The organism is Nocardia sp. NPDC050630 (genome assembly GCF_044457245.1).
Classification (GTDB): Bacteria; Actinomycetota; Actinomycetes; order Mycobacteriales; family Mycobacteriaceae; genus Nocardia.
The window spans coordinates 1-57,671 of the sequence record NZ_JBITGN010000021.1 but is presented as its reverse complement, the minus strand read 5'-3'; the positions used below and the strand labels follow the sequence as shown (position 1 = coordinate 57,671).

At 66.1% G+C, this 57,671-nt stretch carries 34 protein-coding genes and 1 pseudogene (1 of these 35 running past the window's edge); 23 read left to right on the top strand and 12 right to left on the bottom strand.

The features are described 5' to 3' along the window. Positions 1-342: the 3' end of a dimethylargininase gene (gene ddaH, locus ACIBG0_RS34765; RefSeq protein WP_397038542.1), read on the top strand. 531 nt of this gene lie to the left of the window's left edge; 342 of the gene's 873 nt are visible here — the last part of the coding sequence; its start codon lies beyond the left edge, outside the window; the stop codon is at positions 340-342. Positions 343-358: 16 nt separating this feature from the next. On the opposite strand, the gene ACIBG0_RS34760 is transcribed toward ddaH, so the two are convergent. Continuing rightward, positions 359-910: a hypothetical protein gene (locus ACIBG0_RS34760; protein ID WP_397038540.1), complete on the bottom strand. Its 552-nt coding sequence runs from the start codon at positions 908-910 to the stop codon at positions 359-361. Positions 911-1,187: 277 nt separating this feature from the next. Next, positions 1,188-2,402, bottom strand: coding sequence for a precorrin-3B synthase (cobG, locus tag ACIBG0_RS34755; protein WP_397038539.1), 1,215 nt, complete (start codon positions 2,400-2,402; stop codon positions 1,188-1,190). 250 nt (positions 2,403-2,652) lie between these two features. Between cobG and ACIBG0_RS34750 the strand changes: the two genes are divergently transcribed. From ACIBG0_RS34750 to ACIBG0_RS34740, 3 genes are all read left to right on the top strand, one after another. Further along, positions 2,653-3,093, top strand: a complete 441-nt coding sequence (locus tag ACIBG0_RS34750; RefSeq protein ID WP_397038537.1) for a nuclear transport factor 2 family protein — start codon at positions 2,653-2,655, stop codon at positions 3,091-3,093. Positions 3,094-3,270: 177 nt separating this feature from the next. After that, positions 3,271-6,879 (top strand): cobaltochelatase subunit CobN, encoded by a 3,609-nt coding sequence (cobN, locus tag ACIBG0_RS34745; RefSeq protein ID WP_397038535.1) that lies wholly within the window; start codon positions 3,271-3,273, stop codon positions 6,877-6,879. A gap of 172 nt (positions 6,880-7,051) precedes the next feature. Continuing rightward, entirely contained in the window at positions 7,052-7,582 is a 531-nt protein-coding gene (locus ACIBG0_RS34740) for a hypothetical protein (protein ID WP_397038534.1), read from the top strand. Between the two features lie 113 nt (positions 7,583-7,695). Here the strand turns inward: ACIBG0_RS34740 and ACIBG0_RS34735 are convergent, their stop codons facing one another. After that, positions 7,696-8,670, bottom strand: coding sequence for a helix-turn-helix transcriptional regulator (locus ACIBG0_RS34735; RefSeq protein WP_397038532.1), 975 nt, complete (start codon positions 8,668-8,670; stop codon positions 7,696-7,698). Between the two features lie 379 nt (positions 8,671-9,049). On the opposite strand from ACIBG0_RS34735, the gene ACIBG0_RS34730 reads away from it, so the two are divergent. Together ACIBG0_RS34730 and ACIBG0_RS34725 are read left to right on the top strand one after the other, a co-directional pair. Beyond that, on the top strand, positions 9,050-10,216 hold the full coding sequence (locus tag ACIBG0_RS34730) for an epoxide hydrolase family protein (protein WP_397038530.1): 1,167 nt from the start codon (positions 9,050-9,052) through the stop codon (positions 10,214-10,216). Positions 10,217-10,326: 110 nt separating this feature from the next. Continuing rightward, positions 10,327-10,704 (top strand): PPOX class F420-dependent oxidoreductase, encoded by a 378-nt coding sequence (locus tag ACIBG0_RS34725; protein ID WP_397038529.1) that lies wholly within the window; start codon positions 10,327-10,329, stop codon positions 10,702-10,704. 1 nt (position 10,705) lies between these two features. On the opposite strand, the gene ACIBG0_RS34720 is transcribed toward ACIBG0_RS34725, so the two are convergent. Further along, on the bottom strand, positions 10,706-10,969 hold the full coding sequence (locus tag ACIBG0_RS34720; protein WP_397038527.1) for a helix-turn-helix domain-containing protein: 264 nt from the start codon (positions 10,967-10,969) through the stop codon (positions 10,706-10,708). 37 nt (positions 10,970-11,006) lie between these two features. Beyond that, a complete protein-coding gene (locus ACIBG0_RS34715) occupies positions 11,007-12,635 on the bottom strand; it encodes a hypothetical protein (RefSeq protein ID WP_397038525.1) in 1,629 nt (542 codons plus the stop codon). Between the two features lie 193 nt (positions 12,636-12,828). Between ACIBG0_RS34715 and map the strand changes: the two genes are divergently transcribed. Then, complete coding sequence (gene map, locus ACIBG0_RS34710; protein WP_397038524.1) at positions 12,829-13,593, top strand: type I methionyl aminopeptidase; 765 nt, start codon at positions 12,829-12,831, stop codon at positions 13,591-13,593. A gap of 5 nt (positions 13,594-13,598) precedes the next feature. Here the strand turns inward: map and ACIBG0_RS34705 are convergent, their stop codons facing one another. Beyond that, complete coding sequence (locus ACIBG0_RS34705) at positions 13,599-14,321, bottom strand: glyoxalase (protein WP_397038522.1); 723 nt, start codon at positions 14,319-14,321, stop codon at positions 13,599-13,601. Between the two features lie 108 nt (positions 14,322-14,429). Here ACIBG0_RS34705 and ACIBG0_RS34700 point away from each other — a divergent pair, with 108 nt between their 5' ends. Beyond that, positions 14,430-14,978, top strand: a complete 549-nt coding sequence (locus tag ACIBG0_RS34700; protein WP_397038520.1) for a PadR family transcriptional regulator — start codon at positions 14,430-14,432, stop codon at positions 14,976-14,978. A gap of 45 nt (positions 14,979-15,023) precedes the next feature. Beyond that, positions 15,024-15,407, top strand: a complete 384-nt coding sequence (locus ACIBG0_RS34695; RefSeq protein WP_397038519.1) for a PPOX class F420-dependent oxidoreductase — start codon at positions 15,024-15,026, stop codon at positions 15,405-15,407. On the opposite strand, the gene ACIBG0_RS34690 is transcribed toward ACIBG0_RS34695, so the two are convergent. The 3 genes from ACIBG0_RS34690 to ACIBG0_RS34680 all read right to left on the bottom strand — a co-directional run bounded on the left by ACIBG0_RS34690 (position 15,408) and on the right by ACIBG0_RS34680 (position 19,216). Then, on the bottom strand, positions 15,408-16,799 hold the full coding sequence (locus ACIBG0_RS34690; protein WP_397038666.1) for a metallopeptidase TldD-related protein: 1,392 nt from the start codon (positions 16,797-16,799) through the stop codon (positions 15,408-15,410). It lies immediately after the preceding gene. Positions 16,800-16,807: 8 nt separating this feature from the next. Beyond that, entirely contained in the window at positions 16,808-18,337 is a 1,530-nt protein-coding gene (locus ACIBG0_RS34685) for a TldD/PmbA family protein (RefSeq protein WP_397038517.1), read from the bottom strand. 111 nt (positions 18,338-18,448) lie between these two features. Next, a complete protein-coding gene (locus ACIBG0_RS34680) occupies positions 18,449-19,216 on the bottom strand; it encodes a glucose 1-dehydrogenase (protein WP_397038516.1) in 768 nt (255 codons plus the stop codon). An 83-nt stretch (positions 19,217-19,299) separates the two neighbouring features. On the opposite strand from ACIBG0_RS34680, the gene ACIBG0_RS34675 reads away from it, so the two are divergent. Both ACIBG0_RS34675 and ACIBG0_RS34670 read left to right on the top strand, forming a co-directional pair. Next, positions 19,300-19,626 (top strand): ArsR/SmtB family transcription factor, encoded by a 327-nt coding sequence (locus ACIBG0_RS34675; protein ID WP_397038515.1) that lies wholly within the window; start codon positions 19,300-19,302, stop codon positions 19,624-19,626. 76 nt (positions 19,627-19,702) lie between these two features. Next, positions 19,703-20,356 carry a TetR/AcrR family transcriptional regulator gene (locus tag ACIBG0_RS34670; RefSeq protein WP_397038513.1) on the top strand — a complete coding sequence of 218 codons (654 nt, stop codon included), beginning with the start codon at positions 19,703-19,705 and terminating at the stop codon, positions 20,354-20,356. Between the two features lie 5 nt (positions 20,357-20,361). Here the strand turns inward: ACIBG0_RS34670 and ACIBG0_RS34665 are convergent, their stop codons facing one another. After that, positions 20,362-21,129 (bottom strand): TSUP family transporter, encoded by a 768-nt coding sequence (locus tag ACIBG0_RS34665; RefSeq protein ID WP_397038511.1) that lies wholly within the window; start codon positions 21,127-21,129, stop codon positions 20,362-20,364. A gap of 55 nt (positions 21,130-21,184) precedes the next feature. Between ACIBG0_RS34665 and ACIBG0_RS34660 the strand changes: the two genes are divergently transcribed. The 9 genes from ACIBG0_RS34660 to ACIBG0_RS34620 all read left to right on the top strand — a co-directional run bounded on the left by ACIBG0_RS34660 (position 21,185) and on the right by ACIBG0_RS34620 (position 43,512). Beyond that, the gene (locus tag ACIBG0_RS34660; protein ID WP_397038509.1) at positions 21,185-22,363 is read left to right on the top strand and encodes a sensor histidine kinase; all 1,179 of its coding nucleotides are present in this window, start codon (positions 21,185-21,187) and stop codon (positions 22,361-22,363) included. Between the two features lie 70 nt (positions 22,364-22,433). Next, on the top strand, positions 22,434-23,093 hold the full coding sequence (locus tag ACIBG0_RS34655) for a response regulator (protein WP_397038507.1): 660 nt from the start codon (positions 22,434-22,436) through the stop codon (positions 23,091-23,093). Between the two features lie 83 nt (positions 23,094-23,176). Beyond that, entirely contained in the window at positions 23,177-23,653 is a 477-nt protein-coding gene (locus ACIBG0_RS34650; protein ID WP_397038505.1) for an FxsA family protein, read from the top strand. Positions 23,654-23,777: 124 nt separating this feature from the next. Then, entirely contained in the window at positions 23,778-24,065 is a 288-nt protein-coding gene (locus ACIBG0_RS34645) for a hypothetical protein (protein WP_397038503.1), read from the top strand. Between the two features lie 27 nt (positions 24,066-24,092). Then, positions 24,093-25,685, top strand: coding sequence for an amidohydrolase (locus tag ACIBG0_RS34640; protein WP_397038501.1), 1,593 nt, complete (start codon positions 24,093-24,095; stop codon positions 25,683-25,685). Further along, positions 25,675-27,375 carry an apolipoprotein N-acyltransferase gene (gene lnt, locus ACIBG0_RS34635; RefSeq protein WP_397038500.1) on the top strand — a complete coding sequence of 567 codons (1,701 nt, stop codon included), beginning with the start codon at positions 25,675-25,677 and terminating at the stop codon, positions 27,373-27,375. Before ACIBG0_RS34640 ends, lnt begins: the two co-directional genes overlap by 11 nt. A 388-nt stretch (positions 27,376-27,763) precedes the next feature. Next, positions 27,764-41,413, top strand: a complete 13,650-nt coding sequence (locus tag ACIBG0_RS34630; RefSeq protein WP_397038498.1) for an amino acid adenylation domain-containing protein — start codon at positions 27,764-27,766, stop codon at positions 41,411-41,413. A gap of 246 nt (positions 41,414-41,659) precedes the next feature. After that, on the top strand, positions 41,660-42,646 hold the full coding sequence (locus tag ACIBG0_RS34625; RefSeq protein ID WP_397038497.1) for an ATP-binding cassette domain-containing protein: 987 nt from the start codon (positions 41,660-41,662) through the stop codon (positions 42,644-42,646). A gap of 83 nt (positions 42,647-42,729) precedes the next feature. Continuing rightward, positions 42,730-43,512 carry an ABC transporter permease gene (locus ACIBG0_RS34620; protein ID WP_397038664.1) on the top strand — a complete coding sequence of 261 codons (783 nt, stop codon included), beginning with the start codon at positions 42,730-42,732 and terminating at the stop codon, positions 43,510-43,512. Positions 43,513-43,752: 240 nt separating this feature from the next. Here ACIBG0_RS34620 and ACIBG0_RS34615 read toward each other — a convergent pair whose 3' ends face one another. After that, on the bottom strand, positions 43,753-44,088 hold the full coding sequence (locus tag ACIBG0_RS34615) for an RNA polymerase-binding protein RbpA (RefSeq protein WP_387293736.1): 336 nt from the start codon (positions 44,086-44,088) through the stop codon (positions 43,753-43,755). 257 nt (positions 44,089-44,345) lie between these two features. Between ACIBG0_RS34615 and ACIBG0_RS34610 the strand changes: the two genes are divergently transcribed. Next, positions 44,346-44,672, top strand: a complete 327-nt coding sequence (locus tag ACIBG0_RS34610) for a hypothetical protein (RefSeq protein ID WP_397038495.1) — start codon at positions 44,346-44,348, stop codon at positions 44,670-44,672. 11 nt (positions 44,673-44,683) lie between these two features. Here ACIBG0_RS34610 and ACIBG0_RS34605 read toward each other — a convergent pair whose 3' ends face one another. Next, on the bottom strand, positions 44,684-45,226 hold the full coding sequence (locus tag ACIBG0_RS34605) for a YaeQ family protein (RefSeq protein WP_397038493.1): 543 nt from the start codon (positions 45,224-45,226) through the stop codon (positions 44,684-44,686). 238 nt (positions 45,227-45,464) lie between these two features. Here ACIBG0_RS34605 and ACIBG0_RS34600 point away from each other — a divergent pair, with 238 nt between their 5' ends. Next, on the top strand, positions 45,465-47,966 hold the full coding sequence (locus ACIBG0_RS34600; protein WP_397038491.1) for an FtsX-like permease family protein: 2,502 nt from the start codon (positions 45,465-45,467) through the stop codon (positions 47,964-47,966). A gap of 352 nt (positions 47,967-48,318) precedes the next feature. Continuing rightward, positions 48,319-57,671 (top strand): annotated as a pseudogene (locus tag ACIBG0_RS34595) (type I polyketide synthase); the annotation flags it as partial.

The window sequence follows — 57,671 nt, the reverse complement described above, 5'->3', positions numbered from 1 at the left end:
CACCTGGATACGGCGCTGATGGTTCTCGATGACATGAATGTCGCGTACTTCGCGCCCGCCTTCAGTGCCGCGAGTCAGGCGATACTGGCCGAGCTCTATCCGGATGCCATCCTCGCCACCGTTGATGATGCGGTGGTTCTCGGACTGAACGGCGTCTCCGATGGGCTGAATGTCTTCATCAGCAGCCGCGCCGACAACCTGGCTTCGGAGTTGCGTGCGCAGGGGTACAACCCGGTGGGCGTCGATCTGTCGGAGTTGTTGAAGGCCGGTGGTGGAGTGAAGTGCTGCACGTTGGAGATTCACGAGGATCCACGGAGTGCGCCGACCGCGGTCGCTTCATAATGCGCGAGCATCGCTGTTAGAACGGGAGTTGGGTGCGCCAACCGCTGACGCCCGGTTCGGCCAACGGATGGACCTCGGCGACGAATTTGAACAGCAGGAGTGCGCCGCTGATCTGTAGCAGGGCCAGGGGGATTTCCCCGACGCAGGCGATGACGATGGAGAACCAGACATCGCGCGAGTTGGCGGTCGCGATGTCGAACCAGGCATCCACGAGCAACAATAGGCCGGTACCGAATGCGGGCAGCATCAGCAGCTGCTTGCGTTGCCAGCCGAGATAGGCGGTCGTCGCCATCATGATGACCAGCAGGATGTCGAACCCGACCCAGGTCAGCGTCCAATTGCGCGCCTGATAATCGGGTGGCAGCGACACCGCGAGATACACGATCCACGGAATCAACGCGATGGACCCACCCACCATCAGCGTCAACCGCACCCGCCGATGAATCCGCACGACCTCCGGCCGCGGCAATACCCGCTCCGGCGGCAACTGCAACCGCCGAATCAACTCTCGCCGCTCCTGCGCCGACATCGCCTCGATCTCCGCGTCACCCAGCCGCCCGACCGTCATCGGAACACTCCTCCCACGAGTCAACCGCTGCCCTCACCGTGCCACGGGCCGTGCCCGAGAGCCAGATCGCCTGGGCCATGTGCGGCAAAAGCTCGGTCCACTTGCCATGCGCGACACGCGACACGGCGTACTGGCATCGTTCGCGGTGTCCTTGATCGGTCCGCTTGCGGCATGGATTCAGCCGATACCACACCAAGGCGGCGCCGGATGGTCGGCCTGCGGACGGCGGCCCGATATGGTGGGCCCGGACTTCCTGCGGTCGCTCGCTGGGCCGATGTCAGCCGATGCGGTAACCGTTTTCGGTGGCGACGATATCGGTGACCGGGCCGCGGGGGCGGCCGCAGCGACGTTCACAGCCGGACCAATGTTGGCGGCCCGAGACCGTGACGTCATCGGCGCTGGGAACTTCGACGGCCGCGCCGAGATCTGCTGCCCCGCTGGAATCGCTCTCCGCGGCGGGCTGGTCGTTGGGGACCAGTACGCGCCCGGATTCGACGGCGGCAGTGGCGTCCGCGCGGACATCGGTGCGCGCTTTTGCGCAGCCAGGTTGGCCTGCGCAGGCGCTGACCTGGAGCCAAGGGGAGTTGGCGTCGAAGATCAGGCCCATGGGGGCCAGTACGCGGACGACCTGTTCGGCGGGCCATTCCGCTAGATCGGTGACCACCAGGCTGCGCCAGGGGGTGATGAAGATCGGGCGTTCGATGGCGGCGATGAATTCGGCGATGCGAGCGGGGAGGGAGCCGAGGCGAACGGCCGCGCCGAGGCTGACCAGACCGTCGTCCTGGTCGAGCCAGCCGATCGGAATGTCATGGGCGGCATCGAATTCCAGGCGTTCGGAGCCGGGGGACAAGCCGAGGATATCGATCACTCGCCGCACACCGTCGTCGACTTCGTGCAGCCGCCATTGACCCGAACCGAGATCGAGGAAGGCGTGCGCCGCGGCCAGCATCACCTGGACCGCGTCGGCCGCGGATACTCGGATGCCGGAATCAGCACCGGCCAGCATGAGTGCGAATTCGTCGGCGTCCGTGGCGTGTACGCCGATATCACCGCCGAGGCCGCTGATGTCGCCGCGACCGTCGTCGAGGGTGAACAGCACGCGGCCGGGCAGTTCGGTCAGCCGCGGTGCGGCGCGCAATCCCGTGTCCAGCGCCGGAACGAGCGCATGTACATCCGCCCAGCCACCGATCCGCCCCGACAGCGGCGACGCGACGATATTGCGCACCCGCTCATGCGTCTCGCTCGGCAACAGCCCGGCACCGGCCAACCGCTCGCTCAACGCAGCCGCATCACGCACCTGTCGCAATTGCACATTGCCCCGCGAGGTCAGCTCGATATTCCCATCGCCGAGCTCGACGGCGGCCTCGGCCAAAACCTGCAACTGCCCCGGTTCCAGCCGCCCACCAGGCAGCCGAATCCGAGCCAACGGCCCATCGGCCGCCTGATGCAGCCGCAGCACACCGGGACAGGAATCGGGATTTGTACGCGTCATGACCCGTCCAGCCTACGACCCCGCGGCCGCGTAACAGGCGACGGCAGTGACCCCTGACCACCGACGGGCCAGTCGTGAAGTCCGGTGACGGCTGTGGTGCGTGACCGATGGGGTCAGTCGTGAAGTCCGGTGACGGCTGTGGTGCGTGGCCAGGACGCTACCGATCTCCGGTGCCTTGCACTGACGGTTGGGCGCATCCGGATGAGAGCGACCGACCAGTCGCCCTCGCCCCACCATTAAGGTTGGCGGAATGAGTGAAATCTCCACCGTTGCCGACCGACTCGTGATCATCGACGTTGTCACGAGGATGTTCGTCTACACAGATCAGAAGCGCTGGGATGACCTGCTCGCGGAGGTGTTCACCCCGAAGGTCGACTTCGATGGTGGCTTCGGCGGCGGGGTGGCGGTGCGACCCGCGACCGATATCGTCGGCGATTGGCGCACGGGCCTGGCCGACCTCGACGGCGTCCATCATCAGGCCGGCAACTACCTGGTCGACCTGCAGGGCGACCACGCCGAAATCCACGCCGACGCCATCGCGGTGCACGTGAAAAACGATGCGTCCCACGGCAAGACACGCACCTTCGTCGGCAGCTACAGCATCGGCGCCGAGCGCACCGCCGCGGGCTGGCGGGTCGACAAATTCCACTACCACCTGAAGGTGATCGACGGAAACGCCGACCTGACCTGAACGCCGAGTAGATGACCGTCGACGAGCGGCGCACAGCGGCGGGCTAGCATCTGGTTGCTCGGCGGGTGATGAGGAAACCGGTGGAACTCCGGTGCGGTCGCGCCACTGTCGAAAGCCAGACCCTCTCCGGCGAGCACCGTAACCGATGGGCGCGTCACCCGAGGAAGGCTGCCACCTGTGATTTTGCTGCTGTCGACGTCCGACACCGATCTGTTGAGCGCGCGTGCGAGCGGTGCGGAATATCGGTGGGGAAATCCGGCTCGACTGTTGCTCGAGGACCTGCCCGCGCTGCTCGACGGCGTCGATCTGGTGCTCGTGCGGATCCTGGGTGGCAAGCGCGCCTGGGAGGACGGGCTCGCGGCCGTGCGCGCCAGCGGGGTGCCGATGGTGGCGCTCGGCGGTGAGATCGCACCCGACGCCGAGCTGATGGAATGCTCGACGGTGCCCGGCGGTGTGGCCGCCGACGCGCACAACTACCTCGCCGCCGGTGGTGCGGAAAACCTCCGTCAGCTGCACAACTTCCTCTCGGATACGGTGCTGCTCACCGGCCACGGTTTCGAACCGCCCGTACAACTGCCGAGTTGGGGCGAGTTGGAGCGCACACCGAGCGCAACGGCCGAGCACTCCCCGACTGTGGCTGTAATCTATTACCGCGCACAGCATCTCGCCGGGAACACCACCTACATCGAAGCCCTCTGCGCGGCAATCGAAAACGCGGGTGCGAAAGCCTTGCCGCTGTACTGCGCGTCCCTGCGCACAGCCGAGCCGGAACTCCTCGACACATTGCGCACCGCAGACGCACTCGTGGTAACCGTGCTCGCCGCGGGCGGCACGAAGCCTGCCAACGCATCGGCCGGCGGTGATGACGAGGCTTGGGATGTCGCGGCCCTCGCCGAACTGGATGTGCCGATCCTGCAGGGCCTGTGCCTCACCAGCGGCCGCGCCCAATGGGAGGCCAACGACGACGGGCTCTCCCCGCTCGACGTCGCCACCCAGGTCGCCGTCCCGGAGTTCGACGGCCGCATTATCACGGTTCCGTTCTCCTTCAAGGAATTCGACGCCGACGGCCTGTCCACCTACGTGCCTGATCCCGAGCGCGCGGCCCGGGTCGCCGGCATCGCGGTCCGGCACGCACGGCTGCGCCACATCCCGGCCGAACGGCGCCGCATCGCCATCATGATGTCGGCCTATCCGACCAAGCATGCGCGCATCGGCAACGCCGTCGGCCTGGACACTCCCGCCAGCGCGATCCGGCTCCTCACCGAGATGTCCGCGGCCGGCTACGATCTCGGCGACGAGAACGGGGTCCCTGGCCTCGCCGAACGCGACGGAGACGCGCTGATCCACGCCCTGATCGCCGCGGGCGGTCAGGATCCGGACTGGCTCACCGCCGAACAGCTCGAAGGCAATCCCATCCGCATCAGTGCCGACCAGTACGGCAGCTGGTTCGACACCCTCCCCGAGGATCTGCGCGAAGCGGTCATCGAGGCGTGGGGACCACCGCCCGGTGAACTCTATGTGGACCGCTCCGCCGACCCGAAGGGCGAAATCGTCATCGCCGCATTGCGTTTCGGCAATATCGTGCTGATGGTACAGCCGCCGCGCGGCTTCGGCGAGAACCCGGTCGCCATCTACCACGACCCGGATCTGCCGCCCAGTCACCACTACCTCGCCGCCTACCGATGGATCTCCGCGCCCGAGGGATTCGCCGCCGACGCCATGGTGCACCTCGGCAAGCACGGCAACCTGGAATGGTTACCCGGCAAAACCCTCGGCATGTCCGCCTCCTGCGGCACCGACGCCGCACTCGGTGAGCTGCCGCTGATCTACCCGTTCCTGGTCAACGATCCGGGCGAGGGCACCCAGGCCAAGCGCCGCGCGCACGCCACCCTTGTCGACCATCTCATCCCGCCCATGGCCCGTGCCGAAAGCTATGGCGATATCTCGCGTTTGGAGCAGTTGCTCGACGAACACGCCAATATCTCCACCCTCGACCCGGCCAAACTGCCCGCCATCCGCCAGCAGATCTGGACCCTCATGCGTGCGGCCGAAATGGACCACGACCTGGGCCTGGCCGAACGGCCGGACGAGGATGTCTTCGACGATATGCTGCTGCACGTCGATGGCTGGCTGTGCGAGATCAAGGATGTGCAGATCCGCGACGGTCTGCACATCCTCGGGCAGGCGCCAGCGGGGGAGACCGAACTCGACCTGGTCCTGGCCATGCTGCGCGCGCGGCAATTGTGGGGTGGTGAGCGGAATGTGCCGGGTCTGCGGGAAGCCTTGGGGCTGAACGAATCCGGTACCGAGGTGCGCGAACGGGTCGATGCGGTGGAAACCCAGGCACGTGAGCTGCTCGCCGCACTGCAAGCCGCCGACTGGTCCGCGGACGCCGTCGACGGAATTGTCGACTCATTGACCGCACCTGCGACCGACCCGACGTTCCTCGCGGTGCGAACCGTGTTGCGCTTCGCTGCGACCGAAGTCGTGCCCCGACTGCGCCAGACCGGTATCGAGATCGACCGAATCCTGCACGCGCTCAATGGCGGTTTCATTCCTGCCGGGCCGAGTGGATCGCCCTTGCGCGGCCTGATCAATGTGCTGCCGACCGGTCGGAATTTCTACTCGGTCGATCCGAAGGCGGTCCCGTCACGACTGGCCTGGGAGACCGGGCAGGCCATGGCGGATTCCCTGCTCGATCGGTACAAGTCCGATCACGGGGAATATCCGCGCTCGGTCGGGCTGTCGGTGTGGGGCACCTCCGCTATGCGCACCTCCGGCGATGACATCGCCGAAGTTCTTGCGCTGCTGGGTGTCCGCCCGGTCTGGGATGAGGCGAGCCGCCGCGTCAGCACTCTCGAGGTGATATCGCTGGCCGAACTCGGCCGCCCGCGCATCGACGTCACGGTCCGCATCAGCGGTTTCTTCCGCGATGCGTTCCCGCATGTGCTCGCACTTCTCGACGACGCGGTCCGCCTGGTCGCCGACCTCGATGAGCCCGCCGAGTCGAATTACGTTCGTGCCCATGCCCGGAACGACCTCGCCGAACACGGCGACGAGCGTCGCGCCACCACCCGCATCTTCGGCTCCAAACCTGGCACCTACGGCGCGGGCCTCCTGCAACTGATCGACTCCAAGAGCTGGCGAACCGACGACGACCTCGCGCAGGTATACACGGCGTGGGGCGGCTTCGCCTACGGCCGCGACCTCGACGGCGTACCCGCCGCCGCCGATATGCGCACCGCATATCGACGGATCACGGTGGCCGCCAAGAACACCGACACCCGCGAACACGATATCGCCGACTCCGACGATTACTTCCAGTACCACGGCGGCATGGTCGCCACCGTGCGCGCGCTGACCGGTAAGAATCCGCAGGCCTACATCGGTGACAGCACTCGTCCCGATGCCGTACGCACCCGCACGCTCTCGGAGGAGACCTCGCGCGTCTTCCGTGCCCGAGTGGTGAATCCGCGCTGGCTAGAGGCGATGCGCCGCCACGGCTACAAGGGCGCCTTCGAAATGGCGGCCACCGTCGACTATCTGTTCGGCTACGACGCCACCACCAATGTGGTGGCCGACTGGATGTACGAGAAGCTTGCGGAGAGTTACGTTTTCGATGACGTGAACCGCAAGTTCATGGAACAGTCCAACCCGTGGGCGCTGCACGGCATTGCCGAGCGACTGCTGGAGGCGGCGCAACGGGAGTTGTGGGAGCATCCGGAGCAAGCAACACTGGACCGATTGCGGCAGATCTACCTGGAGACCGAGGGTGAACTGGAATAGCTGAAAAAGCAATACCCCAGTTCCTTGGGTATTTCCAATTATTTGATCTTGCAACATATTTCGATTTCATGATTTCCGCGACGCCGAGTGTGTCGAGAGCGCATGATGATTGATGTCCGATGTCCGTTTCTCGGAAACATCGATCGAATCGGCTGGATGATTGGAAAACACAATGAAGATCAAAAAGTTGGTAGCGACAACGGTTTTGACCGTTGCCGCGACAGGCATCACCGCGGCCACCGCCTACGGCTCACCCGAAGTATCGTCGGAAACAGTCCTCAACGGCGTGGACCACGGCATCCAATACACCGCAGCGGTGGCGACGGACCGCTCCGATGCGACCATCACACTGGCCTCGGGCAAGTTCGTCCTGACGCCCGATGCGGGCATCGCGGTACTCGCGCCCGACGGGTCCGTGGTCGCCACCGTGCCGACCACACTGCAGACGGTGGCGGGTCAGCAGGTGCAGGTCACTCCCGAAGTCGATGCCGCGGCAACGACATTGACGCTGACGCCGGTCAACGCTCCGGCGCCGCAATCGGCCCCGCTGCAGTTCATCGGTGATGCGGGCACCACGGTCGCGGGTGTGTTGATCGGATGCGCCGTCGGCGCGCTGATCGGATTGCTCTTCTTTATCGTCGGATTCCTGCCCGGATGTGTCATCGGCGGAATCATCGGCGGTATCGCAGGTGCCAATCAATAATGAGGTAAATCGAGCTGTTTGATTAAGCCTCGAGCGGGTACTCCCGGCCGGGCAATCCGGAGAATTTGTCCGACCGGGGTTGCCGCTCACCGAAATTCAGGACACATCGCATGTCAATTTCCGCCCGCCGCTTTGCGAAACCGCTCGGCAGTTGTGCGCAGGTGCGAGGCGAGTTCGGGTGCGTCCAGGACTTCGAAATCGACATCGAGTAGTCCGAGATACAACGTCAGCGTATGTGGCGTGTCCGAACCGACCTGGATCACACAGTGATTCGGACCATCGGGTTCGACTGTCACGGCAGCCGGTAGCCGGGTACGCACAGCGGTAGCCGGAGCCGCCACCCGCACCTTGGCGCGGTAGCGCCACGTCGCCGCACCGACGCCGCGCTGTATCCGTTCAGCCACTTCGGTTTCGGGGACGCTGCGCGGGGTGAAGCGTGCACCGTTCGGTGTCCGTGGCGTCATCCGGTCGACACGGAAGGTGCGCCAGTCCGCGCGCCCGACATCCCACGCCACCAGATACCAGCGGCCATTCCAATGCGCGAGCCGATGCGGCTCCACCTCACGCCGCGAGGGCGGTCGTTGTTCGATTGCGTCCGAATGGGTTTCGTAATCGAACCGCAGCCGCTCGCTCGCCCGGATCGCCCCGGCGACGGTGGTGAGCACTCCCGCGTCCACATTCGACTGTCCCGGATGCGGCACATGCACGGTGGCGGCGGTCAGCGCCCGAACCCGATGCCGTAACCGCGACGGCAGCACCTGCTCCAGCTTCGCCAGCGCCCGCACCGAGGTCTCTTCGATCCCGGTCACCGCCCCGTTCGCCGCGGTCGCCAACCCCACTGCCACCGCCACGGCTTCCTCATCATCCAAAAGCAATGGCGGCAGCGAAGACCCGGCCCCCAGCCGATACCCACCCGCCACCCCCGGCGTCGCATCCACCGGATACCCCAGCCTGCGCAACCGCTCGATATCGGTACGAATAGTCCGCGTCGAAACCCCGAGCCGCTCGGCCAACGCAGGCCCGGTCCAATCCCGATGCATCTGTAGCAACGACAACAACCGCAACAACCGCGCCGAAGTCTCCAACATCGCTCGATCATCGCAGCAATCGCGGAAGGAAGTCTTCCGTGAGCACGACGCTGAGTTTCTGTCCTACGAGTAGCCGCTCTTGGGGTATGTCGTACTTTTCTTCCGCCCGAGACCACCCCTCGCGATCATCCCGTCAATGGCGACCAGGGCGAGCCACCGCGACACGCGTTGTCGGTCGAACTCGGTGACGGTCCTGGCGCAGGTGCAGGAGCTCGCTCAGTTATCGCTGCGATCCGAGTCCCGAAGTCCAGCGGCGGTCGAATGGCACTCCATCCCGCATGCAACCCCCGCTGCTCGGCCGGATCTCTGAGCGCATTGCATGTGATCCCTAGGGGAATGCGGAACAAACTCTTCCGCAATGGGGTCCAGAGTAGTGCTCATGACGAAAACAGAGCCTATTCGCCCCTTCCGAATCGACATTCCGCAGGCCGAGCTCGATGAGTTGCGCGCGCGGCTGGCGAGTGCACGGTTGCCTCATCCGGTGCCAGGTACCGAATCCGATTGGGGGCGGGGCATTGCGCCCGATTACCTGCGGGAGTTGGCCGAGTATTGGCGGGAAGGGTTCGATTGGCGGGCGCAGGAGGCGAGGCTCAATGCGTATGACCAGTTCACGACCGAGATAGATGGGCAGACGATTCATTTCTTCCACGTGCGCTCGCCGGAGCCGGATGCGGTGCCGCTGCTGATCACGCATGGGTACCCGAGCTCGGTTGTCGAGTTCCTCGAGCTGATCGGGCCGCTGACGGATCCGCGGGCGCATGGTGCGGATCCGGCGGATGCGTTCCATGTCGTGATTCCGTCGCTGCCGGGTTTCGGCTTCTCCACACCGCTCGCCTCGACCGGATGGGAGTTGGCGCGCACCACCGAGGCGTTCGCCGAACTCATGGCTCGGCTCGGTTACGAGAAGTTCGTCGCTCAGGGCGGTGATATCGGTGCGGGGGTGACCGGGCGTCTGGCCGCCACTCATCCGGAGCGTCTCATTGCGACGCACGTGAACAGTGACCGCGGATCGCTCGGTCTGGTTGGTGAGCAGCTGCCGATGCCCGCGGGTTTGACCGAGGACGATGTGGCCGCCATCCAGGCCGCGCAGGCCAGGTGGAATCAGCAGAAGGGGTATCTGGTCCTGCAGACCACTCAGCCCAATGCCATCGCCGCCGCGCTGAGTGATTCTCCGATCGCGCAGCTGGCGTGGATCGCGGAGAAATTCCAGGCCTGGACCGACCCGGCCCGCGCAACCGGCGAGGCGGTGGATCGTGACCTGCTGCTGACCAATATCAGCATCTACTGGTTCACTCGCAGCGGTGCCTCCGCCGCGCAATTCCTTTGGGAAACAGCGCATTCCGGTATGGACTGGGTGTCGCCGTCGGGCGTGCCGCAGGGGTGGGCGGTGTTCAATACCGATCCGCTCATGCGTCGGGTGATGAATCCGGACGGGCATATCGAGCACTTCAACGAATACGCCGAGGGCGGTCATTTCGCGGCCTTGGAGCAGCCGCGCCTCCTCGTGGACGATATCCGTACGTTTTTCCGTACCTATCGCGGCTGAGCAGGTGTAACGGGGCGGGCGCCGGCTCGCCCCATTACGTCGGCAGGCGTACGAACAAGTATGTCCGTATACGGATGTAGCGGTGACCGGACGGGCCTACCGTTTCAGGTATGACTTGGAACGAAGTGAGCGCGAGCCGTTTCGACCTGCTGACCACATACAAGAAGGACGGCACGCCGGTCGGTACTCCCGTATGGGTGGCTCCGGACGGTGAGCGGATCGTGGTGTGGACCAATTCGAAGACCTGGAAGGTCAAGCGGATCCGCCGCAATCCGGCGGTGACGCTGCAGATATGCGACGGCCGCGGCCGTCCGAAGAGCGAGGAGAAGGTTGTGGGCAAGGCCGAGGTGCTGGATGCGGCAGGCACGCAGCGGGTACGCGATCTCGTCTCACGCAAGTACGGGATCATCGGCACCGTATTGATTCGCCTGCACAAGCTGTTCAAGGGCGCGGACGGTTCCGTCGGGATCGCGATTACACCCGCGTAGGTCAGGCGGATTCCGCCAGCCCGGCCGTGCGCCAAGTATCGGCGAGTTCCTGCAGCGGAATCTCCAGGGCGGCCGCAAGCGACACGATTGTGCCGAATGCGGGCGTCGGCAGCCGTCCGGTCTCGATCTTGCGCAGCGTCTCCGGTGAAATTCCGGCGGCATGGGCGATAAGGGCCGGATCGCGATCGGCGCGTGCGGCCCGCAGCCGGGCTCCGAGGCGGCGCCCGGCCTCGATCTGAGCGGGAGTCAGCGGAAGTCGGACCATGCGTCCAGACTATGGATGGTATTTAAATACCGCAAGCTCAACCGTTGTACTTCACTCGGAACGGTCCGCCGACGCTGTTGAACAGCAGATCCCCATTCGGAAAGAACTGGACCAGCGCGTAGGCGCCGTTACCGAGATTGCTCTGACCGAAAATAGTGCGATGCACCGTCTTTCCGGTTTGCCAGTCCAGGCCGGTCACTTCCCAGCCGTCGGTCTTGGTGTAGCCGTTGACGAAAACCACGCCGGATTTACTGCTCTCGGTGGGGACCATACTCGTGGAGACCACATCGGCACGCGACCACACCGATGACCAGCTGTGGTTTGCCGGATCCCATTGGAACCGCTCGATACCCGACGGCGGGCCGAATACCGGACCGCCCGCGAGCACATCGATGAGCCGGTCCGGTGCGCCTTGCGGCCGGGCATTGTTGACCACGAATGCGCCGTAGCCGTCCACCACGACCGACTGCTCGCTCTGGATGAATTCGGGCTGCGGATTCAGACCGGCCGTCACCTGGATCTGGTCGGCGATCCGATTGGATTTGCTGCCCGGCTTCGGTTGGAAACCCTCGGGAATGGCGTCGCGCCAGAACGCGACCAGTTTCATCCGGTCGGCGCCGTCTGTGATCACCACGAGCCGGTCGTCCTTGCCGTAGCCCATGAGGGTGGGTGTCGAGCCGGTGCCGATGCCGAATTTCACCGCGGGCGGCTGCCGCCCGAAATCATAGGGCGATGCCCACGCCCCGTCGGTGGCCTCGGTCGAGAGTTTGGATCCAGTCCAGACGACCTTGCGCATGATCTTGTCGGAAGCGGCGTAGATCCCGCCCTTATCGTCCACGGCCATCGCGTTGGAGACCACCTCGTCCGCGCCGAAGTGGACCTGCTGCGGTTCGCCCTGCAGGCTGCGGTCGATGATCGATAGCCCGCGGGTGCTGAGTACGGCCAATTTGCCGTCATAGGTCATATTCAGGCCGACGATGGATTCCGGTTGACCGCCGAGGCCTGGACCCGTGCCGAGCCACGGTTTGAAGTCGAGGGTGCGCAGAATCCTTACGCCCGCTTCGGGATTGTTCGCATTAACCAGGCCGAAGACGACGATCTGCGCGTTCTGGGTGACGTAGTAGACCCGATTGTCCTGGTCGACGAGGCTGTAGACGCCATTGACGATGCGTGTCCAATCGATGCCCCAGTCGTTGTGCACCGCGGTGTCGACCTGACCTGCGTCGGTGAAGTTCTGCTCGAGCACATGGTCCAACGCTTGCGATGCCAAGGGTTTCACGCCGGGTGCGTCCGCGCGGGCGATCTCGTGGAACATGCCATTGCCGACCTGGACGTAGACCACGCCCTGGGTGGAGGAGACCCACATGTGCTCCGGATCGGTGGCGGCGAGCGTCATGATGTTGACCGGTCCCGAGGTGATGCGCTGCTGCTGCTTCGGGTCGATATGGAATTCGCCCTGCGGTGTTTGGTACGGGAAGGTGTCGGACTGACCCGGATCTATGTGGGTGAGCCCGTAGGTCGCGGCGGCGAGGTAGGGATTGCGCGCGGGGCCTGCGGCGATGCCCGACTGGTTCTCGTTCTTCGCCGAATCGGAACCGCAGGCGGGGGTGGCCACGGCCACGGCCAACGCGACGGCGACGACAAGTGCCTTGCGGCGCGGGCTCATCGCTTGCTCCTCTACGTTCGCTATCGGGGTCGATCGGGCAGAACGCATACCGCTCGGGGCGGCGAACAACGAAACAAACCAGTGCTTTTTCGCGTTCGCGAACATAACACATCGCCTGGTCACAGTGGATGATTGGTATTTTTATACCGGTCATCGCTATGCTCGGTATAAAAATACCGAGTTGGAGGTTGAGATGGTGGAGTTGAAGTCGCCTGCCGAGATCGAACGCATGCGGGTGGCGGGGCGCTTCGTCGCCGAGATCCTGGCGGAACTGCGTGCGCTGGCTCGCGTCGGGGTGAATCTGCTGGAGCTGGAAGAGCATGTGCGGCAGCGGATTCGGGACCGGGGCGCGGTGTCGTGCTACTGGGACTATGCGCCATCGTTCGGTCGCGGTCCGTTCCGCAATACGGTATGCCTCTCGGTGAACGATGCGGTACTGCACGGTCTTCCGTTCGACTATGCGCTGCGCGACGGTGATGTGCTGAGCATGGACCTGGCGCTGGGGATCGACGGGTGGGTTGCCGATTCGGCGACCAGCGTGATTGTCGGCACCGCCGATGCGGAGGACCTGCGGCTGGTCAAAGCGACCGAGGACGCGCTGGCGGCCGCGATCGCGGTTGCCTTCCCCGGCAACCGGATCGGCGATATCTCCGCCGCTATCGCGCAGGTCGCGCGGGCAAACGGCTATCCGGTGAATACCGAATTCGGCGGCCACGGGTTGGGCCGAACGATGCATGAGGATCCGCATGTGCCGAATGCGGGACGTGCGGGTCGCGGGTATGCGCTGCGACCAGGTTTGACGATTGCGATCGAACCGTGGTTCGCGCGAACGACCGACCAGATCTATACCGATCCGGATGGTTGGACGATCCGCTCGGCGGATAGTTCGCGGACCGCGCACTCCGAACATACGGTCGCGATCACCGCGGACGGGCCGCAAGTGCTGACCGCCGCTTAACAGACTCAATCCGTTTCGGAGAGCCAATCCGCGAGATCGGTAGCGGCGCGCAGCTCGCCCGCAACGCTCGCACGTTCGGCTTCCGACAGCGACATGGCCCTGAGTTCGGCGCGCAACTTCTCGGCCCGCTCGAAATCGTCGGTGGCGATGGCCAATTCGGTCAGCGCGGCAAGCGTCCTCGCCTTGTCGACGGCCGATGCTTGCGTGCCGTAGCGCCGCAGACCGACCTCGAGCACCCGAACCGCGGTCGCATCGTCGTTCTTGAAATCGCGCAGGATGCGGGCATTGTCCAAAACCCGTGCCAGGCCGTCGAGTTCGCGGGAACCGCCGTACTCGACGTCTTCGGGCTCGTCGCGCTGGATGTAGATGATGGTATTGCCCACCGGGTCGACCACGCTGAATCTGCTTTGGCCGGGGCGGAATCTGGTGATGCGTGGGCAGCCCTTCGCGGGGACTTTCCCGTAGCGCTTGCGCAGCGCGGCGGTGAATGCGCCGTGTCGCTCGGCAACATCGTCGAGCATGATCAGGCAGCCGACCTGTTCGATGGGGAGTTCGATGCTCGGCGGTGCGGCGGCGAAGTGGACCGCGCAACCATCGGCCTCGATCGCGCCGTAGGCGTATGGCCTGGTCTGCTCGTGGGTCACTGTGTAGCCCAGGGTTCGATAGAAGTCGAGGGTGTCCTTCAGGTTACCGCTCCACAACACCGGAACCGCTGTATCGCTTGTCATCGCCCCTGCCTCGTTACGGTAATCAATTTTGACTACCCGAGGCTAGGTCGGTCCAATTCCAGAAGTCAAATTTGAGTAGTATGGCGTTTTTAGCGAAGGGATATCCGGATGTCGGCGGTGCGCCTGCTCGTCCTGGGCGTGATGCGGTTGCGTCAGCCCACCTATGGCTACGCGGTGCGTCGCGAACTACTGTCCTGGCGTGCCGAAACCTGGACCAATGTGAAGCCGGGATCGATCTATCACGCGCTGAAACAGCTGACGCAGGAAGGCAAATTGAGTGCCTTCGGAACCCAGGGGAGTACCCAGGGACCGGGGCGGACGCTGTTCGAACTGACCGAGGCGGGGGAGGCCGAGTTTCGCAAGCTCATGGACGAGGCGCTGGTCAGCGTCGATATGGAAGAACTCGGTGCGGGTATCGCGTTCATGGATGCGCTGCCACGCGCGCACGTCATCGAGAAGTTGCGCGAACAACGCCGCAATGCCGCAGTGGTTCGCGACGATCTGCTCGCCATGATTCCGACATTTCCCGGCCGGTACGAACCGCCGCATGCCACCGATCTACTCGAGCTGTGGAGCGGTGTGTTCGACAACCTGTCGAACTGGACCGGCGGCGTGCTCGAGCGCTTGGAGGCGGGTGAATACCGGATGTCGGACTAGTGGCAGCGCGCGCCCGCCGCTCAGATGGCGGATAGGCTGCCCCACATGACCAACACGCTGGGTGCGGTCGGCAAAGCCGACTACGTGCTGCTGACCACCTTCCGCAAGGACGGCACACCGGTCGGCACCGCCGTCTGGGCCGCCGAGGACGACGGAAAGCTGTATGTGTGGACCGAAACCAACAGCTGGAAGGTCAAGCGGCTGCGCAATAATCCCGCCGTCACCCTCCAACCGTGCAGCCCGTCGGGTAAGCCGAGCGGTGAAGTCATCGAAGGTACCGGCCGGGTGCTCGATGCAGCCGAAACCGAACGGGTGCGCAAGCTGATCAAGAAGAAGTACTGGCTCCTCGGCCCGATTCTGGTGACCGCGAGCAGTATTCGCCGCGGCAAGTCCGGCACCATCGGCCTCGAGATCACACCCGCCGGGTAATCAGGTCGCCTGGCTCACCGAGGACATGTGGAAGTCCGGGATGCGCAAGGGCGGCATGGCGGTTCGGGTGAACCAATCCTTCCATTCCCGGGGCAGAGTCGTTTCGGTAGCGCCCGCCTCGGTGGTGCGACGTAGCAGATCGATGGGGCTTTCGTTGAAGCGGAAGTTATTGACCGCGGCAGTGACTTCGCCGTTTTCGACCAGATAGACGCCGTCACGGGTGAGGCCGGTGAGCAGCAAGGTCGCGGGATCGACCTCGCGGATGTACCAGAGCGTGGTGAGCAGCAGGCCGCGCTCGGTATCGGCGATCATCTCATCGATGCTCGCGCCGGAGCCGCCGGTCAGTAGCAGGTTCTCACCGGGAACAGTGGGGGGAGCACCGAATTCGGCGGCGGTGGCACGCGGGTAGACCAGCGATTCGATGACGCCGTCGCGCAGCCAGTCCACGCGGCGGGCCGCAAGACCGTTGTCGAAGACCGACAGCGATTCCGAGGACGACGAAGTCGCCACGAATGGACGATATTCCAGGCCGCTCGCACTCGGATCGGAGTAGAGCGTCAAGGGAATATCGCTGAGCCGCTCACCGATGCGGGTGCCGCCCGCCTTGGCGAAGGCGCTGTGTCCCTCGTGGGCGCCGCGGCCCTCCATGGACCACGCCAGATAGATCATCAGGTCCGCGACCGCGGAGGGCGGCAGCAGGGTTTCGTAGCGACCCGCCGGGAGCTCGACCCGGCGCTCGGACCAATCCAACCGCCGCGACAATTCGGTGAGCAGCCCGGGCACGTCGACATCGGTGAAGTCCGCGGTGCCGACACCGACCCACGCACTCGCGAGATCCGCACCATCGCCACGCTTTCCATTGATCTCCACCGAACCGGTCGGCTGCACGAAGCGCCGGCGAATACCGGTGGAGGTACCCAGCCACGTCGTGTGCATCTGGTGGTAGGCGAAACCGTAGAGCCGATCAGCGCCGTCGAACCCGCCCGCCAAGTCGCGTGCGAGGTCGGTGAAGACCTCGATTCCGGTGCTGCCGGGTGCGGCCGCCCAATCGCTCCCGGCGTCCGGCAGACCATCCGAATCCGGCGTCAGCAGCGGCATCGCATCCTTGGCGGGCTCGGCGGTGCGGGCCGCCATCTCGCTGGCGCGCACAACGGCCTCGATCTCGGTCGGGTCGACACTGGTGGAGCGGACGCTCCCGACGCGTGCGGAGTTCGGGCCGTCGCGGAAAATCGAAATGACCGCCCACTCCCGCGAAATCGAGGACCCATTGGTGGTCATCGAGTTGCCCGCCCAGCGCAGCGACGCCTCGTGCGCATCGGTGGCGATGACCATCGCCTCATCCGCATGCGAAAGCGCCAGCGCTTGCTCGACGAGCGCACCTGCGGGCAACATCACCTCGATCACTGACCTGCCTCCGTCCGGGTGTTGAGAATGTTGATGCCACGCACCAGGATCGACGGGCAGCCGTGACTGACCGCGGCGACCTGGCCGGGTTGGGCCTTACCGCAGTTGAACGCGCCGCCGAGGCGCCAAGTAGATGGACCACCGACCGCCTCCATCGCACCCCAGAAGTCGGTGGTAGTGGCCTGATAGGCGACATCGCGCAGCTGACCGTCGAGCTTTCCGTCGCGAATGCGGAAGAACCGCTGGCCGGTGAACTGGAAGTTGTAGCGCTGCATATCGATCGACCACGACTTGTCGCCGACGATGTAGATGCCGTTCTCGACCCGCGAGATCAGTTCGGCGGTGCTGGTGTCGTTTTCGGGGTCCGGTTGCAGCGACACATTGGCCATGCGCTGGATCGGCACATGGTGCGGCGAATCCGCGTAGGAGCAGCCGTTGGAGCGTTCCAGGCCCAAGCGCGGGGCGAAGACGCGGTCGAGTTGATAGCCGACCAGAATGCCGTCGCGCACCAGATCCCAGCGCTGTCCGGCGACGCCCTCGTCGTCGTAGCCCACCGAGGCCAGTCCGTGCACCTCGGTGCGGTCACCGGTGACGTGCATGATCGGCGTTCCGTACCGCAGCGTGCCGAGCTTGTCCGGGGTGGCGAAAGAAGTACCAGCGTAGGCGGATTCGTAGCCGATGGTGCGGTCGTATTCGGTGGCGTGGCCGATGGATTCGTGGATGGTCAGCCACAGGTTGGTCGGGTCGATCACCAGATCCGTGGGGCCCGCCTCGACGCTGGGCGCCTTCACCTTCTCGGCCAGCCAGCCGGGGATCTGCGCGAGTTCGGCACTCCAATCCCAGATTCCGTCCGCACCGGTGACGTATTCCCAACCGCGTCCCGCGGGAGCGGCGAGGGTGCGCATGGTCTCGAAAACACTGGCTGCCGCGTCCACGGTGATCGCCTCGAGCTGCGGATGCAGGCGCACGCGCTGCTGGGTGATCGCGGACCCCGCGGTATCGGCGTAGAAGGTCTGCTCCTTGACCTGCAGTACCGAGGCGGTGACATGATCGACGCCGTCGGCGGCGGACAAACGGCCCGAATAGTCCTGCAGCACAGCGACCTTATCGGCGGTCGGCACTGTGAACGGGTCCACGTCGTAGGTCGAAACCCAGTGCACATTGTCGTATCGCGGCTCGTCGGCGAGTTCGACGCGCTCGCGATTGAGCGCGCGCAGGGTCGTCGCCACCGTGACCGCCCGCCGCGCCACCTCGGCCGCGGTCTCGGGGGTGAGTGCGGCATGCGAGGCGAAACCCCACGTGCCGTCGACGATCACGCGCACCGCGAAGCCGAGGTCGGTGGCATTACTGATCGCTTCGACCCGCCCGTCGCGCAGCCGGATCGATTGGGTGACCAGCCGATGCACCCGCAGATCGGCGTGCTGTGCGCCCGCCGCGCGCGCCGCGGACAGGGCTGCGTCGGCGAGCGCGTGCAGTGGTAACGCAAGGAACTCGGCGTCCACATCTTTGGAAGTCGCGATGCTCACCCGACCCAACCTAGCCGGTCGGGCTGACGAGCGCCGCTTCCGATGTGCTGACGCAGACCTCGCGGACATGGATCGACCGCAATGCCGCACGTAATGCCCAGCAGCGCGGTTCTAGACCATGGCCGCAGGGGTAGCGGCGACGAGACCGCCATCGATGAGCAGGTCCTGGCCGTTGATGTATGACGCCTGGTCGGAGGCGAGAAAGGCAACTGCGGCGGCGACATCTTCCGAGGTTCCGATGCGCCCGGCGGCCACTGTGGCGATGGCCGCGGCCTGCACCTGCGGCGACGCTTCCGCATAGAACGCGGGAGTCCCGGTGTAACCCGGGCTCACCGAGTTGACCCGGATTCGCCTGGGTGCCAGTTCGGCGGCCAGCGTCCTGGCCAGGTTGTGCACTGCCGCCTTGGTCGCCGAATAGAGCGCAGCGCCGGGCCCGCCCCGATGCAGTGCGAACGATGCGTTGATCACGATGGCGCCGCCATCGGCCAACAGGGGCAGGGTCTGCTGGATGGTGAAGAACGCGGCCTTGAAATTGATATCGACGACCCGGTAGAACTCGGCCTCGGTGACATCGGCGACCGCCTGGAATGCGCCGATGCCCGCGTTGGCGAAAATCACGTCCAAGCGTCCGTAACGGTCCCGGATCGCGGTCGTCAATGCCGCCAGATCGGCGAGATCTGCTGCGTCGCCGGATATTCCGAGGACGCGATCGCCACCGTTCAGCTCTTCGCTCGCGGCATCCAGACGGGACTTGTCCCGCCCGGTGATCACAACCCGCCCACCCTCGTCGAGCAACCTGCGCGCGGTGGCCAACCCCATACCGCTGGTTCCGCCGGTGATCAGCACGATCTTGTCGTCGAATCGGGAATTGCTCGGCATGGCACGACCTCTCATACAGTTGGATAGTTCAAGAACATATGAACAGTTCGACTGTATGTCAACAATCGAGTAGTCTGGTCCGCATGATGACGGCACATCCCGAGCGGGATCGGATCGAGTTGGCGAATGTGTTCGCCGCGCTGGGAAATCCGTTGCGGCTGCAGATCGTTCGCGTGCTCGCGGACGGGGCGGAACACACCTGCGGTTCGATCGTGGACGGTGTGCCGAAATCGAATCTGACACACCACTATCGGGTGCTGCGCGATGCGGGCATCATCTGGCAGCGACCGTCCGGCCGGGAAACCTTGCAGTCGTTGCGGCGTGACGATCTCGACGCCCGATTCCCGGGTTTACTGGATTCGGTAATCGACGCGGCCCGCCGGGATCAGTCGCACGCAACTCGAATTTGATCACGGTTTGGCAGCATGGCGCGCGCGAAAGTCGTGGTTACCGTACCCAAGTCGGGTTATGCCGTACTGTGCCCGCGTGCCGCCATCCGCCCTCCGCGATCGCAAACGAGAACGTACCCGCCGTGCCCTCCTCGAGGCAGCCATCGAACTTTTCGAGAACAGAGGTTATGAGGAAACCACGGTGGCCGATATCGCCGCTGCCGCCGAAGTCGGCACCCGGACGTTCTTCAACTACTTTGCCAGCAAGGAAGAATTGCTCTTCCCGGAACAGGACGAACGGGTGCGTGCTGCGGTGGCGGCCATCGCGAGTCGTCGGCCCGGCGAGCGGCCGGTGGAGGTGCTGCTGCGCGCGTTACGGGCGGCTGGTGACAATCCGGGTGAACATCTCGTCGATGATCTGAGTGCGCGCGTTGCCGCACTGCGCGCACAGATTTCGCGTACGGTGCCCGCCGTGAGCGGGCGGGCCGCGCACGCGCAGTTGGTCGCGCAGCGCGAGATCGCGCGGCAGCTGTATATGGCATTTCCCACCGAATTGGACGAGGTCGGGGCCGCCGCCTTGGTCGGGGCGGTGGTCGGCGCGGTCTCCGGTGCGCTGACGGTGCTGTTCCAGAGTCCGGTGGCCGGATTGGACGGCGAGCGGCTGCACCGACAGATCCACGAAACGACCTCACGGGTGCTGCAGCCCTGGCTCGCCTCGAATGCCAAGATGCACGTCGGATCTATGCATTGATTGGCTCAGCCGAATTGCTGCCAGCCCAAGCGGATCACCATACCGATGACGACCACCAGCAGTACTACGCGCACGAATTCAGCGCCCTTGCGTAATGCCATATGCGAGCCGATGATCGCACCCGCCACATTGCCGACCGCCATGGCCGCGCCGAGCGCGAACATGATGTGGCCGGTGAAGCCGAAGAAAATCAGCGCACCGATATTCGATCCGCAGTTGATCACCTTGGCCATCGCGGCCGCGCGCACGAATTCGGTGCCGAGCAAGGTGGCGAAGGTGATGATCAGGAAGGTCCCGGTGCCGGGGCCGAGCAGTCCGTCGTAGAACCCGATCAAACCGGCTGCCAGGGCGATCACGAGGACGAACTTGCGCCGGGTCGGTGGGTGCGTGGCCAGGGTGATGCCGATCGACGGGCGCAGCGTGACGAACACGGCGACACCGACCAGCACCACCATCACGATCGGGATGAACAGGTCGCGATCGATCAGGGATACCGCCGCCGCGCCGGTCGCCGCGGTGACCGCGGCGATCGCCGCCGCTGGCAGCAGCGTGCGCCACCGCAGCGGAACTCTGCGCGCGAATGTCATGACCGATGCGCTGGTGCCCGCGACCGCGGCGAGCTTATTGGTGCCGAGCGCGGTCTGTGGTGCGATGCCCGGTGCGACCAGGAAAAGTGTCGGGAGAATGATCAATCCGCCGCCGCCGACCACCGCATCAACCCAGCCCGCGGCGGTCGCGGCCGTTAGTAAGGTCGCCCAGTCTGCAAAATCCACCCGGCCAGCCAACCAGATGGTTGGATTCGACCCGCCCGCACCTAGGCTGATGGTCGTGCGCCGGTTCAGTCTGTGGCTTCGCGGCAAGCCCCTCATCTCGGACTCGATGCTGGCCGCCGTACTGCTGCTGCTCGAGATTCTCGGGGTCAGCAATTCCGATAGCAAGCTGACCTACCTGGGAATCGGCGTGCTGTTGCCGGTGCCGGTGGCGTTTCGGCGGCTGTACCCGCGGGCGATGGCGGCCGCGATGCTCGGACTCTCGATCGGCTCGACGATGGTGAGCTACGCGTCCGAAGACGATGCCGACCACATCGCGCTGTTGGGGCTCGGCATCATGCTGTACACCTTGGTCGCGTATGTCGGTCGCAAGGAAGGACTTTGGTACGCGCTCGGTCTGGTCGCCGACTGCACCAGCTCATTTTTCCTGTTACACAAGCCAGCCGGTTCGGATCTGATCTTCACGGCGATGTTCTACGCGCTGTGCTGGACACTGGCCGAGTTCATCGGTGCCCGGCACGCTTACGACCAAGAGGTAGCGGCGCGACTCGCGGTCGCCGACTACGACCGGGAACGCCGCGCGCACGATGCCGTCGCCGCCGAACGCACCCGCATCGCCCGCGAACTGCACGATGTCGTCGCCCATGCGGTGAGTGTGATCATCGTGCAGGCCGACGGGGCGAAGTACGCGCTGCGCCTCGATCCGGACTCAGCCGAACGAGCGTTGACCACGATCGCGAGCACCGGTCGCGAGGCCTTGCGGGAATTGCGCCGAACCGTCGCGCTGCTGCGCATCGAACATGCACCGGATCAGCTGCCGCAGCACGGAACCGCGGGTCTGGCGAAGGTGGTCGAGATGATGCGCGATACCGGACTCGCGGTAGAACTCGAAATGACCGGGCAGTTGGACGATATCGCCCCCGAGGTGAGTCTGGGCATGCACCGCATCGTGACGGAATCGCTGACCAATACGCTGCGCCACGCGGGCTCGCATCCGAAGGCTTGGGTGCGGGTGCAGCGCCGCGAAACCGATGTCGTCATCGAAGTCAGCGATACCGGCGGGGTTCCGGTGCAGGAGCAGTCCGCGAGCCCGATCGTCGGCGGTGGCATGGGATTGGTCGGCATGCGTGAACGGGTCGCCGTACTCGGTGGCACGCTGGAAGCGGGTCGCACATCCGCTGGCACGTGGCGGGTATACGCGACGATCCCGCTGGTGCGTGGCAACGAAAACGGTTAGCGGCAGGCCTCTTTCGGCGTCGCGCGCACGGTGCGCAAAACACGGTGGACGGTGCCGATAGATTAGGGACGTGCCGATTACCGTTCTCGTTGTCGATGATCAAGAACTCATGCGCATGGGGTTGAAGATGGTGCTCGGTGCGCACCCGGACATCGAGGTGATCGGGGAGGCCGAGAACGGGGCCGCCGCGATATCCCGGGCCAAGGAGTTGCGGCCGAATGTGGTGCTGATGGATGTGCGGATGCCGGTCGTCGACGGGGTATCGGCGACGCAGCGCATCGTGGAGGCCGGTGACGGCTGCAAGGTGCTGGTCATGACGACCTTCGATCTCGACGAACACGCATTGGGTGCGCTGCGAGCGGGCGCGAGCGGATTCCTGTTGAAAGACACGCCGCCCGAGGATCTGGTCTCGGCGATCCGAAGTGTCGCCGGCGGTGACGCGGTGGTGTCGCCGAAGGTGACCAAGCGACTGCTGGACCGGCTCATCGCCGACGATCCCGGTGGCATGCGGGATCCGGCGGTACTCGAGGTACTGACCGCGCGGGAACGCGAGGTGCTCGAGCAGATCGCGGCGGGGCGGTCCAACGCCGAGATCGCCGAGCAGTTGTACCTGTCGGAGGCCACAGTCAAGACGCACGTCGGGCGGGTACTGACGAAACTCGGTCTGCGCGACCGGGTTCAAGCCGTCGTGCTGGCCTACGAGACCGGTTTGGTGCGACCGGGCGGCTGAGCTCTCAGCCAGCTATCAGCTCGATCGGGAGAAAAATCGGACTGTGCGACGTTGAACCGGGTAGATCGTCCGAAAGGATCGCCATGCCCGCCGTACTGTTCGTGCTCTACGTCATCGTCGAGATCGCCGCGCTGGTCGGCGTCGGTCATCTGATCGGTGTGATGCCGACCATCCTGCTGCTCATCGCCGGTTCGGCCGCGGGCATGCTGCTCATCGGCTCCCAAGGCCGTCGCGTCTTCGAGCAGTTCCGACGCGCCGGGCGCGGTGAGATCAATCCGAGCACCGCGGTCGCGGATGGCGCGCTCGTCGCCGCTGGCGGGTTTCTGATGTTCATCCCGGGCCTGATCACCTCACTCTTCGGGCTGCTTCTGCTGCTGCCGCCGACTCGCTTCCTGGTTCGTCCGCTGGTCGCCGCGTTCGCCGCGCGCCGCTTCAGCCGTCTGGCCGCCGCGATGCCGCATCGCGGCGTGATCATCGACGGTGACGATGTGGTCGACGGCACAGTCGTCACCGAGTGGTACGACGACCCCCGCCCGTCGAGCCGCCCGGCTCTTCCGTAGCGACTGGTTGCGGGTCGCTCGGAAGGGGCAACCGCCTGATCACGCCGAGCCGTTTCCATAAACCGTGCCGACTATCACCCTCTTGCCCATTTCGTGAGACGGATCAAAGGGCTAGGGTGGCCGGATGGCGACCGAGGAGCTCACCGTCACGGTGAGTGAGGAGCTGGCGGCAGCGGTGCGGCAGGCCGCGGCGGCTGCGGGACAGTCGATTTCCGGATTCACGGCTGCGGCACTGCGGCTGGAACTGATCGCGGTGGAGGCCGGTATGCGAGCCGCGCCCGGTGCCGCGCCGCCGAGATACGCGGAGGTCATGGCGGTCCTCGCACAACCCGCGGACGTTTCACCGCCGGGCCTTTCGAGCGATCCGCGAGCAGTCGCTACCGAGCGGAAGCTGTCCGACCCGACGGACTGAAACACCCATACGGCAGACTGGTGTCTCGTGAGTACCCAGTTGCTGATCGGCGGTCGTTTCTACAGCTCGAGTTCACCCGATGCGACGGCAATGGCCGTGACCGACGGCACCGTGGTCTGGCTGGGCGCTGAGCAACCGGGGCGCGCCCTGCATCCGGATGCGGAGATCATCGACCTCGACGGTGCTTTCGTGGCACCGGCGTTCGTCGACCCGCACGTGCACGTAACGGCACTGGGCTTGAAGCTGACCGGACTCGATCTGTCGGCGGCGCGCTCACTCGAACATTGTCTGGAACTGCTGCGTGGGTTCGCGGTGTCACATCCCGACGGCGCGATCCTCGGTGACGGCTGGGACGAGACGGGATGGCCGGAGGGGCGGGCGCCGACTGTCGATGAGATCGACGCGGCGGTGCAGCCGGGCCGACAGGTGTATCTGTCACGGGTGGACGCGCATTCGGCGGTGGTGTCGTCGGTGTTGTTGACTTCGGCAGTCACCGCCGCGACGGGGTTCACCCGCGGTGCGCCCTTGCGCGCCGACGCGCACCATCTGGTGCGTACCGCGGTTCTCTCGGGATTGGATCGCGCACAACGGGATCGGGCGCGCAAGGCAGCGCTGGACACGGCGGCCGCGCACGGTGTTGTTGCCGTGCACGAATGCGGAGGACCGCAGATCGCCGGGCGCACCGATATTCGTGAGTTGCTCGAGTTCGAGCACGGTGTGCAGGTCCGGGCTTTTTGGGGTGCGGCGGTGCGCACCGCGGATGAGGCACGGGCGCTGGTCGCCGAACTCGGGGTGCACGCGCTCGGTGGCGATCTGTTCGTGGACGGTTCGATCGGCTCGCGCAGCGCCCTGCTGCGCGCGCCGTACGCCGATGACGCCGGAACCGGTCTCGGCTACCTCGACGCGGACACGATCGCCGCACATGTGCGAGCCTGCACCGAGGCGGGCATCCAAGCCGGATTCCATGTCATCGGCGATGCCGCGATGGACGCTGTCGTCGCCGGATTCGGCCAGGTGGTCGACGAACTCGGCGGTCCGGCGGTCGCGTCCCGCGCGCACCGCGTCGAGCATGCGGAGATGATCGATGCCGATCAGATCGCGAAACTGGCCGCCTGGGGTGTAATCGCCAGTGTCCAACCGGGTTTCGACGCGACCTGGGGTGGTCCGGACGGCATGTACGCCACCCGCCTCGGCGCCGAACGCGCCGCAACGCTGAATCCCTTCGCGGCCATGGCCGCGGCGGGCATCGCGCTCGCTATCGGCTCGGACGCACCGGTTACCGCACTCGACCCCTGGTCGGCGGTTCGGGCGGCGGTCAACCACCGCACCCCCGGTCATGGCCTCTCACCGCGGGCCGCTTTCGCCGCCGCCACCCGCGGCGCCTGGCGTGCGGGCGGCATTCGCGACGGCGTCGCGGGCACGTTGGTTCCGGGTGCTCCCGCTTCCTATGCGATCTGGGACGCCGCCGAGCTCGTCGTCGCCGCAGCCGCCGACACCGTCCAACGCTGGTCCACCGATCCGCGCTCCCGAGTCCCGGGTCTACCTCCGCTCGACCCCGACGCATCCCTGCCCACCTGCCTGCGCACCGTCCACCGCGGAGTCACGATCCATGAAGCCTGAAATACCCGGCGCGGCGCTGCGCCGCGTGGCGGCCGCGTTCAGTCGGTATCCGGTGCTGAGTCGGTCGGTGGCTGCGGTGGTTTCGGGGCTGCTCATCTTCGGAAGCTTTCCGCCGCGGCCGTTCTGGTTCCTTGCGCCGATCGGGATGGTGGTGCTGACGCTGACCGTACGCGGCGCCGCGCGGTTGCGTGGGGGGTTCGGGTACGGGTTCCTGGCGGGGCTCGGGTTTTTCGTTCCGCTGTTGCCGTGGACCGGGATCTACGTCGGGCCGGTGCCGTGGCTCGCGTTGTCGACGGTGTGTTCCGTATATATAGGACTATTCGGGCTTTTGGCGCGGTTGTTGTTTTCGCTGCCGGGGTGGCCGGTATGGGTCGCGTTGACGTGGACGGCCACCGAGTGGCTGCGATCGAGCTTTCCGTTCGGTGGATTCCCATGGGGGCGCTCGGCATTCGGTCAGGCCGACGGCTGGTATCTGTCGCTGGCGATGGTCGGGGGAGCGCCGCTCATCGGGTTCGCGGTGGCGCTCACCGCAACCGCTGCGGCGGCACTGCTGGGGTACTTGTGGACTCATGTGACGGTCGCGCCAATGGACGATCCCTCGGCTACCGAGCCGGGTCGTGCTACCACGACGACCCGCATTGGGGTTATCGCCGCGGCGACCGCGCTCGCTGTCATCCCGAGCACCGGAGCGATCCTGCGGACCGCGCTGCCCGGACCGGAGGAAGGGGACCGGACGATCACGGTCGCCGCCATCCAGGGCAGCGTGCCCCGGCTCGGGCTGGACTTCAATGCCCAGCGCCGCGCCGTACTGGACAATCATGTCCGGCGCACCGAGGAATTGGCTCGTGCGGTCGCGGAGGGAACGACACGCAAGCCGGACGTGGTCATCTGGCCGGAGAACTCATCCGATATCGATCCGCTGCGCAATGCCGACGCGGCCGCCGAGATCACCGAGGCATCCGAGCAGATCGGCGCGCCGATCCTCGTCGGCGCCGTGCTGGTGAACGGCGACCGCACGACGACGAACTCGGTCATCGTCTGGAACGGCGCGGCCGGTCCGGGGGAGCGGCACGACAAGAAGATCATCCAGCCGTTCGGCGAGTATCTGCCGATGCGCAGTTTCTTCCGGCTATTCTCCGAGTACGCCGACCGCGCCGGATACTTCGTGCCCGGCAACGGCGACGGCACTGTCCACGTCGCCCCTCTCGAGCCAACCGCAAGCAGCCACTACGGCGGCAGCATCGATATCGGCGTGGCGACCTGCTACGAGGTCGCCTTCGACCGCGCCTTCCGCGATTCCATGCACGCGGGCGCGCAATTGCTGACAGTGCCCACCAATAACGCCACCTTCGGCGACAGCGAGATGACCTATCAGCAGTTGGCCATGTCCCGGATCCGCGCCGTCGAGCACGGCCGTGCCCTCGTGGTCGCCGCCACTTCCGGTGTCAGCGCCATCATCACCGCGGACGGCGCGGTCCAGCAGCAGACACCCGGATTCGTCCCCGCCGCGTTGGTCGCCGAACTGCCATTGCGCAGCGAGACAACACTTGCGACCCGATTCGGCGCCCAACTGGAGCTTGTCTCGGTTATCCTGTCCGCGGCTGCCGTCATGGTGGCAGTTTTCCGGCGGCAGCATGCTCGCGGCAAGTCCGCGAACGACCAGGCCACCATGGACCAGCCGGTCGGCTGAGCTCGCGAGATCGTTCGAGCGCGATGAATGAGTAGGGCTTTTCGCTAGTCAAACAATTGGTATGTTTCGGGGCTTGAAACCGTCTTTAGGTCCGCCCCGAGCGTTAGCGTGCAGTTAGCCGGCCTGTCAATTTAGGCTGGTGCGAGTTGTCGTTTCCCTATCTTTGCGCTGCTCAGGCAGCAGATTGGAGGGTTTGCGAGAATGTAGCTTACGAAAATGCCTTACTGCCAACATCGTTGGAAGTGAAACAAATCCGCAACGCTGGCCATCCGTTGCATTCGATGCTCCGAATCAATGGGCGTGGATCACGTCCTACGGCTGGCGCGTGCGCGCCTGCGGTGGCGGTGCTCAGGGAGTTGTGCATCAACAGCGGCAGAAGGAGTGATTGATGAAGTCATTGGCCACGGATCGCGTCGACCAATGCTCTTCCGGTGAGTTCCCGGCACAACCATTCCCACTGTCACCAGCGCAAACAGGCCTCTGGTACGCCCAACGTATCCGCCCGGATGTCCCGCTGACCATCGCGCAGTATGTCGAGATCCACGGAGACTTGGACGTCGGACGCCTGCTGTACTCGATCGAGCGGTTCGGCCTCGAAACGCAGGTCGGACATGTGCGGCTGATCGAGATCGATGGTGTTCCACATCAGGTGATCGACCACAGCCGCCGCCCGGGCTGGGGCCGGATCGATCTGCGCGACGAGCCCGATCCACACGCTGCCGCGCTGCGCTGGATGAACGAGCACGCCAGCTCCCCGATCGATTTCGAGCGCGATCCACTGACCACGAACATCGTGCTGCGGACCGGTGAATCCGACTACATCTGGTATGCGCGCGGCCATCACATCGTGATCGACGGCTACGGCGCGATGAACGCGCTCACCCGTACCGCGGAGATCTATACGGCGGTGGAGAACCGCACCGAACCCGAAGCATCCCGGGCCACATCGCTGGCCAAAATCTATGCCGACGAATCCACATACCGCGACTCCAGCCGATTCCGCAACGACCGTGACTATTGGCTCGAGCAATTAGCGGGCGCGGGTGGACCGATGACTCTGTCCAGCGTGAACGGCCTCACCGCCGCCCCCGACGCGGGGCGGCGGCGTGCTTGTGCGGTCCTCGACGACCGCGCCGAGGCAGTCATGACCGCCGCCACCGCCGCACTCGAGACCAACAGCTCGACCATGTTCGTCGCCGCACTGGCCGCCTACGTCAGGTCGGTGACCGGCAATCCCGACGTGGTGCTGAGCCTGCCGGTCTCGGCGCGGACCACGGTCGCGCTGCGCCGCTCCGCCGGCGTGGTCTCGAATGTGGTGCCGATTCGGGTGCGCTTCGATCCCGACACCACAGTGCGCGATGTTGTGCGCACCGCCGAATTGCAGATCACCGGCGCGCTGCGGCACCAGCGCTACCGGCACGACGACATCCGCCGCGATTGTGGCTACTCCCGCGATGCACGCGGATTCTTCGGCCCGATGGTCAACATCATGCTGTTCCACGATGAGTTGAAGTTCGGCAGTCTGGTCGGCTCGCTGCATGTGCTGGCCACCGGCCCGGTCGAGGACCTGTCGATCAATCTGTACAACGGCGAGGGCGGTCGCATCCATATCGACTTCGAGGCGAATCCGCAGCTCTACGCGGAGTCCGAGGTCATCGCGCACCACACCCGGTTCCTGGACTTCCTGACCCGATTCTTCGCCGCCGAACCCGATACACGTGCCGCGAGTCTCATCGCCATCACCGATGACGAGCACGAGCGCGTGGTGCACACCTGGAACGCCACCGGGACAACCACGCAGCAGGGGACCCTCCCGGGCCTGTTCACCGATCGCGCGATGATCTGCCCGGATGCGGTCGCACTCGAATTCGGTAACGAGACACTGACTTACCGCGAAATGGATGAGCGTGCCAACCGGTTGGCCCGACTGCTCATCGCGCGTGGCGCTGGCCCGGAAAAGGTGGTCGGACTGTACCTGCGACGCAGCATCGAGCTGGTCGTCGGCATGTACGCGATCATCAAGGCGGGCGCTGCGTATCTGCCGCTGGATGCGGATCACCCCGTGGAGCGGATCGAACAGCTCCTCGAACAGGCCGATCCGGTCTGTGTATTGACCGCGGCCCGAGACGAACTCGCGCTGCCCGACGGCGCGGACGCAGTGGCGATCGATACCGTCGACCTCGCGGATTTCGATGCCCACCCGATCACCGACACCGACCGTCTCACCCCCCTGCGTGCCGATCATCTCGCATACGTGATCTTCACCTCCGGCTCGACCGGAATGCCCAAGGGCGTCGGCGTGACCCACGCCGCGATCGTCAACCGGTTGCGCTGGATGCAGCACGAATATCCGCTCGGCGCCACCGACGCGGTGCTGCAGAAGACCCCGGCCACCTTCGACGTTTCGGTCTGGGAGTTCTTCTGGCCCTTGCAGATCGGCGCCCGACTGGTCGTCGCGACGCCCGACGGCCACCGCGACCCGGGCTACCTAGCTCGGATAATCGCCGAAAAGTCCATTACCGTAGCGCATTTCGTGCCATCCATGCTTTCGGTGTTCGTCACCGACACCGACGTGCGCGGCTGCACCACGCTGCGCCGAGTGTTCTGCAGCGGTGAAGCGTTGCCCGCGGCCACCGTTCGTGATTTCCACGCCGCCCTGTATGGGCCGGAACTGCACAATCTGTACGGGCCGACCGAGGCCGCCGTCGATGTCACCTATTGGCGGTGCCCGGCCGATCCGGATACCGTGCCGATCGGCTCGCCAGTGTGGAACACCCAGACCTACGTCCTGGACGCACAGTTGCGGCCGGTGCCGCCGGGGGTCGTCGGTGAGTTGTATCTCGCGGGCGTCCAATTGGCGCGCGGTTATCTCGGCCAATCCCGGTTGACCGCTGAACGTTTCGTGGCCAACCCGTTCACCCCCGGCACCCGGATGTACCGCACCGGCGATCTGGCCCGCTGGCAGGGCGTCCCGGACCTTCGCGACCATCGAGGTGCCTCGGGTCGGGGTGTCCTCGAATACCTGGGCCGCAGCGACTTCCAGGTCAAGATCCGCGGTTTGCGTATCGAACTCGGCGAAATCGAGGCGGCACTGCTGGCCGACGAACGGGTCGCCCGTGCCGTCTGCGTCGCCCATCACGGCCGCACCGGCGACGAACTCGTCGCCTATGTTGTTGCCGTACCCGCCTTTTCGGGCGTTCTGGACAGTACCGCACTGCTGAATGCCGTGCGTCGCACGCTGCCCGGCTACATGGTGCCCTCGGTGCTCATGCTGCTCGACGAACTACCGCTGAGCGCGAACGGGAAGATCGACCGCAAGGCGCTGCCCGAACCCGTTGCCGCCCGCCCGTCCGGCCACCTCACCGCCGAACCACGCACCGAGGTGGAACGGGTGCTCGCCAGAATCTTCGCTGAAGTGCTCGACATCGACGGAATCGGTGTCGAGGACGGCTTTTTCGATCTCGGCGGCAATTCGCTGATCGCCGCCCGCGCGGTCGCGCGGATCAATGCCGCCCTCGGTACCGGCCTGACCATTCGCGACCTGTTCGAGGCCTCGACCATCGCCGCGTTGATCGAGCGCTTCGCCACGCACAATCCGGATGCGTCCTCTCCAAAGCTGGTACCGGCCGAACGGCCGCAACGGATCCCGTTGTCGTTGGCACAACAGCGCCTGTGGATTCTCAACCGCTTCGCCGAACATGCCGCCGCCTACAACATGCCGCTGGCCGTCGATATCGATGGACCCATCGATATCGACGCGCTACGTGCCGGACTCGTCGATGTGATCGAACGGCACGAATCCCTGCGCACCACCTTCCCGGATACGCCCGAGGGGCCGTACCAGCTCGTGCATCCGGCCACCGACATCCCGCTCACCCTGGATCCGATCGACGCGACCGGCGCCGACGTGCGCGCACTCGCCGAGGAGTTCGCCGGATACGGCTTCGATCTGCGTAGCCAGGCCCCGATCCGGGTGGCCCTGTGGACCACCGGACCCGATCGGCACGTCTTCCTCATCGTACTGCACCACATCTGCGGTGACGGTTGGTCGATCGCACCACTGGCCAGGGATCTGATGTCCGCGGTGGCCACGCGTGCGAAGGGCATAGCACCACAGTGGAATCCGCTGCCGGTGCAGTACGCCGATTTCGCCCTGTGGCAGCGTGAGCTGCTCGGCGACGAAACCGATCCGGCGAGTGCGCTGAGCCGCCAGCTCGCCTACTGGCGCTCGGCCCTCACCGGTCTGCCGGACCAGCTCGACCTGCCGCTGGATCGCCCACGTCCGTTGCGTCGCTCGACCGACGGCGGCCGGGTCGAGTTCACCATCCCGCCCGAGATCCGGCGTGCCGCAGGCGAACTCGCCGCCAGCCTCGGCGTCAGCATGTTCATGGTGCTGCATGCCGCACTGGCTACTCTGCTCGCGCGGCTGTGTGCGAGCACTGATATCGCCATCGGCACGCCGATCGCGGGCCGCTCGGATCCCGCACTAGACGATCTCGTCGGCATGTTCGTCAACACCCTCGTATTGCGGACCGAGGTCGATCCGGCCGCCGGATTCGATCAGATGCTCGATGTGGTCCGCGAAACCGATCTCAATGCCTTCGCCAATGCGGATGTGCCGTTCGAGCGGCTGGTCGAACTCGTCAACCCGGAGCGCTCCGCCGGCAGGCATCCACTGTTCCAAGTGATGCTGTCCTATGACCGCGCACCGGATTTGAGTATCGATCTGCCCGGTGTGCGGGCGCAGGTGCTGCCGATCGCCGCCGATATCGCCAAATTCGATCTGCAGCTGGAACTGCACGACAGCCTCGGCGACGGTCCACTGCCCGCCGAATTCGGCTATGCCACCGACGTTTTCGACAAGCGCACTATTGAAGCGTTCGCCCGGCGCTTCCTCGCTGTGCTCAGTGCCGTCGTCGTCGAGCCCCATCGCCCGGTCGGTGATCTGGAGATCCTGGACCTGCGCGAGAACGCGAAACTCGTACCGATAGCCGGTGCCCCAGGCGAGCCCGCGATTACCTTGGCGCGATTGTTCACCGACATCGCTGAGCGGCTGCCGGATGCGACCGCTGTGCGCTACGAGGGCGTCGATACCAGCTATCGCGAACTCGACGAGATGTCGAACCGGCTGGCGCGCACGCTGATCGAACACGGTGCCGGACCCGAGGTCGTGGTGGCCATCGCCTTGCCACGCAGTCTCGATTCCATCGCCGCCATCTGGGCGGTGGCGAAAACCGGTGCGGCATATGTGCCGATCGACCCGAGCTACCCGGCCGAGCGAATCGGACATATGATCGCCGATTCCGGTGCCATGCTCGGGCTGACCGTTCCGGAATCCCTGGCCACTATGCCCGCCTGGCCCGCCGCGCGCGGTAAGCACCGCAAGCACGATGTCGATTGGCTGGTGCTCGGGTCCGAGGAGTTGGCCGCCGAATCCGCCCGCCACTCAACCGATCGCGTCACCGATGCGGATCGCCACTATCCGCTGCGCACCAGCCATCCGGCCTATCTGATCTACACCTCGGGTTCCACCGGAAAGCCGAAGGCCGTGGTCGTCACTCACGCCGGTATCGCATCGCTGGCACAGGAGCAGATGTATCTGTTCGGTGTTACGGATTCGGCACGTACTCTGCACTTCTCCTCACCCAGCTTCGACGCGTCGGTGCTGGAGATACTGCTCGGGTTCGCGGCGGGCGCCACCATAGTCGTCGCACCCGCGGGCATGTACGGCGGTACCGAACTCGGCGATCTGCTGCGCACGGAGCGGATCACCCATGCCTTCATTACACCGGCCGCGCTGGCCACCGTGCCGGATGACAGACTCGACGAGCTCGAGGCCGTCATCGTCGGCGGTGAGGCGTGCTCGGAGGAACTGGTCGAACGCTGGTCGGCCGAGCATCGCATCCATAATATGTACGGACCTTCCGAGGCGACCGTCGCCGCCACCGCCAGCGCTGCGATGCAGGCGGGCCGCCCGGTGCCGCTCGGCATGCCGGTGCGCGGTATGCGGCTGTTCGTGCTGGACGCTCGACTGCATCCGGTGCCACCGGGCACCCCGGGCGAGCTCTACCTGTCCGGTCCCGGGTTGGCCCGCGGCTATCTGGGCCGATACGGCCTTACCGCACAGCGCTTCCCGGCCAACCCGCTGGGCAGGCGCGGTGAAAGGATGTACCGTACCGGTGATCTCGTGGTCTCGGATCCGACCGGCCAGCTGCGCTTCCTCGGACGCGCCGACGACCAGATCAAGATCCGCGGCTTCCGTATCGAACTGCGCGAAATCGACCATGTACTGCGCGCCCATCCGGGTGTGAACGCCGCGCTCACCGTCGTGCACACCGACGAATACGGCCAGACCCGCCTGGTCTCGTATGTGACAGCGGAAGAACCGATCGATGCCGCCGATATCACCGAGACCGCACGCCAGCGGCTGCCCGGTTATATGGTGCCCGCCTCGATTGCCGTACTGGACGAGATGCCCGTCACCCAGGCCGGGAAGCTGGACCGAAAGGCCCTGCCCGCACCGGTTTTCGCGGCCGCGGGTTCCTCGCGTGCGCCGAGTACACCGCTGGAACAGCGCGTTGCCGCCGCGTTCGGCGAAGTTCTCGGCCGCCCGATGACGGGCGCGGAGGACAGCTTCTTCGACGTGGGCGGCAACTCCCTGCTGGCCACCCGCCTCGCCGCCGCATTACACGCGGAATTCGGCGTCGACCTGCCCGTTCGGCTGATCTTCGAGGCGCCGACGGTCGCGGGCTTAGCGGAACGGATAACGGAAGCGCCCCGGACGCAACGGGCGGCGCTGGCTGTGCATACCCCGCGTCCGGGACGCATTCCATTGTCGCTGCCGCAGCAGCGACTGTGGTTCCTCAATCGATTTTCACCCGAATCGAGCGCGTACAACATCGCATTCGTCATTCGGATCGACGGCGATCTGGACGCGGATGCGCTGCGCGCGGCGTTGACTGATCTGGTCGAGCGGCACGAGGTGCTGCGCACCGTCTTCCCGGAGGACAATCTCGGCGCGCGGCAGTCGGTGCTGCCGACGGCCAAGGCCATGCCGGTGGTCGAGCCGGTGGCGACCGATGAGAGCGCCGCCGAGCAGGCACTTCGGGCCATGGCCCGTACCGGATTCGATCTCACCAAAGACATTCCGCTGCGGATCAGCTTGCTGCGCATCGAGTCTCGGCGGCATCTGCTCGGCATCGTGCTACATCACATCGCCGCCGACGGCTGGTCACTCGGCCCGCTGACCAGGGATCTGGCCGCAGCCTACATGGCAAGGCGGAAGGGTGTCGCACCCAGTTGGACGCCACTTCCGGTGCAGTACGCCGATTTCGGGCTGTGGCAGCGCGCCTACCTCGGTGACGAGGCCGATCCGGAAAGCCTCGCGGGCGAGCAACTCGCGTACTGGCACACCGCACTGGCGGATCTGCCCGACGAACTGCCGCTGCCCTACGATCGTCTGCGGCCGGCCGAGCCGACGCAGCAGGCCGGATCGGTGCGCTTCACGGTGCCCGAGCCGATGCGGCGGGCACTGGCCGAACTCGCCCGCGAACACGGCGTCAGCATGTTCATGGTGCTGCGCTCGGCCCTCGCGGTCATGCTGCGGTTCATTACCGGCGGGCGGGATATCGTGATCGGCACGCCGGTCGCGGGGCGCACCGATACGAAGCTCGACGAGCTGGTCGGCATGTTCGTCAATACGCTGGTGCTGCGCTCGGACGTCGACCCGGATATTCCGTTCGCGACGCTGCTGCACGCGGACCGTGATAACGAACTGGCCGCCATGGCGCATGCGGATATTCCGTTCGAGCGCATCGTCAAGGAGATGGGTCGTGAGGCGGCGCGGGGCAGCAGTCGCCAGCCGCTGTTCCAGGTGGCGCTGACGGTGCAGGACGGTCCGGTTCCCTCGCTCGAACTGCCCGACCTGGCGTTGCATGCCGAGGAATTGGATATCGCGCTGGCCAAATTCGATCTGGAACTGCGGGTCGGTGCCGGCGCCCGCGACGCCGGAGCGGACGCGTCGGCGCGCGCCTTCGAATTCGTCTATGCCGCAGAACTTTTTGATGCGGTAACGGTCACAACGATGGCCGATCGGTTCCTCGCGGTGTTGGCGGCCATTACCGCCGCTCCGCAGGTGCTGGTCCGCGATATCGACGTGCGCACCGAATTCGAGCGACGACAGCTCACCCCGGCTACCGGCGGCGCGACAACGCCGCAGTGCACATTGGGCGCTTACTTCACTGCCACCGCGCATATGCATCCCCAGCGCACGGCGATCCGCGCGAGCGGCACCTCGCTGACCTACGCCGAGGTCGACGCGCGCTCGAATCGGTTGGCACGGGCGCTGATCGAGCGCGGGCTCGGCCCGGGTGACCGGGTGGCACTCGGCCTGACCCGCTCGGTCGACTCGGTTATCACGATGCTCGCGGTCGCCAAGTCAGGCGCCGCATTCGTGCCGGTGGATCCGAACTATCCGGCCGACCGTGTACGGCACATGCTGGTCGACTCCGGGTGCGAGGTGGGTGTCACGCTGGCCGAGCATGTCGAGCGGCTGCCCGCGACCGCGGGCACCGACTGGCTGCTGCTGGACGCGCCTGAACTCATCGAGGAACTGGACGAATTCGACGATTGCCTGGTCGACGACTACGAACGCCATCGTCGCGTCGAGATCGCCGACCTGGCCTATGTGATCTACACCTCGGGCTCGACCGGCACACCCAAGGGCGTGGCCGTCACGCACAGCGGGCTGTCGAACTTCGGTGATGAACTCCGCGAGCGGATCCGGATCGACAAGGATTCGCGCACGCTGCACTTCTCCTCCCCGAGCTTCGACGCGGCCATTTTGGATCTGCTGCTCGCCATCGGCTCCGGTGCGACCATGGTGATCGTCCCGACCGATGTCTACGGCGGCGATGAACTGGCCGCGCTGATGGAGCGCGAGCGTGTCACTCATACGTTCATCACCCCGGCCGCGTTGGCCACTATTGATCGGCAGAAGTGGTCATTGCCGAGCCTACGTGCGCTGATGGTGGGTGGCGAGGCCTATGGTCCGGAGTTGGTGGCCCGCTGGGCACCGGGACGACAGATGCGCAACGTATACGGCCCGACCGAAACCACTGTCGTCATCACCATCTCCGATCCGATGGCGATCGGCGAACCGATCACCGTCGGAACCCCGGTGCGTGGTGCGCGGGCGCTGGTGCTGGACGAGCGGCTGCGTCCGGTGCCGGTCGGCGTTCCCGGCGATCTGTACCTGGGCGGACTCGGTGTCTCGCGTGGATATCTCGACCGGTTCGAGCTCACCGCGACGCGATTCGTCGCCGATCCTTTTGGACCGCCGGGGTCGCGGATGTACCGCAGTGGTGATGTGGTGCGCTGGAATGCCGCGGGCGAAATCGTCTACCTCGGGCGCAGTGACCATCAGGTCAAAGTGCGTGGCTTCCGCATCGAACTCGGCGAGATCAGCAGTGCGCTCGCCGCGCATGAGCACGTGCGATTCGCGCACACCGAGGTGCGCCATATCGCGGGCGCGGATCGGATCGTCTCGTTCATCCAGCCCGCCGACGACACCACACCGGATATCGACGCGGTGCGCGCCCATGTCGCCGAACACCTTCCCGCGCATATGGTTCCGGCGAGTATCACGGTGCTGGACAGGATTCCGCTGACCCCCACCGGCAAATTGGATGTCGCCGCACTGCCCGAACCGCAGCTGATGGTGCGCACGGCCCAGCGGGCACCCGCGACCGATGCCGAGCGGCTGGTAGCCGAGGTGATGGGTGAGCTGGTCGGTGTCGAGGACGTGAGCGCCGAGGACAGTTTCTTCGATATCGGCGGAAATTCGCTGCTGGCAACCCAACTGGTGGCTCGGCTGGCGGCGGCGACCAATATCCGGCTCGAGGTGCGCACCGTCTTCACCAGGCCGACGGTCGCCGAACTCGCGACGCTGCTCGATTCCGGATCCGGTGCGGATACCCGGCCGGAGCTGGTGCGCCGCGATCGTCCGGAGCGGATCCCGTTGTCGGCGGCTCAGTATCGACTGTGGTTCCTGAACCGGTTCAACCAGGTCGGGGACGGCGCGGGGGATGTCGGCGGCGCCTACAACATCCCGGTGCTGCTGCGGTTGCGCGGCGAGCTGGATACCGATGCGCTGACCCGGGCACTGCAGCATGTCCAGCAGCGGCACGAGACGCTGCGGACGGTGTTCCCGGAGGTCGATGGCGTTCCCACGCAGCAGATTCTCGATCCGGCCGATGCGGCCGTCACGATGTTGCTCGCGACCATGCGGCCGTCCGAAATACCCGGCGCGGTACAGAGTTTCGCGACTCCGGGATTCGATCTCGCCACGACCGTGCCGCTGCGCGCCGCGCTGATCGAGGTCGACCAGGACGGATCGACTGACGCGAAATCAAGGGCATCGAGCGAGCACGTGCTGGTGCTCGTCGTCCACCACATCGCGATGGACGGCTGGTCGCTGGCACCCCTGGCCGCGGATGTGGCCACCGCCTATGCGGCCGCATGCGCGGGGAAGACGCCGGACTGGCCGGATTCGGAGATCCAGTACGCCGATTACACGCTCTGGCAGCAGGACATGCTCGGCACCGAGGACGATCCCGATTCGGTGGTCCATCGCCAGCTCGACTACTGGCGCGAGACCCTGAACGGAATTCCGGAGCTGCTGAACCTGCCCACGGACCGGCCGCGTCCGCCCGCGCTGAGCTATCGCGGGGGCATCGTGGAGTGCCCGATCGACGCATTGACCCATCGGGAACTGCGCACGATCGCCACCAGCAATAACGTCAGCATGTTCATGCTGCTGCACGCCGCGCTCGCGATACTGCTGCACCGGCTGACCGCGACCGACGACATAACCGTCGGCACGCCGATCGTCGGTCGCGGCGGCCACCCCGAGCTGGATCGGATGGTCGGCATGTTCGTCAACACGTTGGTGCTGCGCACCCGGATCGATCCGGACGCCAGTTTCACCGACCTGCTGCACGCCGTGCGCGACACCGATCTGGACGCGTTCGCGCATGCGGACCTGCCGTTCGAGCGGCTCGTCGAGGTGCTGAATCCGGTGCGCTCGCAGGCCCATCACCCCATGTTCCAGGTGATGCTCTCGGTGCAGAATCACCCGGTGCGGGTGCTCGAACTGCCCGGACTGCGCATCGAGTCCGAGGATGTCGACACCGGTATCGCGAAGTTCGATCTGCAGTTCACGCTGACCGAATCCGAATCCGGCACAAGGGAAGCCGCCGGCATCAAGCTGTCGGTCAACTACGCCAGCGATCTGTTCGACGAGGAGACCGCACAGCGGCTCGGGAGGCGACTGGTCCGGCTGCTCGCCAGCGTCGCCGCGAATCCGACTACCGCCGTTGGTGATCTGGAACTGCTCGATCCCGCCGAATGGTCCGGGCTGGCCCCGGTGCGCGGCGCGGAGGCGGACCGGCCGGTCACCTTCCCCGAGGTGTTCGAGGCCGCGGCGAATATCGATCGCAAGGCCATCGCGCTGCGTTCGGGCGATACCGAGGTGAGCTACGACGCGCTCGACCGGTGGACCAACCGGCTGGCGCGGGTGCTCATCGAGTGCGGGGTCGGACCCGAAACGCTGGTGGCGCTGGGGATTCCGCGTTCGGTCGAATCGGTGGCGACGATGCTCGCGGTAGCCAAGGCGGGGGCGGCATTCGTGCCGGTCGATCCGATGTATCCGGCGCAGCGGATCTCCCATATGCTCACCGATTCCGGTGCGGCACTGGGGATCACGCTGGCCACGCACCGCGACCAGATGCCAGGCGATGCCGAGTGGATCGTGCTCGACGATGCCGAATTCCGTGCGCGAGTGCTGGATACCTCCGATGCGCCGATCGGGATGGGCGAGCGGACCCGTGTGCTGCGGGTGGACAATCCGGCCTACGTCATTTACACCTCCGGCTCGACCGGTACACCCAAGGGTGTCGTGGTCACCCATGGTGGCCTTTCGAACTTCGCGGCGGAGACCGCGGAGCGCTTCGAGGTACACACGGGTTGCCGGGTCCTGCATTTCGCGACACCGAGCTTCGATGCCGCCATGCTCGACCTGCTGCTCGCGCTCGGTGGTGCGGCGACGCTGGTGATCACGCCACCGGGTGTGGTCGGCGGCGCCGAACTGGGCAGGGTCTTCATCGACGAGGGGATCACGCACGCGTTCATCACCACCTCCGCACTCGGCACGGTCGATCCGACCGGCGTCACCGAACTGGCGCATGTGCTGGTGGGCGGCGAGGCGCTGCCGCCGGAGCTGGTTACGCGCTGGGCGCCTGGGCGCAATCTGTACAACGTGTACGGGCCGACCGAGACCACCATTGTCACGGTGATCTCCCAGCCCATGACGCCGGACGGACCGATCACGATCGGCGAGCCGATCCGCGGCGTCAACGCGACCATCCTCGATGGGCGGCTGCATCCCGCGCCGGTCGGGGTGACCGGTGAACTGCATCTGGCGGGTAGTGCGCTGGCACGAGGTTATCTGAACCGTCCAGGGCTGACCGCGCAGCGGTTCATCGCGAATCCGTACGGCAAGCCGGGGGAAAGGATGTATCGCACCGGCGATCTCGTGCGCTGGTTCGGCTACAGCTGCGACTCGGCTCGCGAAATCGAATACCTCGGCCGTACCGACCATCAGGTGAAGATCCGCGGCTTCCGCATCGAACTCGGCGAGATCGACGCCGCGCTCGCGCGGCACGAGGCGGTCGAGTTCTCGACGACCATCGGTTATCGGACTCCCGCCGGTGCGACGGCGCTGGTGTCGTATGTGAAGCCGCGCGATGGCGTAACGCTGAGCGCTGCCGAGCTCACCGAACATCTCGCCGAGCGGGTGCCGAATTACATGGTTCCGCAATCGATCATGCTGATCGACGAGGTACCGCTCAGCCCAGTCGGCAAGCTCGACCGAAACGCTTTGCCGGAACCGGTCTTCAGCGCAAGCGAAGGCTATCGGGCGCCGACCACTCCGACCGAGGCGCAGCTGTGCGCCGCCTTCGCGACAGTGCTCGGTGTCGAAGCGGTGGGTGTCGACGACGGATTCTTCGAACTCGGCGGCAACTCCCTGCTGGCCACCAAGGTCGTGGCAGAGTTGCGCGCCAACGGTATCGACATCCCGGTTCAGCTGATGTTCGGCGAATCCACCCCGGCCGCCATCGCGGCCCGGCTGGACGGAGCCGGACACCCCGGTGCGGCCATCGCCGCGACGCTGGAGCCGGTACTGCCGATCCGGGCCCGCACCGCCGCAAGCCGGCATCCGCTGTTCTGCATCCATCCCGCGATCGGACTGTCCTGGTGCTACTCGGGCCTGCTCGCGCATCTGCCCGCGGAGCGCCCGGTGTACGGATTGCAGGCGCCGCATGTGGCGGGCGAGGACGGGTTCGATTCGATCGGCGAGGCCGCGGAAAATTATGTGGCGCATATCAAGTCGATCCAGCCCGAAGGGCCCTACCACCTGCTCGGCTGGTCGTTGGGCGGCCTGATCGCGCACGAGGTGGCGGTCCAACTGCAGGATGCGGGCGAGCAGGTCGCGCTGCTGTCGATGATGGACAGCTACCAGCTCACCGATGAATGGCTCGAGCATGCGATCCCCACGGTGGCCGAGATCATCGGCGAATTCGGCAGTGACGCCGATGACGTCGAACTCGACCCGCGCATGACCTTGCGCGACGCCGCCGAACTGCTGCGCTCGCGTCCCGGCCCGTTCGCCGCCCTGACCGTCGAACACCTCGAGCGCCTGTACGCGGGCTATACCAATGGCACCGTCCTGGCCCACAGCTTCCGCCCCCGGAGCTTCGACGGTGACGTGCTCTTCTTCACCGCGGCCGATGACGAGATCAACCACACCGACCCGACCCGCTGTGCCGCGGCATGGGAACCCTTCGTCACCGGCACGATTCACAACCACGACCTGCCCTGCAAACACTCGGCCATGACGACACCGGAATCACTCGCCATCATCGGTCCGGTGCTCAACGAGCACCTGGAAGGCGCACCAGGGCAGGAGGCACGGTCGTGAGAGAGCGTTTCGAACAATCCATCGACACAACGCCCATATACATCGATGAAACCTGTTGTCACCGAAGCGGGTTCGCGCGCGATGGCGCCGACGACCGCACGGGCAGGGACGCCGGTGCCGAGGGCAGGAGTAGGAGCGAATCGTGAGTGAGCGTCAGCGAGTGAACCATCAGCACAATGCGGAGCAAGCCGAAGCCGGCACGGCCCGAGTGCGGGCGTCGGGGGCGAGGGCTCGGCAGGTCGTGTCGTGAGTCTGGCGGTAGAGGTGCGCGGCCTGGTCAAGACTTACGGCCGGTTGCGGGTGCTCGATGAGGTCGACCTACAGATTCCGGCGGGCACGGTGATGGCGCTACTCGGGCCCAACGGCGCCGGTAAAACGACCACGGTGCGCATCGTGACCACTCTGCTGCGGCCGTGTGCCGGATCGGTGCGGGTGGCGGGCATCGACGTGCTGCGCGATCCGGCGGCCGCCCGTCGGCGCATCGGACTGTCCGGTCAGTACGCGGCGGTCGACGCCAACCTGACCGGATACGAGAACCTGCGCATGGTGGCGCGGCTGTACGGGATGTCGCAGCGGCAGGCCACCTCGCGCGCGGCGGAGTTGCTGAGCTCCTTCGGGTTGGACCATGCGGCGCACCGTCGGGCGGGTACCTACTCCGGTGGTATGTCGCGGCGACTCGATCTTGCCGGGGCATTGGTGGCACGGCCAGCGGTGGTGGTGCTCGACGAGCCGACCACCGGCCTGGATCCGCGTGGCCGTCTCGATATGTGGCGGGTCATAGGCGATCTCGTCGACGACGGCACCACCGTCCTGCTCACCACCCAGTACCTGGAAGAGGCCGACCAACTGGCCGACCGCATCACGGTCATCGATCGCGGGCGGGTCATCGCCAAGGGGTCGGCCGATGAGCTGAAGACCTCCATCGGCGGCGACCGGCTCACCGTCACGCTGGCCCCCGGTCAGGACGTGCTGCCCGCACTGACGATCCTCGCGCAGGTCGGCATCGGTGAGCCGACGCACGATCTGGGCGCGGACGAAGTCTCCATCGTGGTCGCCGACGGCTCCCGCACCATGGTCGAAGCGCTGCGCAGGCTCGACGACGCCGGGGTGTGTGTGGTCGACGCCGAGGTGATTCGGCCCAGTCTCGACGACGTATTCCTGTCCCTCACCGGCAGCCCGGCGCACGACCTCGAGCCGGAAATCGATGATGTACAAGAGGAGATCCTGTCTTGATGAGCACCGCAGTCGCGCACGCCGAACCGGCACCGACGGCGCACACCGAATCCCCGCAGGAGATTCGGCAGCCGCACGTCCGGATCATCCGAGACAGCGGCATCGTCGCCTACCGGAATCTGCTGACCATCCTGCGGGTCCCGACCCTGCTGGTGACCGCGACGATCCAGCCGCTGATGTTCGTATTCCTGTTCGCCTACATCTTCGGCGCTTCACTCGGCGGCGGCCAGTACCGCGAATTCCTGCTGGCCGGAATCTTCACCCAGACAGTCGCTTTCAACGCCGCCTTCACCACCGTAGGCTTGGCGGGCGATCTGGAGAAGGGCATCATCGACCGAATGCGCACGCTGCCGATGTCGCGGCTGGCGGTGCTGATGGGGCGCACGCTCTCGGATCTGGTGGTGAATATTCTGAGCGTGGCCGTCATGGTCGGCTGCGGCTATATCGTCGGATGGCGTATCAACGGCGGGATCGTCGATGCCGTGTTGGCTTTCGCGATAATTCTGCTGTTCGCATTCGCGATGTCCTGGGTCGGAGCGATCACCGGTCTGTTCTCACCCACCGTCGAAGTCGCCCAGAGTGCGGGCCTGATCTGGCTGTTCCCGCTGACTTTCATCTCCTCGGCTTTCATCTCCTCGGAATCGTTGCCCGGCCCGCTGCGCACCGTCGCCGAATGGAACCCCATCACCGCGGTTTCCGCCGCCGGTCGCAAGCTCTTCGACAACGGTGCGCCACCCGCCTTCGGCACGCCGACCGGTTGGCCCGCCGACCACTGCATCGAATACTCGGTGGCGTGTTCCCTCGCCATCCTCATCGTGGTCGTGCCGTTGGCGCTGCTGCGCTACCGCAAGGTCGCCAGTAAGTAGGTCGTAATTCATCCTCGGGCAGCACGGGATCGGCGCCCGCGGGCAAGTTCTCGGTAACCCCTTGTAGCGGCTGCACACCCGTTATACCCGGTGTGCAGCCGCCGCATGGGGTGCGCGCATTGCACTCGGGTACGAGAAAGGCCGCTTACACCGGTTGGCGCAAGCGGCCTTCTGTTGTGTCAGGCTGGTTCCGGCTCGAGGCGCTCCCGCGGCCTCCACCGGGACGTCGCCTATGGAAACCTAGACCCGGCGCCGCGTCTTCAGCAGGTCGAGCCGCTCCTTCAGCAGCTCCTCCAGCTCGTCCTTGCTGCGACGCTCCAGCAGCATGTCCCAGTGCGTGCGCGGCGGCTTGACCTTCTTGGTCTCCTGGGTGGTGCCCTCCATGAGGGTGCCCTCCTGGCCGTTGCGGCAGAGCCAGGTCGGGGGGATCTCGGCGTCGTCGGCGAAGGGAACGTCGAACTCCTCGCCGTTATCGGTCCGGTACCGAGCAATCCGTCGCGGGGCCAGGTCGTGGTCGCGATCGGTTTCGTAGCTCACCGCTCCGAGCCGACTGCCCCGGAGTACGCGATCTGCCATGGTGTGCCTCTCCCTGTGTGCTCGAGTCTTGTTGCGCTGCGACCGCGTCCCTCATCGGTCACTGCCGGATGAACGCGTGACGCTCGCTGGACCTTAGATGTAACGATCGTGCCTGCGCCAATAGTTCCCCATCGGCGTTCTGGCGAACCGTTCCATTGTAGTCGGTGTCCCGGCCATACTCCGCCACGCCCGCGCCGCGCCGATGAACCGGGGTCGCGAGTCCCATTCGGTCGGCACAACCATTAGGGTTCTGCGTCATGTCGCGCCGCTTGCTGTCCTGCTGCCTGTGGTGTGGGCGGGAGATCGTCGAATCGGAGGCCGGACGTCGTCGCCGGTACTGCCGTCAGTCCTGTCGCCAACGCGCCTACGAACACCGCAATAGTTTGAAGGGAACCGGAATTCCGGCGGATTCGGTGGTATTGAGCGCCCAGGAGGCGGCCGACCTGGCCGACCGCTGGTTCGCCGCCCGCTGCGCCGCCGAGGACGTGGCCACCGCCATCGGCGAGGGTGCCGAAACCGAAGAACTGAAGGCCTTGAGCGCCACCTTGCTGACCCTCACCCGCGAGGCCGAACGTCTCCGGTGAGCGGTCGACCGCTAGCCGAGGCTGTGCTTTTCGACCGACGTGCTCAGGCCGATGCCATTCAGGTCCAAGTACAGCAGTCGCTCGGTTATCGATAGCGTGACCGTGTTGCGGCGTTCGATCGCGGCTGCCGCGGAATCGATGAAGTCGCGATCGAAGCTGTACAGCGCAATCGCTTCTGCGCGGTGGATCCGCTTGCCGGTGAGCTGTGCGAGCACCTTGGCCGGGTCACGGTGGGTGTAGATGGCGACGCGCTCCGCCGATTTACTGCCGCGGTGGACGCGATCGGCATCGGGTGCTCCGACCTCGATCCAGGCGGTGACCCGTCCGGTGAGATCGCGCACCAGCACCGCGGGCTCGTCGGTGGACGAAACGCCGCCGTCGCTGAAGGCGATGCCGTCCTCGTATTCGAGGCAGTAGGCGAGCAGTCGCGTGACCATGAACTCGGCGGTTTCGGATGGGTGGCGCGCAACCCGCAACTCCAGCTCCTGGTAGACGCCACGGTCGACATCGGCGAGGTGGACGGCGAAGTTGTGCAGTGTCGCGCTGAGGGCCATAGGTGCAGGAGCTTAACGGTGTGGTCTACGGCACAGGCTGGATGCGATCCACGAACTGCGCCACGGCCGCGACGGTCCGCTTCAATACGCTGCTCAGCCGAGATCGTGCCCCCGTCTATGGCCTACCGACCGGAATCAGGTGTGGCATGCTCCGAACCATGCCGCCAGCAGGAGATGTCGTCGGATGCGCAGTGTCGTTGCCCGTCGCGATGACGAATATCGTCGGTAAGTATCTGTAATGTTCGCGACGCTGGATCGGCTGCGGCTGTTCAACATTCGTGAATTATTCGTGCATCTGAGCCGGACGGCGATGTCGGTCGCGGTGTTCGCGGTCTCGGCCGCGTTGCTCGTGGCGGTGTTCGGGATCTCGGGGTCTATCACGGAATCGGTGAACCGGCTCGGCGCCGATATCGCCGGAAACGCAGCGCTGGAGGTATCGGGCGTGACCGATGCCGGGTTCGGCCAGGCGCTGCAATCGGAGGTCGCGCGGGTGCCCGGGGTGTCCGCCGCCGTGCCGATGATCCGCGCCGACGTCGGGTCCGGAGGCACCCATACCCTGCTCATCGGGATTGATCCGGTCTCGGCCGCGTCCCTGCGCAGCGATCTGCAGCGCGCCGTCTCCGCGCAGACCAGTGGCGGCGCGAAGCTGCTCACGGTGCCCAACGGCGTACTGGTCGGTCCTGGCACCGGCTGGTCCGAGGGCGAAAAATTCGAGGTGGTCGATACCGCCGTCACCGTCGCGGCGGTTATCGACGGACCGGCGGCGGAGCGGCTCAACGACGGCCACTTCATCATGTCGACGCTCGGCCTTGCGCAGCGGATCACCGGTCGCACCGGCACGATCGACTCGATATTGCTGCTAGCCGCGCCCGGTTCCGACGTCGGTGTGGTGCGGTCCGCGGTCGACAATGTGGTCGCCGGGCGGGCGGTGGTGACCGACCCGAACTTCCGTGCCGCGCAGGCCGGCGGTGTCATCGCGGTGCTGCGGTCCACGACGCTGATGGCCGCCGCACTGGGCCTCGTCGTCGCGGGATTCCTTATCTACAACGCGATGAGTATGGCGATCAACCAGCGCCGCAACGTCATTTCGACGCTGCGCGCCATCGGCGGCCGCAAGCAGGTCATTGTGCGCGACCTGCTCGCCGAAGCCGCCGTGCTCGGTGCCATCGGCGGGGTACTCGGCATCGGCATCGGAATCCTTATGGGGCGCTGGACAATCGGTCTGCTGCCCGCTGCCCTCGTCCAGTCCTTGCAGGTCCGAATCGGGTACGCTCTGCCCGGGTTCACCGTACCGCTGGTACTCACCGCCTGTGTGGTCTCGTGCGTCGGTGCGGCGGCGGCTGCGGCGCGTCAGGTGTACAAAGTGGCGCCGATCGAGGCACTCGCGCCGGTCGGCGTCTCGTCGGCGGACCGGATCCACCTCTCATTGCGGATCGTCGCCGCCGTCGCCGGCGTGGGGTCTCTCGCTGTGTCGATTGCTGCCGCCACCATTGATCTCGGTCTCTGGTCGATCGGCGCGGTAGCGCTGTTCCTCGACGGCGCCGTTTTCGTCTGCTTCGCATGCTTCGATCAGCTGGTCGCGGCGACCGTCGCGGTTGCCAGGTATTTCGGCGCACCGGGCGCGCTCGCGGCGGCCACCATCGAGCGTGCGCCGCGGCGGGTCTGGGTCACCGTGATATCGGTCCTGATCGCGGTGGCGATGACGGTGTCGATCACCGGATCGAACAAGAACGGGATCGATTCGGCCGTCGACGCCTTCCGCCCGGCGGCGGCGGTGGACGTGTGGGTTCAGCCGACGTCGAACGAGGTGTTTCCGACCGGACCGCTGCTGCCCAGCGGAATCGAGCAGACGATCGCCGCGCTGCCCGGGGTCGCCGGTGTCGTGCCGGGACAGATGGCCTATGCGTCGATCAACGGGGCGAAGGTGATCGTGCAGGGTCTCGCGGCGGGAACGCGGCATCCGCTCTTCGAGTCCCTGAGTGCTTCGGCACGGGCGGGAATGTTGGCCGGCGCCGGTGTGGTGGTGTCGCGCGATATCGCGCGGACGCTCGGCGTACGCGCCGGCGACGATCTGACGATCCCGACGCCGCACGGTTTCCAGCACGTCGAGGTGCTCGAGGTGTTTTCCTATTTCTCCGCATTGACCGGATTCGTCGGCATGAGCCTGCCGCAGTTGCGACAGTGGTTCGACCGGCCCGGCTCGACCCTGCTCGAGGTGACCGTGCAACCGGGCGCGGATCGGGCGGCGGTGCAGCGTGCGATCGGTGCGGCCGTGCCGACCTCGGTGCATGTGTACTCCGGGCAGCAGGAGCTTGCCGGGACGACCGCGAGCCTGCGGCAGGCAACCGTGCTGATCACTGCCATTACCTGGATCGTCGTATTCGTCGCCGCGGTCGCCCTTGTCAATACGTTGATGCTGTCGGTGCTCGAACGCCGCCGCGAACTCGGTGTCCTCCGAGCGATCGGATCATCACGGCGCTTCATGATGCGTATGGTGCTCGCGGAGGCGGCGGCGATCGGCGTGGTCGGCGGCATCTGCGGGCTGGTCATCGGCGTGGCGAACCAATATGTGAATACGCTTGCGTTCACACATGTTCTCGGGCTGGATATAGCCTTCGGACTCACGCCGACGACTGTGGTCTTCGGGCTGGGAGCTTTGCTCTTGTGCCTGGTCGGGGCGGTTCCGCCAGCCATGCACGCGGCGCGGCTCAACATTGTTGACGCGGTCGACGTCGAATGATGCCTGACGGGTATAGCTTCGGGAAAGTTCGATCGAAAGCGGTGTCGCCGCAATCGCGTTCGTAGTCGACCGGTGCTGATTTGTTCCCAGTGCTGGTTTGCCGATGTGTTCCTGGCGTCTGGGTTACGATGCGGGCGCGGTGTCTCTGGCAAGTCGATTCAACCGGTGCCGCCCGGGCCGATGGAGGTCGATCATTCTGCGTCATGTCGCATCGCTGACCGCCCCCCGCCGCCTCCGATGACGGGCCCATGGCATGTCGAACGAGGAAAAGCTCAGGGTGTATCTGAAGCGCACGCTTGGGGAAGCGCGCGAAGCACGCAGCGAGTTGAACCGTTTGCGAGCGGAGCGCTCCGAGCCGATCGCGGTCATCGGAATGGCCTGCCGCTTTCCAGGCGGTGTTACAACATCGGCCGAGCTGTGGGAGCTCGTCGCCGGCGAGCATGATGCCATCGGCCCGTTCCCGCGCGACCGCGGCTGGGAGCTGGCCGACCTTTTCGACGCCGATCCGGATGCGCCGGGACGGAGTTACGCGCGCGAAGCCGGTTTCCTCGACGGCGCCGCCGAATTCGACGCCGCATTCTTCGGCATCTCACCGCGCGAGGCGCTCGCGATGGACCCGCAGCAGCGGGTGCTGCTGGAAACCTCATGGGAGGCGATCGAGCATGCCGGCATTGATCCGAAGGCGCTGCGCGGTAGCCGAACCGGTGTTTTCGCGGGTGCGAGCGCGAACGATTATGCGGCGCGCCTGCTCGACACCGACGCATGGCCGCAGATCGAGGGCCACTGGCTGACCGGGAGCACGATCAGTGTCGTATCCGGCCGCATCGCCTACCACCTCGGTCTGCACGGCCCGGCGCTGTCCATCGACACCGCGTGCTCGTCCTCGCTGGTGGCACTGCACGAGGCGTGTCAATCGCTGCGGTCGCGAGAGTGTGAGACCGCACTCGCCGGTGGTGTGACGGTGATGGCGACACCCGGAATGTTCCAATACTTCTCGCGCCAGCGCGGGCTCGCCGCCGACGGGCGGAGCAAGTCGTTCGCGGCCGCCGCCGACGGAGTCGCCTGGTCCGAGGGCGTCGGCGTGCTGCTGCTGGAGCGGCTCTCGGATGCCGAGCGTAACGGGCACACCGTGCACGCCGTTATTCGCGGCAGCGCGATCAACCACGACGGCGCGAGCAACGGGCTGACCGCGCCGAACGGGCTCTCGCAGCAGCAGGTCATTCGGGCGGCATTGGACGCGGCAGGTATTGCGGCGCGCGATGTCGATGTCGTCGAGGCACATGGGACCGGGACACCGCTCGGGGATCCGATCGAGGCGCACGCGGTGCTGGCCACCTACGGTCAGGACCGCGGATCGAGCCCCGCGCTGATCCTCGGGTCGCTCAAATCGAATATCGGGCATACCCAGGCGGCGGCCGGTGTCGGGGGCGTAATCAAAATGATCGAGGCGATGCGCCATCGCGTGGTGCCGAAATCGCTGCATATCGACGCGCCGAGTCCACAGATCGACTGGTCCAGCGGCGCGGTGGAATTGGCCGTCGAAGCCAGTCCGTGGGTGGTTGGCGACCGGCCGCGGCGGGCGGCGGTTTCGTCGTTCGGCATCAGCGGTACGAACGCGCATCTCATCCTCGAGGAGGCGGCACCATCGGCGTCGCGGGACTCCGACAGTGCCGCATTGCCGGTGCTGCCGTGGGTGGTCGCGGCGCGGGATTCGGCCGGACTCGCTCGGCAGGCCGCGCGGCTGCGGGATTGGGTGCGAGCCGAGCAGGACGTGTCTGTCCTCGACATCGCGTGGTCGCTCGCGAACCGATCGAGCCAGGAGCATACGGCTGTCGTGGTGGGAGCCGACCGCGCCGAACTGCTCGAAGGACTCGACGCGATTGCCGAACAACGGTCGCCGGTGGGCGCGGTCGCGGGCAAGACGGCATTCGTTTTCCCGGGCCAGGGCGCCCAGTACCTCGGTATGGGACGCGAGCTGTACGCGACGTTTCCCGCGTTCGCGGCGGCATTCGACGCGGCGGAGGCCGCGCTGGCACAGCCGATCCGCGATGTGCTGTGGGGCGAGGATTCGAACCTGGTGAACCGCACCGATTTCGCGCAGTCGACGCTGTTCGCGATCGGTGTCGCTGCCTACCGACTGGTCGAATCCTGGGGCGTGCGTGCGGATTTCGTGGTCGGTCATTCGATCGGGGAGATCGCGGCCGCCCACGCCGCCGGTGTGTTCGGCATCGCCGACGCCGCTCGGCTGGTGTCGGCGCGGGGGCGGTTGATGGCGGCGCTTCCGGACGGCGGCGCGATGGTGGCCGTGCATGCGACCGCGGCCGAGGTCAGCTCGGCGCTCGTTCCCGGCGCCGAGATCGCGGCGATCAACGGGCCGAGGTCAGTCGTGGTGTCCGGTGCGGCGGCGTCGGTCGACGACGTGGCCGCGAAACTGGAACAGCGCGGGCACAAGGTGCATCGCCTGCCGGTGTCGCACGCATTCCATTCGGCGCTTGTCGAACCGATGCTCGACGAGTTCGCGGTGACCGCCCGCGACATCGGGTACGCGGCACCGACGATGCCGATTGTCACCACCATGTCCGGCGCGACATCGGATCAGGATATGGCGACGGCGGACTACTGGGTTCGGCAGGTGCGCGAGCCGGTCGCATTCGCCGATGCGGTGCGCAGACTCGAGGACGCCGGAACCGTTCGATTCCTGGTACCGGGCCCCGACGGCGGATTGGCCGCCTTGATGGCGGATTCGGTGCGGTCGCGCGATGTGGTGTCGGTGCCGATGCTGCGCAAGGACCGCGGTGACGTCGCCGCGACGGTCGGTGCTATGGCGGCGTTGGCGCGCGGCGGTGCCGGAGTGCACTGGCCCGCGGTGCTCGACGGCAGGGGTGCGCGTGGTGTGCCACTGCCGCCGTATGCCTTTGCGCGCGAACGCTATTGGGCGGTGCCCGGGCAATCAGACCAGACACCGGCCGGACTGCGCGCCACTGGTCATCCGTTGGTGAATGCGCTGGTGGCGAACCCGGATTCGGGCGGGGTGATACTGACCGGGCAGCTGTCGATCGCGACGCAGCGGTGGCTGGCCGACCATCGGATCGGCGACCACGTCATGCTCGCCGGAACTGTCTTCGTCGAACTGGCCGTCCGGGCGGGTGACGAGGTGGGTTACCCGACCATCCGCGAGCTATCGCTCACCGCGCCGCTGTATCTGCCCGACGATGGCGGCGTGGTCGTCCACGTGATCGTCGGCGCGACGAGCGAATCCGGTGATCGGGCGGTGTCGGTGTACGCGCGGGCCGACAAGTCAGTGGACGACTGGACCCTGCACGCGCTCGGCACGCTCCTGCCCGCTGACCACACGGCGGCGGTCGAACCGTTCGCCTGGCCACCCGCAGACGCGGACCCGGTCGATCTGACCGGCGCGTATGGCAGGCTCGCCGCCGACGGGTACCGATACGGCGACGCGTTTCGCGGCCTGACCGCGGTGTGGCAGCGCGGCGATGAACTGTTCGTCGAAGCGGCACTGCCGGATGCGGTGGATGCGAGTCGATACGGATTACATCCGGCTCTGCTCGACGCGGTTCTGCACGCGCACTTGGTGACACGTCCGGCCGATGATGGCGTACTCCTGCCGTTCGGGTGGGAAGGCGTGAGGCTGCATGCATCCGGTGCGGCGGCGGTGCGCGCACGGATCGCGCCGACGGCGAACGGCGCGATGGTGGTGCAGATCGCGGATCCGCAGGGTAATGCGGTGCTGTCGATCGGCGAGTTCACGGCATGGCCCGCACCGACCGAACGCATCGTGGCTCCTCGGGCGGCACTGCTCGGCGTCGAATGGCAGCCGAGGCGGATATCCGCGACGCCGGTGTCGTTTGGCGAGTGGGAGCGGCTCGGCGATGGCGCGCTGCCGGCCGTGGTCGTCGCGGACCTTCGAACGATCGCGGCCGACACCGTCACGGCCGTTCACGCGACAACGCGGACGATATTGGCTGTCCTGCAACACTTCCTGGGCGACCAGCGCTTCGTCGAGAGTCGTCTCGTGGTGCTGACGCACGGTGCCGTGTCGGTCGCCGACACCGATCCGGTGGATTGCGCCGCGGCCGCGGTCTGGGGACTCGTGCGGTCGGTGCAGGCGGAAGAGCCCGGCCGCATCACCCTGGTCGACACCGCCGTAGCGGACCTCGCCGAGATCGTCGCTGTCGCCGTGGCTTCGAAAGAACCGCAGCTCGTACTGCGGGACGCGACAGTGTACGTGCCGCGGCTCGCCCGCACCGCCACACCGGCCGAGCGGTTGTCGCCGGACCTGACGACCGGAACGGTGCTGATCACCGGCGGCACCGGCGGACTGGGTGCGGTCGTCGCGCGCCATCTCGTGCGGGAGTACGGCGTTCGGCATCTGCTGCTGGCGAGCCGCGGCGGTGCGGCGACGCCGGGTGCAAGGGAGCTACAGGCCGAACTGAGCGAGGCTGGGGCCGACACGCGGATCGTCGCGTGCGATGTCGCCGATCGCGCCGCCGCCGCCGAGATCTTGTCGTCGATCCCCGCCGACCTGCCGTTGATCGGTGTCGTGCACGCCGCCGGTGTGCTCGCCGATGGTGTGCTCGAGTCGCTGGGGCCCGACCAGCTGGATCGCGTGCTGCGGCCGAAGGTCGATGGTGCCTGGCACCTGCACACGCTCACCGGCGACTTGCGCCTGTTCGTGCTGTTCTCGTCGGCGGCGGGCGTCGTCGGTTCACCCGGGCAGGCGAATTACGCTGCGGCGAATGGGTTTCTCGATGCCCTCGCCCGGCATCGCCACACGACCGGTTCGGTGGCGACCTCGATCGCGTGGGGACCGTGGACCGCCGACCAGGGAATGACCGCCACGCTCGGAGCGAGTGACACCGCCCGCATCCAGCGCCTCGGGTTCATGCCGATGTCGCGGCGCGACGGTCTGGCATTGTTCGATGCCGCGATCAGTTCAGGCCGCCCCGAAGTAGTTGCCGCAGGTCTCGATACGCGGACCAGCCAGGATCGACTACCGATCTGGCAGACCATCGCACCCGCCCGACGACCCGCGGCGCGGGCCTACCGTCACCCCGCCTATACCGACGGCGGTGCGGGAGACCAGCTTTCGTCGATACTCGAGCTCGTCCGCGCCGAGGCCGCGACGGTGCTCGGACACCGAGGTCCGGACAGCGTCGATCCCGACCGGAACTTCCGCGACCTCGGGTTCGACTCGCTGACAGCGCTCGAGGTCCGCAACCGTCTCAAGGAGACGATTGGGCTGACGCTGCCTGCGACGGTGATCTTCGACTACCCCACACCTACCGCGCTTGCCGAGCACGTACGCGAACGGCTCGGCGGCGCCACCGAGCCGAACCGCACCGATGCGGTGCGCTCCGTCGAGCTGGCGGAACCGGTCGCGATCGTCGGTGTGGGATGTCGCTATCCCGGCGGCGTCGGATCTCGGCAAGACCTGTGGCAGGTGGTCGCCGACGGACGCGACGTGATCGGCGAGTTCCCCACCGATCGGGGTTGGGCCGAGAACATCTACGACCCGGATCCTGACGCGCAGGGCAAGTCCTACACCCGCGCCGGTGGATTCCTCTACGACGCCGGTGATTTCGATGCCGCATTCTTCGGAATCAGTCCGCGCGAGGCGCTGGCGACGGACCCGCAGCAGCGCATTCTGCTCGAGGTGGCGTGGGAGGCGCTCGAGGACGCGGGGATTGATCCGATGTCGTTGCGGGGCAGCGATACCGGCGTATTCGCGGGCGTCATGTACCACGACTATGGGGCGCCGACACCTGCCGGATCGCTGGTGACCGGCCGCGTCGCCTACTCGTTGGGACTGCTCGGACCGGCCGTTTCGGTGGACACGGCATGTTCGTCCTCGCTGGTCGCCATGCACCAGGCGTGCGCGGCTTTACGTATGGGGGAGTGCGGTCTGGCCTTGGTCGGCGGGGTGACGGTGATGAGCACACCGGCTGTGTTTGTGGAGTTTTCGCGTCAGCGTGGTTTGTCGCGGGATGGTCGGTGTAAGTCGTTTGCTGCGGGGGCTGATGGTGTGGGTTGGGGTGAGGGTGCGGGTGTGTTGGTGTTGGAGCGTTTGTCGGATGCTCGGGCTAGGGGTCATCGGATTCTTGGTGTGGTTCGTGGGAGTGCGGTGAATCAGGATGGTGCGTCGAATGGTTTGACGGCGCCGAATGGTCCGTCGCAGGAGCGGGTGATTCGGACGGCATTGGCGAGTGCGGGTTTGTCTCCGGCTGATGTGGATGTGGTCGAAGGGCATGGGACTGGTACGCGGTTGGGTGATCCGATTGAGGCGCAGGCGTTGCTCGCCACCTACGGTCAGGGTCGGAGTGAGCCGGTGTGGTTGGGGTCGATCAAGTCGAATTTGGGGCACACGCAGGCGGCTGCTGGGGTGGCTGGGGTGATCAAGGTGATCGAGGCGATGCGGCGTGGGGTGATGCCTGCGACGTTGCATGTGGATGTGCCGTCGTCGCATGTGGATTGGTCGGTTGGGGATGTGCGGTTGTTGACGGAGGCTCGGTCGTGGGAGTCCGTAGGTCGGCCGCGGCGGGCTGGGGTGTCGTCATTCGGGATCAGTGGGACGAATGCGCATGTGATCGTGGAGGAAGCCCCTGCGGAAGTCGTGTCGCCGGTAGTTGGAGACGGGTTGGTGTCGCCGAAAGCTGGAGACAGGTTGGCGCCGCCAGTAGTTGGAGACAGGTTGGTGTCGCCGGTAGTTGGGGGCAGCGCGGCGTCGCAGGCGGGGGCTCGGCGGGCGCTGCGGGCGGGGACCGAATCGCCGCTGCTGGAATCGGGGACCGAATCGCCGCAGCTGGAACCGGGGACGGGGTTGGTGTCGTCGCGAGCGGATGCTGGATCGCCGTTGCGGGCTGGAGTGGGGTTGGCGGTGGTGCCGTGGTTGATTTCTGGGCGGTCTGCTGAGGCTGTTGTGGCGCAGGCGGATCGGTTGTCGGTGTTGGGTGATGGGGTGTTGTCGGGGGAGGTGTCGGTGTTGGATGTTGGGTTTTCGTTGGCGACGACGCGGGCGCATTTGCCGTGGCGGGCGGTGGTGTTGGATCGGTCGGAGTTGGGTGGGGTGCTGCCGCGGCGTGTGGTTGGTGGGAAGACGGTGTTCGTGTTTCCGGGGCAGGGTGCGCAGTACGCGGGGATGGGTCGCGAGCTGTTTGACACGTTTCCGGTTTTCGCGGATGCGGTTCGTGAGATTTGTGATCCGGCATGGCTTTTCGCGCCGGAAACAGACCTGGATCGTACGGATAATACGCAGTTGGGTGTTTTTGCGGTCGAGGTCGCACTGGCACGTCTGCTCGAGTCGTGGGGTGTGACACCGGATTTGGTGATCGGGCATTCGGTCGGTGAGATCACCGCCGCGTATGTGGCCGGGGTGTTGTCGCTCGAGGATGCGGTGCGTTTGGCGACTGCGCGTGGCCGGTTGATGGCGGCGTTGCCGGCGGGTGGGGCGATGCTGGCCGTCCAGATCGGTGGGGCCGAGGCGATCGGTGGGGCTGACGTGATCGGTAGGCCCGGTGAGCTGGGTAAGGCCGGTGAGGTCGGGAGGGCCAGTGAGGCCCGTGAGATAGGGAAGGCCGGTGAGGTTGGGAGGGTCGGTGAGGTAGGGATGGCTGGTGAGGTGGGGAAGGTCGGTGAGTTTGGGGGGATCGGTGAGGTTGGCGCGGTTGGTGACTTGCCGGATGGGGTTTCGGTTGCGGCGGTCAATGCGCCGGGGTCGGTGGTGGTGTCGGGTCCGGAGGCGGGTATTGCCGAGCTCGAGGCGCGCTGGGCGGACCGGCGTACCCGCCGTCTGGCGGTCAGTCACGCCTTCCATTCGGTGTTGATGGACCCCATGCTCGATGAATTCGCCGCGGTGTGCGGGGAACTCGTGTGGCAGCAGCCTCGGATTCCGATTGCGTCGAATGTGACTGGTCGGCTGGAGTCGGAGTTGTTGGTGGATCCGGGGTATTGGGTGCGCCACGTGCGTGAGCCGGTGCGGTTTGCTGACGGCATCGCCGCGCTCCGGCAGGCCGGTGGCACCCGGTTCCTCGAGGTGGGGCCGGATGCGGTGCTAGCGGGGTTGATCGATGCGGAGGCAGTGGTCGCGGTTCAGCGTCGTGGGCGTGGTCAGGTCGAGACTCTCGTGCGTGCGGTTGCCCAAGCGCATTGTGCGGGTGTCGATGTCGACTGGTCGCGGTTCTATGCCGGGACCGGTGCCCGGCGGGTTGATCTGCCGACGTATCCGTTTCAGCGGCAACACTACTGGCTCACCTCCTCCGAGGCGTTCGGTGACCTCGGCAGCCTGGGGCTCACCGAGGTGGACCACCCGATCCTGCGCACCATGGCGGGTGTTCCGGGCGGCGATCTGGTGTTTACCGGTCGCTTGTCGGTGGCAGCGCAGCCGTGGGTGGCCGATCACATGATCGGTGACTCGATCGTGTTGCCCGCTGCGGCCTTGGTGGAATTGGTGATTCGCGCGGGCGACGAAGCCGGGTACGGGCAGCTCGAGGAATTGACACTGCAGGCACCTGTACTGCTATCGCAGGGCGGTGGGGTCGCGGTACAGGTGGTGCTGCGCGAGCGGTCGATTTCGGTGTACTCGCGACCGGACCGCTCTGATGCCGAATGGGTCCTGCACGCCGAGGGTGAGATGGCAGTGCGCCCGCCCGTCGTGGCCGGTTTCGAGACGGGTGCCTGGCCACCGCCGGGCGCGACCGAAGTGGACGTTCGCGCGGGCTACGGGCGGCTGGCCGCGGCGGGATATGGATATGGCCCCGCATTCGCTGGTGTGCAACGTCTTTGGCGGCTCGACGATGTTCTGTACGCGGATATCGCGCTGCCCGATTCGGTCGATGTCGCCGGGTTCGGCATCCATCCGGCAATGCTCGACGCCGTCGTGCACGCGCGGGTGCTTGGCGCGGAAGAGACACCGTCCGATAACGAAGTGATGTTGCCGTTCGCGTGGGAAGGCGTGGCGCTGCTGGCGACTGGTGCCAGGCAGCTGCGGGCCCGGATTGGCGTGACCGGCAGTGCCGCCGGAAGATTCGAGGCATTCGATGCCTCGGGGCGTGCGGTGGTGTCGGTGCGCCGCTTGGCTGCGCGGCCCGTCCCGCTCGCGCAGCTGACGCACGACGTGGTGTGTCGATCGTCGGGCCTGCAGGCGCTACGTTGGATAGCGGTGCCGGATCACGGCGACGAGAGCACTGTGCCCGTCCTGGGTCTGGCCGACGCGCTTGCGCTCGTCGCGGGCACAGCGGACATTCCTGCCGTACTTGTCGTGGAATGCGTTGCCCCGGTGGACGCTACCGATGTCGTGGCCGAGGTGCACGCGTTGCTCGGTGACGTATTGCGGCTCGTGCAGCGGTTGGTCGCCGACGAACGATTCGGCCACTCGAAGCTGGTGCTGCTCACGCGCGGCCTGCCTGGAAGCGCGGTGCGGGGGCTGCTGCGGTCCGTGCAAGCGGAGGAGCCGGGGCGAATCACGGTGGTGGGCCTGGACGGTGCCGCACAGGGTGTCGATTTCGCGCACCTATCGACGCTGGGCGAGCCGGAACTGTCCCTACGTGACGGTGCGGTCTTCGTTCCGCGGCTGGCCGCCGCCGAAACTGATGCGCTGGTGCTGCCGGAGGGGGACTGGCGGCTGGCTGTGGCGAACAGTGGTGTGTTGGATGGCGTTGGGTTGGTGAGTGATTCACCTGGCGGCGGTGA

What these genes read in the sequence shown, in the direction of transcription:
- ACIBG0_RS34735 (WP_397038532.1), bottom strand. Translation starts at nt 8,670, where the DNA reads ATGTTGGAGACTTCGGCGCGGTTGTTGCGGTTGTTGTCGTTGCTACAG.
- ACIBG0_RS34605 (WP_397038493.1), bottom strand. Translation starts at nt 45,226, where the DNA reads ATGGCCCTCAGCGCGACACTGCACAACTTCGCCGTCCACCTCGCCGAT.
- ACIBG0_RS34630 (WP_397038498.1), top strand. Translation starts at nt 27,764, where the DNA reads ATGAAGTCATTGGCCACGGATCGCGTCGACCAATGCTCTTCCGGTGAG.
- cobG (WP_397038539.1), bottom strand. Translation starts at nt 2,402, where the DNA reads ATGACGCGTACAAATCCCGATTCCTGTCCCGGTGTGCTGCGGCTGCAT.
- ACIBG0_RS34700 (WP_397038520.1), top strand. Translation starts at nt 14,430, where the DNA reads ATGTCGGCGGTGCGCCTGCTCGTCCTGGGCGTGATGCGGTTGCGTCAG.
- ACIBG0_RS34690 (WP_397038666.1), bottom strand. Translation starts at nt 16,799, where the DNA reads ATGTTGCCCGCAGGTGCGCTCGTCGAGCAAGCGCTGGCGCTTTCGCAT.
- ACIBG0_RS34705 (WP_397038522.1), bottom strand. Translation starts at nt 14,321, where the DNA reads ATGACAAGCGATACAGCGGTTCCGGTGTTGTGGAGCGGTAACCTGAAG.
- ACIBG0_RS34760 (WP_397038540.1), bottom strand. Translation starts at nt 910, where the DNA reads ATGACGGTCGGGCGGCTGGGTGACGCGGAGATCGAGGCGATGTCGGCG.
- ACIBG0_RS34725 (WP_397038529.1), top strand. Translation starts at nt 10,327, where the DNA reads ATGACTTGGAACGAAGTGAGCGCGAGCCGTTTCGACCTGCTGACCACA.
- ACIBG0_RS34740 (WP_397038534.1), top strand. Translation starts at nt 7,052, where the DNA reads ATGAAGATCAAAAAGTTGGTAGCGACAACGGTTTTGACCGTTGCCGCG.
- ACIBG0_RS34695 (WP_397038519.1), top strand. Translation starts at nt 15,024, where the DNA reads ATGACCAACACGCTGGGTGCGGTCGGCAAAGCCGACTACGTGCTGCTG.
- ACIBG0_RS34730 (WP_397038530.1), top strand. Translation starts at nt 9,050, where the DNA reads ATGACGAAAACAGAGCCTATTCGCCCCTTCCGAATCGACATTCCGCAG.
- ACIBG0_RS34610 (WP_397038495.1), top strand. Translation starts at nt 44,346, where the DNA reads ATGTCGCGCCGCTTGCTGTCCTGCTGCCTGTGGTGTGGGCGGGAGATC.
- ACIBG0_RS34650 (WP_397038505.1), top strand. Translation starts at nt 23,177, where the DNA reads ATGCCCGCCGTACTGTTCGTGCTCTACGTCATCGTCGAGATCGCCGCG.
- ACIBG0_RS34615 (WP_387293736.1), bottom strand. Translation starts at nt 44,088, where the DNA reads ATGGCAGATCGCGTACTCCGGGGCAGTCGGCTCGGAGCGGTGAGCTAC.
- ACIBG0_RS34720 (WP_397038527.1), bottom strand. Translation starts at nt 10,969, where the DNA reads ATGGTCCGACTTCCGCTGACTCCCGCTCAGATCGAGGCCGGGCGCCGC.
- ACIBG0_RS34750 (WP_397038537.1), top strand. Translation starts at nt 2,653, where the DNA reads ATGAGTGAAATCTCCACCGTTGCCGACCGACTCGTGATCATCGACGTT.
- ACIBG0_RS34680 (WP_397038516.1), bottom strand. Translation starts at nt 19,216, where the DNA reads ATGCCGAGCAATTCCCGATTCGACGACAAGATCGTGCTGATCACCGGC.
- ACIBG0_RS34600 (WP_397038491.1), top strand. Translation starts at nt 45,465, where the DNA reads ATGTTCGCGACGCTGGATCGGCTGCGGCTGTTCAACATTCGTGAATTA.
- ACIBG0_RS34645 (WP_397038503.1), top strand. Translation starts at nt 23,778, where the DNA reads ATGGCGACCGAGGAGCTCACCGTCACGGTGAGTGAGGAGCTGGCGGCA.
- map (WP_397038524.1), top strand. Translation starts at nt 12,829, where the DNA reads ATGGTGGAGTTGAAGTCGCCTGCCGAGATCGAACGCATGCGGGTGGCG.
- lnt (WP_397038500.1), top strand. Translation starts at nt 25,675, where the DNA reads ATGAAGCCTGAAATACCCGGCGCGGCGCTGCGCCGCGTGGCGGCCGCG.
- ACIBG0_RS34715 (WP_397038525.1), bottom strand. Translation starts at nt 12,635, where the DNA reads ATGAGCCCGCGCCGCAAGGCACTTGTCGTCGCCGTCGCGTTGGCCGTG.
- ACIBG0_RS34675 (WP_397038515.1), top strand. Translation starts at nt 19,300, where the DNA reads ATGATGACGGCACATCCCGAGCGGGATCGGATCGAGTTGGCGAATGTG.